This window comes from Pseudomonas sp. IT-196MI5, assembly GCF_949767415.1.
Classification (GTDB): Bacteria; Pseudomonadota; Gammaproteobacteria; order Pseudomonadales; family Pseudomonadaceae; genus Aquipseudomonas.
On the sequence record NZ_CATKPZ010000066.1, the window covers coordinates 170,880 to 227,822 of the forward strand.

Genomic DNA, 56,943 nt, shown 5'->3' on the forward strand with positions numbered 1-56,943 from the left:
GTTTCTTATTGCCAGCAATGCACAGCATGAATAAACGGAATGATATCTCTCTTAATGGTCGTTTGTTGAGTAACCTCCGGGCAGCTAAAACTACAGGTCTGATCAGCCGTGAATTTCCGGCTGCACGTGTTCTGTCTTTTGCTTGAGGAGTGACCCATGGTTGCCGCATTGCTTGATCGTCTAGGTGTGAACCCGGCCCTGTACCAGAACGGCAAAGTGCCGGTGCATTCGCCGATCGATGGCAGCAGGATCGCTGCCGTGAACTGGGAGGGCGCTGCTGAAGTCGAGCAGCACATCAGTCGCGCAGATCATGCGTTCGAACTCTGGCGCAAGGTTCCGGCGCCGCGCCGTGGCGAACTGGTGCGGCAACTGGGTGACATCCTGCGTGAATACAAGGCCGACCTCGGCGAGCTGGTGTCCTGGGAGGCCGGCAAGATCACCCAGGAAGGCCTGGGTGAAGTTCAGGAAATGATCGACATCTGCGACTTCGCCGTCGGCCTGTCCCGTCAGCTGTACGGTTTGACCATCGCCTCTGAGCGCCCAGGCCACCACATGCGCGAAACCTGGCATCCGCTGGGCGTCGTCGGCGTGATCAGCGCATTCAACTTCCCGGTCGCGGTCTGGGCCTGGAACGCCACGCTGGCACTGGTCTGCGGCAACCCGGTGATCTGGAAACCGTCGGAAAAGACGCCACTGACCGCATTGGCCTGCCAGGCGCTGTTCGATCGCGTACTGAAGAATTTCAGCGACGCGCCAGCGCACCTGAGCCAGGTGATCATCGGTGGCCGCGATGCCGGCGAAGCGCTGGTGGATGACCCGCGCGTGGCCCTGATCAGCGCCACCGGCAGCACCCGCATGGGCCGCGAAGTGGCGCCGAAAATCGCCGCACGTTTCGCCCGCAGCATTCTCGAACTGGGCGGCAACAACGCAATGATCCTCGGCCCGAGCGCCGACCTGGACATGGCCGTTCGCGCGATTCTGTTCAGCGCCGCCGGCACCGCCGGCCAGCGCTGCACCACCCTGCGTCGATTGATCGCGCATGAGTCGGTGAAAGAAGAGATCGTCACCCGCCTGAAAGCCGCGTACTCGAAAGTGCGTATCGGCCATCCGCTGGAAGGCAACCTGGTCGGCCCGTTGATCGACAAACAAAGCTTCGAAAACATGCAGGACGCGCTGGAGCAGGCCTTGAGCGAAGGCGGCCGGGTGTTTGGCGGTGAGCGTCAGCTGCAAGACAAGTTCCCGAATGCCTACTACGTGTCGCCGGCCATTGTCGAAATGCCGGAGCAGAGCGATGTGGTCTGCCACGAAACCTTCGCCCCGATCCTGTACGTGGTCGGTTACAGCGATTTCCAGGAAGCCCTGCGCCTGAACAACGCCGTACCGCAAGGCCTGTCCTCGTGCATCTTCACCACTGACGTGCGTGAAGCCGAGCAGTTCATGTCGGCGGTGGGCAGTGACTGCGGCATCGCCAACGTCAATATCGGCCCGAGCGGCGCTGAAATCGGTGGTGCATTTGGTGGCGAGAAAGAAACCGGCGGTGGTCGTGAGTCCGGATCCGATGCATGGCGCGGCTACATGCGCCGCCAGACCAACACCGTGAACTATTCGCTGGAGTTGCCGTTGGCGCAGGGTATTACGTTCGACTGAATCTCTAATCGAACAACGATCCCCATGTAGGAGCGAGCTCGCTCGCGAAAAACGTCAGAACAACGCGTTCATGCGGCAAGCACGCGTTATCGTTGGCGTCCATCGCGAGCAAGCTCGCTCCTACAGTTTGTTAGGTTTCTGCCTGGAGTCTGGCAATGCCGTTACGCGAAGAGTGTCTGTGGGAAAAACTGACGCCGCAAAGGCCGGACAATTCGGCCCTCAAGGGCGAGGTTTCGGTGGATGTCTGCGTCATCGGCGCCGGTTTTACCGGTTTGTCGGCGGCGGTGCATCTGCTGGAGCAAGGCAAGACCGTTTGTGTGCTGGAGGCCCATCGCGCCGGCCACGGTGGTTCGGGGCGCAACGTCGGGCTGGTCAACGCCGGGATGTGGATTCCACCGGACGAGATCGAAGCCGGGTTTGGTACGCAAGTCGGCAGTCAGCTCAACCGCATGCTGGGTGCAGCACCGTCCCTGGTGTTCAGCCTTGTGGACAAGTACAACATCGATTGCCAGTTGCGCCGCGAAGGCACGCTGCACATGGCGCACAATACCCGTGGCGAAGCCGACTTGCGCAGTCGTGAAGAACAATGGAAGCGCCGCGGGGCACCGGTGGAGTTGTTGACCGGTCAGGCCTGCGAACAAGCCACTGGTACGAAAAAGATTGCCGCTGCGTTGCTTGATCGCCGTGCCGGCACGCTCAACCCGATGGCCTATACCACGGGGCTGGCCAAAGCGGCCATCGGCCTGGGCGGTCAATTGTTCGATCATTCCCCGGTCACCCGACTCGAGCGTCAGGGCCAGCGTTGGTCAGTGCAAACCGCCCAGGGGTCGGTCATGGCCGAGAAAGTTGTGATTGCCTCCAATGCCTACACCGAAGGCGACTGGACGGAACTGCGGCGCAATTTCTTCCCCGGGTATTACTACCAGGTGGCTTCGGCCCCGCTGACCGAAGAGGCTGCCCGGCAAATTCTTCCCGGCGGCCAGGGTTCCTGGGACACCCGCCAGGTCTTGAGCAGCATTCGTCGGGATAAAGACGGACGCCTGCTGCTGGGCAGTCTCGGTAATGGCAATCGGAAACCGGCCTGGTTTCTCAAGGCTTGGGCCGACCGGGTACAGCAACACTACTTCCCGTACCTCAAGCCGGTGGAGTGGGAGTGCACCTGGACCGGTTGCATTGCCTTCACTCCCGATCATTTGATGCGCCTGTTCGAACCGGCGCCCGGTTTGGTGGCAGTCACCGGCTACAACGGGCGGGGCGTAACCACGGGAACGGTGGTCGGCAAGGCCTTCGCCGATTACCTGTGTAACGGAAATCCTCAAGCGCTACCGATTCCTTTCGCGCCCATGCAGCCATTGGCCGGAGCAGGGTTGCGCAGCTGTCTGTATGAGGCGGGATTCTCGCTGTATCACGCAGGCCAGTGCCTGCGGATCGTGATCTGAAGGTTGATTTTTGCAGTGGGAAGCGGCGCTTTTTCGATCTGCGGCTAGCCTGTAGTGGTGCGGGTTGTAGCAGTCCCGCACCAGCAGTGTGCACTTCGGTGACGCACGTTGTTACAGGCTGGTTGCACTTCGTTTAAAGCTGCGGTTGCAATGATGGCGCAGGCGGGTTGCGCCTCAAAAAAATAATGGTTTTACCTTCCGCGGTCTAGACGGTTGCACGCCCAATGAAAATGGGCCAGAAACAGTCGAAATAACAAGAAAGCAGCGACTTTTTTCAGAATAAAAAACCGATGGCACGGCCCTTGCTCTGAGCATTCAGTGAAGTCGCATTGCCAATTAAAAAAACCATGGAGCACCACCTCATGTCCCAGACGTTTTACAAGAAAGGCTTTCTGGCCCTCGCAGTGGCAACTGCGCTGGGTGTTTCTGCGTTTGCTCAGGCTGACATCAAGATCGGCGTAGCGGGACCAATGACAGGCGCCAACGCGGCATTTGGCGAACAGTACATGAAGGGTGCACAGGCGGCGGCCGATGCGGTCAACGCGTCGGGCGGTGTCAACGGGGAAAAAATCGTACTGGTCAAGGGCGATGACGCCTGCGAACCGAAACAGGCTGTGACGGTCGCCAAAGACCTGACCAACCAGAAAGTCGCCGGCGTGGTCGGTCACTTCTGCTCCTCGTCGACCATCCCGGCCTCCGAGATCTACGACGAAGCGGGCATCATCGCCATCACCCCGGGCTCCACCAACCCGGCCGTGACCGAGCGCGGCCTGAGCGCCATGTTCCGTATGTGTGGGCGTGACGACCAGCAAGGCATCGTGGCCGGCGACTACATCGTCGACGTGCTCAAGGGCAAGAAGGTTGTCGTGCTGCACGACAAGGACACCTACGGCCAGGGCCTGGCGGATGCCACCAAGGCTCAACTGGTCAAGCGCGGCGTAACGCCTGTGCTGTATGAAGGCCTGACCCGTGGCGAGAAAGACTTCAGCACCATCGTGACCAAGATCCGCGGTGCCGGCGCTGACGTCGTCTACTTCGGTGGTCTGCACCCGGAAGCCGGTCCTCTGGTGCGTCAACTACGTGAACAAGGCCTCAAGGACGTCAAGTTCATGTCCGATGACGGCATCGTGACCGATGAACTGGTGACCACCGCTGGCGGTCCGCAATTCGTTGATGGCGTGCTGATGACCTTCGGTGCCGACCCACGCTTGCTGCCAGACAGCAAGACCGTCGTGGATGAGTTCCGCAAGAAAGGTACCGAACCTGAAGGCTACACCCTGTACGCCTACGCATCGGTCCAGACCCTCGCTGCCGCCTTCAACGGCGCCAAATCCAACAAGGGCGAAGACGCTGCTACCTGGCTGAAGAAAAACCCTGTCAAGACCGTCATGGGCGAGAAGACCTGGGACAGCAAGGGCGACCTGAAAGTCTCCGACTACGTGGTTTACCAGTGGGACAAGGATGGCAAATACCACCAGTTGGAAAAACAGAAGTAAGGGCTGACTCGATCGGGTGAACGCCACGGGTCCCCTGTGGGAGCGAGCTTGCTCGCGATGACGGACTGGCAGACGACAACTTTGTTGAATGTTCAACCGCTTTCGCTGGCAAGCCAGCTCCTACAGGGGAGCGTGGTGGCCTATCTGATCGTGGCTGACATTGCTCCGACGTAAATCTGTATTTTCCTTAGAAGAACCGCACAGCCACAGTGCAGGTTCTCATTGCGTGAGATTGCGTTATGGATGGTATTTTCCTGCAGCAACTGGTCAACGGCCTGACCCTCGGGTCGGTCTATGGCCTGATCGCCATCGGCTACACAATGGTCTATGGCATCATCGGCATGATCAACTTCGCCCACGGCGAGGTTTACATGATTTCCGCTTACCTCGCGGCAATCAGTCTGGCTCTGCTGGCATACTTCGGTATCGAATCTTTTCCGCTGCTGATGCTCGGCACACTGATCTTCACCATCGTCGTCACGGCGGTGTATGGCTGGGTCATCGAGCGTGTGGCCTACAAACCCCTGCGCAACTCCACCCGACTGGCACCACTGATCAGTGCGATCGGCATCTCGCTGATCCTGCAAAACTATGCACAGATCGCCCAGGGTGCGAAGCAACAAGGCGTTCCAACTCTGCTCTCGGGGGCCTGGCGCGTTGATATCGGTACCGGTTTCGTTCAGTTGACCTACACCAAGGTCTTCATTCTGGTTGCTGCGTTCGTCGGGATGGGCCTGCTGACCTACGTCATCAAGTACACCAAGCTCGGCCGCATGTGCCGTGCGACCCAGCAAGACCGCAAGATGGCTTCGATCCTGGGGATCAACACCGATCGGGTGATTTCCTACGTGTTCATCATCGGTGCAGCGATGGCGGCCCTGGCCGGCGTGCTGATCACCATGAACTACGGGACATTCGACTTCTATGCCGGCTTCATCATCGGGATCAAGGCGTTCACCGCCGCAGTGCTCGGCGGGATTGGCTCACTGCCTGGCGCAATGCTTGGCGGGATCATTCTCGGGATTTCCGAGTCGCTGTTTTCCGGTCTGGTGAACTCGGACTACAAAGACGTTTTCAGCTTCTCGTTGCTGGTCCTCGTTCTGGTCTTTCGGCCTCAAGGCCTGCTCGGTCGTCCTCTTGTGTCGAAGGTGTAAGCGATGTCTTCAACCACTAAAAAAACCATTGATATCAAAAAAAGTCTGGTTGACGCGATTCTTGCCGGCCTCATTGCCCTGATTGTGTTCGGGCCGATTGTCGGCGTCGTTCTCGATGGCTATGGCTTCAACCTGGAAACCACCCGGGTGGCGTGGATCGTGGCGATCGTCATGGCCGGCCGCTTTGCCCTGAGCATGTTCCTGCAGACAGCCAGGGGTCTGAAAATCCTCGAAGGCTTTGAAACGACAGGTTCCGGGGTGCATGTCCTGGCGCCAGACTACAAGTCGCGGTTGCGCTGGATCATCCCGCTGCTGATCGTCATCGCCGTGGTGTTCCCGTTTTTCTCCAACTCCTACCTGTTGGGCGTGGTCATCCTCGGGCTGATCTACGTATTGCTGGGGCTGGGTTTGAACATCGTGGTCGGCCTGGCTGGCCTGCTCGACCTGGGTTACGTGGCGTTCTACGCCATCGGCGCCTACGGCCTGGCGCTCGGTTATCAGTACCTGGGGCTGGGTTTCTGGACGGTGTTGCCACTGGCGGCGATCACAGCCGGTCTGGCCGGTTGCATCCTCGGTTTCCCGGTGCTTCGCCTGCACGGTGACTACCTGGCGATCGTGACCCTGGGTTTCGGTGAAATCATTCGGTTGATCCTCAACAACTGGCTGTCCCTGACCGGCGGGCCGAATGGCATGGCAGCGCCGTTGCCAACCTTCTTCGGCATCGAGTTCGGAAAAAGGGCGAAAGAAGGCGGGGTGCCGTTCCATGAGTTCTTCGGCATCGCCTACAACCCTGACGTGAAGTACTACTTCATCTACGCCGTGTTGTTCCTGGTGGTCCTGGCCGTGCTGCACATCAAGCATCGCCTGACCCGCATGCCGGTCGGCCGCGCCTGGGAAGCCCTGCGTGAAGACGAAATCGCCTGCCGCTCCATGGGCCTGAATCACGTACTGGTCAAGCTCTCGGCGTTCACTATCGGTGCCTCGACGGCAGGTCTGGCCGGAGTGTTCTTCGCCACTTACCAAGGCTTCGTCAACCCGACCTCGTTCACCTTCTTCGAATCGGCGCTGATCCTCGCCATCGTGGTACTGGGTGGCATGGGTTCGACCATAGGCGTGGTGATTGCAGCCTTCGTGCTGACCGTCGCCCCGGAACTGCTGCGTGGCTTTGCCGAGTACCGTGTGCTGCTGTTCGGCATCCTGATGGTGTTGATGATGATCTGGCGACCGCGCGGCCTGATTCGGATCAGCCGTACCGGTGTGACCCCGCGTAAAGGAGTAGCGCCATGAGCGAAGTCGTACTCAGTGTAGAAAAGCTGATGATGCACTTTGGCGGCATCAAGGCGTTGAGCGATGTCAGCCTGAAGGTCAAGCGCAACTCGATCTTCGCCCTGATCGGCCCCAACGGCGCCGGCAAGACCACGGTGTTCAACTGCCTGACCGGGTTCTATAAAGCCTCCGGCGGCAAGATCGAACTCAACATTCGTGGACAACAGACCAACGTCATCAAGTTGCTGGGTGAGTCGTTCAAGCCAACGGATTTCGTTTCGCCGAAATCCTTCGCCAGTCGGCTGTTCTACAAGGCTTTCGGCGGCACCCACCTGGTGAATCGCGCCGGGCTGGCGCGGACCTTCCAGAACATTCGCCTGTTCAAGGAAATGTCGGTGCTGGAAAACCTGCTGGTGGCCCAGCACATGTGGGTCAACCGCAGCATGCTGGCCGGCATACTCAATACCAAGGGCTACCGCAAGGCCGAAAGCGATGCGCTGGACCACGCGTTCTACTGGCTGGAGGTGGTGGACCTGGTGGATTGCGCCAACCGCCTGGCCGGTGAACTGTCCTACGGCCAGCAACGCCGCCTGGAAATCGCCCGTGCCATGTGCACCCGTCCGCAGATCATCTGCCTTGACGAGCCGGCCGCCGGCCTCAACCCCCAGGAAACCGAAGCGCTGAGCGCGATGATCCGGCTGCTGCGCGACGAGCACGATCTGACCGTGGTGCTGATCGAACACGACATGGGCATGGTAATGAGTATTTCCGATCACATCGTGGTCCTGGACCACGGCATCGTCATCGCCGAGGGCGGACCCGATGCGATTCGTAACGACCCGAAAGTGATTGCGGCCTATCTGGGCGCCGATGAAGAGGAAGTGGTGCTATGAGCAAACCCATCCTCGAACTCAAGGAACTGGATGTGTTTTACGGGCCGATCCAGGCCCTGAAGAAGGTCTCGCTGCACATCAAGGAGGGGGAAACCGTCAGCCTGATCGGCTCCAACGGTGCCGGCAAGTCGACCCTGCTGATGTCGATCTTCGGCCAGCCGCGGGCGGCGGACGGGCAGATCCTCTATCAGGGTGTGGACATCACCCACAAGTCGTCCCACTACATCGCTTCCAATGGCATTGCGCAATCGCCGGAAGGGCGGCGGGTGTTTCCCGACATGACTGTCGAGGAGAACCTGCTGATGGGCACTATCCCTATCGGTGACAAGTACGCCAAGGAAGACATGCAACGCATGTTCGAGCTGTTCCCGCGGCTCGAAGAGCGGCGCACCCAGCGGGCGATGACCATGTCTGGCGGCGAGCAGCAAATGCTCGCCATCGCCCGGGCACTGATGAGTCGGCCCAAGTTGCTGCTGCTGGATGAGCCGAGCCTGGGCCTGGCGCCGATTGTGGTGAAACAGATCTTCGCAACACTGCGGGAACTGGCCAAGACCGGCATGACCATCTTTCTGGTGGAGCAGAACGCCAACCACGCCCTGCGGTTGTCAGACCGGGCGTACGTGATGGTCAACGGCGAAATCCGCATGACGGGTACCGGCAAGGAGTTGCTGGTCAACGAGGACGTGCGTAACGCCTATCTCGGCGGGCACTGAGTCTGCTTTGTTGTGCACAAGCCCCGGCGCGCAATCGTCGGGGCTTTTTTACATCTCCAATCCAGCTAATCCCCGTGTAGGAGCGAGCTTGCTCGCGAAGGTCTCCAGGGCAACGCGTTCATCCAGAATGTTCGCGTTATCGTTGACGTCCATCGCGAGCAAGCTCGCTCCTACTGGAAATTGTGGAAAACAATATTCTCAAGCTCGCAAAGCGCGACATAAAGCCGCTGCAAATAGTTGTTTTGTCACAGTTTTGACTTGTCCCCGTTTGCTGTGGAGCCGACTGTGAATAACGTGGGAGTAGCTGGCTGGAGGCCTTTAAAGTCGTGGCTTGTAGAGGTCTGGTTGTTTTTTGATCAGGTGCTTTTGCGCAACTTCAAGGCCGCTTTGTCAACCTTTTTGTTCGGGACGAAAGTGCGTGGAATCGGCATGGGCACGCCTGTGGATAAGTCTGTGACTAAACTCTGGAAAGACCCGGCTGAAGGCCGTGGTTACTGGCTTGGCGCCATCGCGGGTTTGACCCGTCAGTCGCGAAAATGGCCAAGGGCTACACAGCTGGCGGTTGAGGGTCAAGCAAAAAAGTTTTAAACCCCGCGCAAAGCCTTGTGGATAGCGGCTTGCAGCTTTTCCACTTGCCCCCAAAGACTGTGGACCGGCCTGTGGATAACGTGCGCGCACATGGCTGCAGGCCACGCTGGTAAAGGGCTTGCAAGGATTGATCGATTTTCATACAGAAAGTGCGGTGAACGGAGCTGCCGCAGGCTGCGATCTTTTCCACAGGCGCACGGCAAGATCAAAGGATCGCAGCCTGCGGCAGCTCCTACGGGGCAAAGGTTGCCGGTATGAGCGTGGCCGGGCATGCTGCCTGCTGATTTTCTATTCCAATGGCTGGCGATCAGCCGAAGCAAGGAGAACACGATGACCAACACCCTGTTTATTACCGGCGCGACTTCCGGTTTTGGTGAAGCCTGTGCCCGTCGTTTTGCCGAGGCCGGCTGGAAACTGGTGCTGACTGGCCGTCGTGAAGAGCGTCTCAATGCGCTGTGCGCCGAGCTGTCGAAGCAGACCGAAGTCCATGGCCTGGTGCTCGATGTGCGTGATCGCAAGGCCATGGAAGAGGCGATTGCCAATCTGCCGCCATCCTTCGCCAAACTGCGCGGGTTGATCAACAACGCCGGGCTTGCCCTGGGCGTTGACCCGGCGCCCAAGTGCGACCTGGACGATTGGGACACCATGGTCGATACCAACGTCAAAGGCCTGATGTACAGCACCCGTCTACTGTTGCCACGGCTGATCGCCCACGGTCGTGGTGCCGGCATCGTCAACCTGGGGTCCATCGCCGGCAACTATCCGTACCCGGGCAGCCACGTGTATGGCGCGACCAAGGCGTTCGTCAAACAGTTCTCCCTGAACTTGCGCTGCGACCTGCAAGGCACGGGCGTACGGGTCAGCAACATCGAGCCTGGCCTGTGCGAGAGTGAGTTCTCGCTGGTGCGTTTTGCCGGGGACCAGGAGCGCTACAACGCCACTTATGCCGGCGCCGAGCCGATTCAGCCACAAGACATCGCCGAGACCATTTTCTGGGTCCTCAATGCGCCTGCGCACATCAACATCAACAGCCTGGAGCTGATGCCGGTGAGCCAGACCTGGTCCGGGTTTGCTATCGAGCGCAAGTCTTAAGACCGCAAAATGGCCTTTCGCGAGCAGGCTCGCTCCCACATGGATCGCATTGAACCTGTGGGAGCGAGCCTGCTCGCGAAGGGGCCGGAATTGGCAGTGGAAGGCATCAGCTAGACTCCTTCCTCAAGCAGCCCGCCACACCCGGCGGTCTAGAGGTTTTAGAGGAGATCAAGTGAGTAATCGAGGCGAGCAGTCGCTGCTCAAGCAATCGACCTTCCTGATGCTTGCCGTGACATTCGCCGGGATCATCACCGGTTTTGTTTCGGGCGCCCAATCCATCCTGTTCGATGGCTTCTTTTCGTTGATCGCGGCCTTCATCAAGGTCCTGATGCTGATCACCGCCCGGCTGATCGCCAAAGAAAGCAACCAGCGCTTCCAGTTCGGCTCCTGGCACCTGGAGCCCATGGTGCTGGTGATCGAAGGCTGTTTCATATTCCTGGTGGCCGTTTACGCGTTTCTCAACGGTGTGTTCGGCATCATCAGTGGTGGCCGCGAGGTCGAGCTCGGTCTGGTGATCCTCTACGCGGCGGTGTTCACCGTCGTTGAACTGATTTACTTCTTCTACGTCCGCCAGCGCAATCGCACACTCAAATCATCGCTGATCCAGTTCGACAACATCAGTTGGCTGGTGGACGCGATGCTGTCGGCGGGACTGCTGGTGAGTTTCCTGATCGCGCTGCTGCTCAAGACTCAGGGTTACGACAAGTGGGCGGTGTATGTCGACCCGATGATTCTGATTCTGCTGGCCCTGGGCATGCTTCCTCCAGCGTTCAAAATCCTCGGGCCGGCATTGCGCGATGTGTTGGGGATCGTCCCGGATCAACTGGACGACAAGGTGCGTCAGGTGATGGAGGTGGCGAAGGTCGAGCATGGCTTCGACGACTACATTTCCTACGTGCAGAAACACGGCAGGGCCTGCTTCATCGAGATTCACATCGTATTGCCGAAGGATTACTGGCTAGACGGAATAGGGCAGTTGGACAGTTTGCGCGAGGAGATTTCCGCGAAGCTCGGTAAGCCGGATGCAGCGCGATGGCTGACCATCAGTTTTACCGGGGATCGCAAGTGGACTGAGTGATGAGGCGACCTCTTCGAGGTCAATCGCGAGCAGGCTCGCTCCCACAGTGGATTTGTGTCGGCACAGAATTTTGTGACCAACACAAAACCTGTGGGAGCGAGCCTGCTCGCGAAAGCGTTAGATCAGTCAGCCGAGATATTGCGCCAACCCGCGATAACAGGTCGCCAGGTGATAGGGCGTGGTCGACGGCATGTCGCGGCGGCTGACTTCACCGTGCTCGTCACGGCACTCAAACCAGCCGCCAACATGCAGCGAGTGTTGCTGTAACGCCTGTAATTGACGCAGTACATCCGCTTCGCTGTCCGGGCGCAGCGTCAATGCGCGCAGGTATTCAGCCTGGGCCCAGATACGCTGCGTGGCGTCCCGGACGCCGCCATCCGTCCCGAAGTCGAGCATCGCCCGCACAGCGCCAGTCGGCTGATCGACGCCCACTTGCTCGGTAAAGGCGAAGGCCCGCGCCAGATCGGCATGCAGCGCCGAATGGCGTAACAGCGGTGAGGATTCCAGCAGGAAATACCACTCGAACTGATGCCCCGGCTCAAACCAGTTATCCACAGAGCCCAGCGGCTTTTCCATCAGCACGCTGTGTTGCGGATCGATGAAGCGCGCGTGCATGGCTGTGCATAACTCGACGAGCGCGTGTTGCACCTCCAGGTCTTCACGGACTTCCAGTGTGGCGAGGAATGCTTCGGCCAGGTGCATCAGCGGGTTTTGCAAAGGGCCGCTGTCCAGCGATGTCCAGTCACGGTCGAGCGTGGCTTCGTACAGACCGTCGTCCGTGGCGAAACGCTGCGCAATCACTGCCAGCGAGGCGTTGAGTACCGACTCCACCAGTGGCTCGCGAATCTTGTCCCAGTAATGGGCGCAGGCGAACAGGATGAAGGCGTGGGTGTAGAGGTCCTTGCGCTGATCCAGCGCCACCCCTTGTGCATCGACGCTGTAGAACCAGCCACCGTGCTCGGCATCGTGGAAGTGCCGCTGCAACGAGCGGAACAACGCGGCGGCACGCTCTTCGGCGCCCGGCAGCTGACCGATCAGGCTGGCAAACAGATACAACTGCCGCGCACAGGCCATGGCCCGGTAGCGTTGCGGTGGCAGCGGTTGGTGTTCGGCATCCAGCGCCTCGTAGGGCAACGCCATGTCGGCGTTCCAGCCCGGACCTTGCCAGAGCGGTACGATGACGTTCAGGAAGTGCTGTTGCACCGAGGCGAACAGGGCGGTCAATTCAGGCTGAGAGGCGGAGCGGGAAACAGGCGGCATTGGCTGGCGTCGTCACGGCAGGGGCGATTGCGCGACATGTTAGCAGGCCTGAGAGGGGTGGTGTCTGTCGGGCCGTCATCGCGAGCAGGCTCGCTCCCACAATGGAACTATATGCACAGGACTAATGTGGGAGCGAGCCTGCTCGCGATGGGGCCATCACAGGCAGTAAAAAATCAACCTGCCAGCAACCACCCCCCGGTCGCCGCCGATGCCACACCCGCCAGTCGAACCAGCGGTGCTGCGGCCTGAGGCAGCACCCGCACCAGCGCATAACCCGCCGCGTGCAACGCTGCTGTGGCCGCTACAAAACCAGCGGCATAGGTCCATGGACTCGACATGTCCGGCAGTTCCAGCCCATGCGCGACACCATGAAATAGCGCAAACAACGCCGTCGCCATAACCGCCATCACCAATGGTGGACGCACTGCCAAGGCAACCGCCAGCCCCAAGGCCAACACGGAAGCGGCAATCCCGCTTTCCAGCGCCGGCAGGTTCAACCCTTCAAACCCGAGCACTCCTCCCATCAACATCGTGCCGACAAAGGTGCACGGCAGCGCCCAGCGTGCAGCACCTTGTTGCTGCGCTGCCCAAAGACCGACCGCCAGCATCGCCAGCAAGTGATCGAGACCGCCAAGTGGATGGCTTATACCGGCGATCAAACCGTTGTCGCCGTGCCCCGGATGGGCGAAGGCCAGGGCCGGAGTCAGCAACAGGGTCAGAGCGCCGAGAATGCTTTTGAGTGTCATGGATAAGCTTCCTTGTTGAAGTCGTGATCAGGCTGCGGTCAGCAAACCCTGGCGTTCGATGAAGGCGATGATCTGTTCCAGACCCTGGCCGGTTTTCTGATTGCTGAAGACGAACGGCTTGCCGTTGCGCATGCGCTGGGTGTCGCTGTTCATCATCTCCAGCGAGGCACCGACCAGCGGCGCGAGGTCGATCTTGTTGATCACCAGCAGGTCGGATTTGCAGATCCCCGGTCCACCCTTGCGCGGCAGCTTGTCGCCGGCCGAGACGTCGATCACATAGATCGTCAGGTCGGACAGTTCCGGGCTGAAGGTCGCGGAGAGGTTGTCGCCCCCGGACTCCACCAGAATCAGGTCCAGCCCCGGGAAGCGGCGATTGAGTTGATCCACGGCTTCGAGGTTGATCGAGGCGTCTTCGCGGATGGCCGTGTGCGGGCAGCCACCGGTTTCCACGCCAATGATGCGTTCCGGTGCCAGGGCTTCGTTGCGCACCAGAAAGTCGGCGTCTTCGCGGGTGTAGATGTCGTTGGTCACGACGGCCAGGTTGTAGCGCTCGCGCAGGGCCAGGCACAGGGCCAGGGTCAGGGCGGTTTTGCCGGAGCCGACCGGGCCGCCGATGCCGACACGCAGGGGTTGTGTGTTCATGTGATTCTCCAAAATAACCGGCCCTAGGAACGGAACAGACGGCTGTACTGGCGCTCGTGGGCCATACACGCCAGGGACAGGCCGAAAGCGGCGCTGCCGTAATGATCAGGATCGATTCGGGTGGCGCTCTGTTGAGCTTGTTGAAGCAGCGGCAACAGTTCGCTGGTCAGGCGCTGGGCGGCTTGTTGACCCAGGGGCAGGGTCTTCATCAGCACCGCCAACTGGTTTTCCAGCCAGCTCCACAGCCATGCGGCCAGGGCGTCCTGCGGGCTGATCTGCCAGGCGCGTGCAGCCAAGGCCCAACCCAGGGCCAGATGTGGCTCGCTGCGTTGTTTGAGGAAGGCTCGGGCCGGCGCGTCGAGTTCCGGCAAGCCATTGAGCAATTGCTGCAACGAGTAGCCCATTTGCCGGCTCTCCTGATGCAACTCGCGGGTTTCGCGACTGGCGCGGTGTTCCTCGCAACGTTGCAGCAATTCACCCCAGTTGTCCTCGCTGGCGGCCAGGCAATGTGCGAGCAGCAACGGTGCTTCGAAGCGTGCCAGGTTTAACGACAACTGATCGCTGATCCAGCGCCGGGCGCTGTCGGGATCGTTTACGCGGCCGTTATCCACCGCCATTTCCAGCCCTTGGGAGTAGCTGTAGCCGCCAATCGGCAATTGCGGACTGGCCAGGCGCAACAGCGCCCAGGCCGGGTTCATGGGCGGACGCCGAACTGGTGCAGTTTCGGCGCGTAGTTGAAGTCTTCATCGCCGTGGCGCGAATGATGATGACCACCGCCGTAGGCACCATGTTCCGGCTGGAACGGCGCCTCGATGTTCTCGGCATGGGCGCCGAGTTGTTCGAGCATGGCCTTGAGCACGTAATCGTCGAGCAGGCGCAACCAGCCGTCGCCGACTTGCAGGGCGACATGGCGATTGCCCAGGTGATAGGCCGCGCGGGTCAGTTCAAGGGTATTGGCGCAGGTGACGTGGAGCAATTGTTCGGGGCGAGCGCAGACACGCACGATTCGCCCGTCTTCGGCTTGCAGGCATTCGCCGTCATGCAACGGCGGCTGGCCACGCTGCAAAAACAACCCGACGTCTTCGCCTTCGGCACTGAAACAGCGCAAACGGCTTTTACTGCGGGCTTCGAACGTCAAGTGCAGTTCGGCGGCCCAGACGGGTTGAGGGTCGATTCTGCGATGAATCACCAGCATCGGAAGGCTTCCAGCAATGGACAATGCTCAGGCTAGAGCAAGGGGCTTGCCAATCGACATGATGCGTAGGAAATGGCTGAAGGAGACGTGGGGCAGGTATCGATGGAGCGAGTTTTTTGGTTGAGGTTGGTGCGTTGATTTTGATCTGCGCACCAGGATGATGCGGCGCGTTTCAGTGTGGGAGCGAGCTCGCTCGCGATGGCGGTGGAACTGTCACATAGATGGTGGATGTCATGCCCTCATCGCGAGCAAGCTCGCTCCCACAGGGATTTCATCCACAGAAAGTTACTCGGTGCTACCGAGCCCTTGCCAATGCTTGAGGCCGATAAAGATAAACCGCAGTTGCTGGGTGATTTTCGCCTGGGGCGTCAGGTGCTCGGGCAAGGCTTCGGCGGGCGGATCGATGATGTCCGGCAGGGTGGCGAACACGCTTTTGACGATCAGGTCCGCCATGACACTCAGGTCGGTGATGTCCAGATGCTGCAGCTTCGGCATCAGTGACAAGTCCGCCGCCAGGTCCGAACTGATGTCTTCACGCAAACGGCCGATGGCCTGGCGCACCGGCAGCGAACCGCCGTATTGCTCACGGGCGAGAAACAGGAACTGCGAACGGTTGGCGCTGACAACGTCGAGAAAGATCCGCACCGAGGCATCGATGATGCCGCCCATCACGAATTCGTTGTGCCGTACCAGGCGAATGGTTTCGCGGAATGTCTGGCCGACTTCGCTGACCAGCACCAGGCCCAGTTCATCCATATCGGCAAAATGGCGGTAGAAACCGGTCGGTACGATGCCAGCGGTTTTCGCGACTTCGCGCAGGCTCAGGCTGCCGAATCCTCGGCCTCCATCCATCAGATGCCGGGCAGCATCCATCAGCGCGTTACGGGTTTGTCGTTTCTGTTCGGCGCGGGGCAGCATCGCAAGGGTGTTTTCTGGACAGGGACGCGGCGCACTCTAGCAAATCAGCTTTGCCGGCGTCGAATGACTGTAGGGGGGATCAAGCAGGGAAATGCGGCATTTATCAAGCGGATCGCTGAAAAGTCAAAAGCCCAATCCGGGGATTGGGCTTTTTTTCAGGGCGGCCATGGGACTTAGCTCGCGGCGCTGTTGCGTTCGATCACACGGTCACCACCGCCTTCGGCGAGGGTTTGGCCTTGTGGGGTGCGTTCGGACCCATCGGCAGCCAGGGTCTGGCCTTGTGGAGTACGGTCCGAGCCATCCTGAGTGATCAGGCCTTTTTCTTTCAGGCGATCATTACCGCCTTCGGCAAGGGTCTGGCCTTGTGGCGTGCGGTTGGAGCCATCGGCGGCGACGGTCTGGCTGAACACCGAGTGGTTTTGTTTCACTTGTGGTGTGGCCTGGTCTGCGGCTGGCAGGGCAAAGGCGGTGCCGGCCAGCATCGAGAGGGTAAGGCTAAGCAGTAGTTGGCGTTTCATGATTGTTTTGCTCCTCGGGAGGGCGAATAAGCGGGTACGAGAGCAATGCTACTCTCGATAAGTCGATATGAAAGTTCATAAACGCAATGGTAATAATCAACGGAATTGATTGTTTGCTGCGCAGGCTCTAGGCCGGGCGTCTCAGGCGAGTTGTTTTGCACCGATGTGGGTATTTTCGACCCACCTTTGGCCTGCAAAAGTGCAGGGCCGGTAACGCCGAATGACTGATTGGTCAGTATTGGACTGGTCGAAATCGGTCTATCGATTAAACCTGCCGGATTTTTATCAGTCGTAGACTTCATGGCGGGCCGCTTGCGGCTCACCGTTTCACATGTGCGTCGCAGTCGGGACGCTTAGTCGTATCAGGAGCCCTGTGCAATGACGCGCACTCAAAAGACGTTTGTCTGGACCCTTTCCACTTTCCTTACCTTGTTGATAGTGTTGGTGTTGGTCATCGTGTTCTTCGACTGGAACCGGATCAAACCGCCGCTCAACGCCAAAGTTTCAGAAGAGCTGCACCGCGCTTTTGCCATCAATGGCAATCTTTCGGTGGAGTGGCGGCCCGAATCCGATGAAAGCGGCTGGCGCGCCTGGGTGCCGTGGCCCCATGTAGTGGCCGAGGACCTCAGCCTGGGCAACCCGGACTGGTCGAAGCAACCGCAGATGGTCACCCTCAAACGGGTGGAACTGCGTATTTCACCCCTGGCGTTGCTGGCGCAGCGGGTGGTGATCCCGCGCATCGATCTCACCGAGCCGAATGCCGAGCTGCAACGCCTGGCTGACGGGCGCGCCAACTGGACCTTCCAGTTCGATCCCAAGGACCCGAACGCCGAGCCTTCCAGTTGGGTGGTGGATATCGGCGCGATCGGTTTCGACAAAGGCCACGTCGCCCTCGACGACCAGAGCCTGAAGACTCGACTCGACGTGCTGATCGATCCATTGGGCAAACCGGTTCCGTTCAGCGATATCGTTGGTGACAAAGCGGCGAAAGCCGCGCTGGAAAAGGGGTCGTCGCCCCAGGATTATGCGTTCGCCCTCAAGGTCGACGGCCAATACCGTGGCCAGAAACTCGCGGGCCAGGGCAAGATTGGCGGGCTGTTGGCGCTGCAGGACGCGGCACGGCCGTTTCCGCTTCAGGCACAGGTGAAGATCGCCGACTCCAGCGTCGAATTGGCCGGTACCCTGACCGACCCGCTGAATCTCGGCGGCCTGGACCTGCGCCTGAAACTGGCCGGCACCAGCCTGGGTAACCTCTACCCCCTGACCGGCGTGATCCTGCCGGACACGCCACCCTATGCTACCGACGGCCACCTGATCGCCAGGTTACACGAGGCTGGTGGCGCAGCGTTCCGCTATGAGGAATTCAACGGCAAGATCGGCGAAAGCGACATCCATGGCAATCTGACTTATGTGGCCAGCCAGCCACGGCCAAAACTCGGCGGCTCGCTGTTGTCCAATCAATTGCTGTTCGCTGACCTGGCGCCGCTGATCGGTGCCGACTCCAACGCCGAACAGAAGGCCCGAGGCGGTGACAGCAAACAACCGGCGGACAAAGTGCTGCCGGTCGAAGAGTTCAAGACCGATCGCTGGCGTGATATGGACGCCGATGTCGAGTTCACCGGCAAACGCATCGTGCACAGCGAAAAACTGCCGTTCAACGACCTCTATACCCATCTGCTGCTCACCGATGGCGTGCTCAGCCTCGAGCCGCTGCGCTTCGGCGTGGCCGGCGGCAAGCTGGATGCGCAGATCCGCCTGAACGGCCACGCCGATCCACTGGAAGGCCAGGCCAGGCTTACGGCGCGGGGCTTCAAGCTCAAGCAGTTGTTCCCCGGCTTTGAACCGATGAAAACCAGTTTTGGCGAACTCAACGGCGATGCTGATATCAGCGGACGCGGTAATTCGGTGGCCAAGCTGCTGGGCAGTGCCAATGGCAGCCTGAAAATGCTCATCAACGATGGCGCCATCAGTCGCGAATTGATGGAGCTGGCGGGCCTGAACGTCGGCAACTATGTTGTCGGCAAGATCTTTGGCGACAAGGAAGTGAAGATCAACTGCGCGGCCGCTGACTTCGGCATCCAGTCTGGCCTGGCGAGTACCCGCTTGTTTGTATTCGACACCGAGAACGCCATCGTCTACATCGACGGCACCGCGAACATGGCGACTGAACAGCTGGACTTGACCGTTACCCCGGAATCCAAGGGGTGGCGCCTGATTTCATTGCGCTCGCCACTGTATGTGCGCGGCAAGTTCATCAAGCCCGATGCCGGGGTCAAGGCCGTGCCGTTGATGCTGCGCGGAGCCGGGATGGTGGCGCTGGGCGTGATCGCCGCACCGGCGGCAGGTTTGCTGGCGCTGGTGGCGCCGAGTGGGGGGGAGGCGAATCAATGCGCGCCATTGCTGGAGCAGATGAAGGCGGGCAAGGCACCCAAGACAGTCAAAAACTGAAGGGCGCCAGTGAGCAGTGTTCAAGCGCCCCGACTCCGGGATGCTTGAACGTGTTGCCAGGCTGGATCTTTCAATCAAGTCCGATGGGCGCAGAGAGATGCAGTAACTCTGTTTCCATCTTGTTCCCCAGTTTCTTGAGGATGTCATCTCTTACGCGATTGTATTGGCGCTCATCCAGTGAACTACACAACTGCCAGCAATTGGTCTGCTGGTCATTGCTGGCGCTCAGTACAGGCTGGTCGAGAATATCGATGGCGAGCTCGTTGCTTGTTTCGAACGCCAATTGCTGGGTTACCACGGTTTTATCGTTGCGAATGATCGTCAGTAATGTCGCCGTTGAAGTCGCCGCTTCTGTGTCGGATTTTTTGATCTCGATTGCATTTGTTTCAAGCTTCTTGAGGAGCGTCCTGATCGCTGGTGAGTCAGGTTCGAGCATTAACAGTTGAGCAAATGCGTGGGTAAGCGATTGCCGTTCATCTTGTGGCAGGGAGCTCCCGGTGCTTTGCTCTATTGCATTCAAAAGACTACTGTTTTCAAACGCGAGGTGCTGAGTCGATCGACTATTTACAGTCCAGCCAATTTTTTGGACGAAATCTGTATAAACGGGCCACGAAACTGCGCGATTACTGCTTTTTTGTGCGGCTAGCAGTTCGCCGTACAGGCTGGACGCCAAAATGTCTTTTTTAAAACTGTCAGTGTGCGAGCCGCAAAAAATCGTTATGTTGCCATTGACCAACCACGTGTCGAAAGTTGTTATATTCATTTTGTTGTCCTGCGCGAAAGTGTGTACAGGAGGTCGTTTAAATCGGCAGGTTAATTGCCGATTTAAACGTGGCGGTGGTGGTTAGAAATCAGGCAGGTCTTCAATGAACTTTTTGCCACTCTCACTGAACTTTTTGTAAAGGTCGCCACGCAGGCCGGAAAAGATTTTAGTGTCAAGATAAGTGCGCACAGCACCGGTTTTGATCGTGGTGGATTGCTGGGTCGACTTCCAGAACAGTATGCCCGTACTGCTCTCCCTGGCATCCAACGAGATGCAGTTGAGGACCATGTTCGGTTGTCCGCCGTTATCAAGCCAGACGGGGGCTATATCGAACTTTGCCTGGGCGCCGAGTTTTTGGTTTCGTTCAAAAAGTTGAATGGTGCCCGGTTTTTTTTGTACCTCCTCGATGACCTTTTTCGCCAGGTTCGCGAGAATGGTTGCGGCAGCGCCGCCAATCAAGCCGGCGACCACTTCGAGGGCAACCTGATCCATTGTCAGCCCAACTTTCTTGATCGTGACTTCCTGGATGTTCCTGTTTTGAGTGACCCAGCCCAGTTTGCTCAGGCCGTCCACGTAGTAGCGGTACCACTCGAAAAGCTGCGAATCTTCGGGGAAGTTTTTGGTGGCGGCGTTCTGCATGACCAGTTTGCACAAATTGACGTCGTCGATGATTTCCTGTGAAACACCCGGCAGGAAAGCATCAATGGTGCCAGGCATGACACTGGCGGTGGGTTTGTTGATGTCGTGTTCCGGTTTGATCGAGTACCCGGAAGTGACAGGCGTCGAACGCGATGTCAGGATCGGCAGGGAAGGCAGAGAATCAATAAACTCGAGTCGTTGTTCCAGTAGCATAAACGTAATCCTTTACTTGTTGGTTTGAACAGCTCGTTGGCTGTGGTTGTTAGAATAAGTCCGTTATTCTTAAAGTCTAGATGGGGTTTGTAACTGCAGGTTCAGTCGTGTTTGAAGTTTGTGGTTTTTAATGACTTGAATGTGGTCTTTGGAAGTTTGGTTTTTATTTGAATTGCAGGTGTTTTAACTGTTCTTGATCGCGGATCAGCGCAATACATGCCCGGACAACAATGCCTCCTCGCGCAGCCACGCAAAAAACGCCCGAACCGGAGGATGGCGTTCGCGACCCGGCACGCACAGTGCACTGTAGCCGGCGCCATCGACCTGTATTTCCCCCCGGTACGGCAACAACAGACCACTGGCCACGCTTTGCGACACCAGAATATTGCTCGCCAGCACCAGACCTTGGCCGGCAATCGCCGCTTGCAGGGCGTAGTGCTCTTCGTCGTATTCGCGCACGGCGGGCCGGCCGCTCAGCCAGGTTTCGCCGGATCGCGAGCACCAGGCCTCCCAGCTGTGGGCGTAGAGTTTGGAGTTGTGCCAGCGCACGCTGATCAGCGTGGGGGTGCGACTCGACGCCCGGGCAACTTGTTCGGGCGAACCGTAGACGCCGAAGGTTTCATCGAACAGGCACTGGCCATACAGGTTGGGGTAGATGTCGAGGCTGTAGCGCAGCACCAGATCGACACTGGCGTCCTGATGCAGGTCGATGACTTCGCAGTGGGTATCGAGGCGTACGTTGATGTTCGGGTGCCGGGCGTAGAAGCGCCCCAGCCGTGGCACCAGCCACAGGGCGGCGAAGGCTGCGGTGGTGGAGACCGTCAGGCTGGCACCGCTGCGTTGAGGGCGCAGGGTGTCGACGCTTTGAGCGACCTCCAGAAAAGCCCCGTGCAGGCTCTGGAACAGGCGTTCGCCGCATTCGGTCAGGCGCACCTGGCGGGGCAGGCGCTCGAACAGCGGCACACCAAGCCAGGTCTCCAGAGAGCGGATCTGATGGGACACCGCCGTCGGGGTGACTGACAGTTCTTCGGCGGCAGCCTTGAAGCTCAACAGGCGTGAGGCGGATTCGAAGGCGCGCAGGGCGGTCAATGGAAGCGAGGCAAACATTGAGGACTCCATAGATGAAATGGATTCATCCTGACTGATTTTTGCTCATTTGAAGGGACGTAGCTGTGAGCTTCAAGCTGCAAGTCACAAGCTGTTTGAGTTTAGTCCCTGAGGAAATTCAGATGAGTAAAATTCTTGCTGTTCATGCCAGTCCCCGTGGTGAGCGCTCGCATTCCCGCCGTTTGGCCGAAGTGTTTCTGTCGGCCTGGCAGGCCCGTCATCCCCACTCGCAGTTGACCCGACGCGAAGTCGGGCGGGCGTTGATACCGCCGGTGAACGAGGCGTTCGTGGCCGCCGCGTTTTACCCAGAGCCCGACGTTCGGCCACTGTCGATGCAGGCCGATCTGGCGCTCAGCGACGAGTTGGTCGGCGAACTGCTCGACCATGATGTGTTGCTGATTTCCACGCCAATGCACAACTTCAGCGTACCGAGCGGCCTCAAGGCCTGGATCGATCAGGTCGTGCGCATCGGGGTGACCTTCGATCACACCCTGGACAATGGCGTGGCCCAGTACCAACCGTTGGTGCAGGGCAAAAAAGCCCTGATCATTACCAGCCGTGGCGGCTTCGGTTTTGGCCCGGGAGGCGAGCTGGAAACCATGAACCATGCCGACAAGCTGCTGCGCACGGTGCTCGGATTCATCGGCATCACGGACGTCACCGTGGTGGCTGCCGAGGGCGAAGAGTCCGCCGAGCGCACCTTTGAAATCTCTGTCGCCGAGGCTGAGCAGCGCTTGCTGGCGCTGGCCGGGGAGTTCTAGATGGCCTGGCTGTTTCTGCTGGTCGCCGCCGGGTTCGAAGTCACTTTCGCCATGGGCATGAAGTACGCCGAGGGCTTTACCCGGCCCTGGCCTTCGCTGATCACGGTGGTGGCCGCTGTGGGCGGGATCTACTTCCTGACCCTGGCCATGCGCGAGTTGCCGGTGAGCATCGCGTACCCGATCTGGACCTCCATCGGTTCGCTGGGCACGGTGTTTCTCGGTTTCGCGCTGCTGGGCGAAAGCCTGACCGTGATCAAGCTGGTCTCGGTCGGGCTGATCGTGGCGGGTGTGGCGGGGTTGAAGTAGGGCGGATGACATAGACTTGTCATCTTCGCTGGCGATGCTTGGCGGATGTCTTGCATCCCGCCTTGCGCCACCACCCTACCACCAGGATGTCCGCTCATGTCGCAAGGTTCTGCCCCGCGCTACCCGTTGGTGTTGGTCCCGGGAATGCTCGGGTTCATCCGCCTGGTGCTTTATCCCTACTGGTACGGGATCGTCGAGGCGTTGCGCCGTGGTGGTGCCGTGGTGTTCGCGGTGCAAGTCTCGCCGCTCAACTCGAACGAAGTGCGCGGCGAGCAACTGCTGGTACGTATCAACGAAATTCTGCGGGAGACCGGGGCCGACAAGGTCAACCTGATCGGCCATAGCCAGGGCTCGCTGACTGCCCGCTATGCCGCCGCCAAGCGTCCTGACCTGGTGGCATCGGTGACCTCGGTGGCGGGGCCGAACCACGGCTCGGAGCTCGCCGATTATCTGCACAGGCATTATCCCCATGACAGCGTCCGTGGTCGTTTGCTGTGCTTTTTGCTGCGGATGGTCGGCGCGTTGATGGCTTTTCTGGATACCGGTTACCGCGGGCCGAAGCTGCCGGTGGATATCCCCGCATCCCATCACTCCCTCACTACCGCTGGCGTGGCGCTGTTCAACCAGTGTTATCCACAGGGCTTGCCTGAAACCTGGGGCGGTCACGGTGCCGAAGAGGTCAACGGCGTGCGCTATTACTCCTGGTCTGGCACCTTGCAGACAGGTGTTACCGATCGCGGTTGCAATCTGCTGGATGGCACCAACCGCAGTTGCCGGTTGTTCGCCAAAACCTTCGTCCGCGAAGCCGGGCATTGCGACGGCATGGTCGGACGCTACAGCTCGCACCTGGGGACGGTGATTGGCGATGAGTATCCGCTCGATCACTTCGATATCGTCAACCAGTCGCTGGGGCTGGTGGGCAAGGGGGCCGAGCCGATCCGGTTGTTTGTCGAGCATGCGGCGCGGCTGAGCGCGGTAGGGCTTTAGACCGAGTTATCGTTCATCGCGAGCAAGCTCGCTCCCACATTTGGAGTGCATTCCCCTGTGGGAGCGAGCCTGCTCGCGATGGCGTCAGATCAGGCAACACTGACCTTACGGCCCAACACCGTCGTCCAGCGTTCGGAAACTATCACCCCACCCAAGGTCAACACCCCACCGACCAGGTGATACATCGCCAGCTGTTCATGCAGCACCACCGCCGCAATCAAGGCGGTAATCAACGGCAGCAAATTGAAAAACTGTGTGGTCCGGCTCGGCCCTAAACGTACCACGGCCTGCATCCACGCCAGTGGCGCGACCATCGAGGCCAACAGACAGGCGTACAGCACCAGCGGAATGTTCTGCAGGGTCGGGCCGACTTTCGGTGAGGCGAGGAACAGCGGAAACAGCACCAACACGGCCACCAGCACCTGCAAATACAGGAGCACCAGCGGCGGCAGCTTCAGCTGCCATTTTTTCAGCAGGGTGCTGTAGACCGCGTAGGCCAGGGTGGCGATCAGCATCATCGCATCGCCCAGGTTGACCCCGTGTTCCAGCAATGCGCCAAGGCTGCCGGACGACACCACCACCAGGACACCGACGAATGACAATACCGCACCGGCCAGGGCGCCCATGGTCAGGCGCTGGCCGAGGCTGATGATCGCCATGGCGAGCGACATCAGCGGCATCAGCGACAGGATGATGCCCATGTTGGTGGCCGAGGTCAGACTCGCGGCGAAGTACGCGAGGCTTTGATAAACGGCCATGCCCAGTACACCGAGGACAAAGATCTTGCCCAGTTTCGGGCGAATCAGCGGCCAATGGGCGAGTACCGGTTTGAGCATGAAGGGCGTGAACAGCAACCCGGCCAGCAGCCAGCGGTAGAAACCGATCTCGGCGGGGAAGATCGCCCCGGCCGACATCTTGGTGATCACGGTGTTGCCGGCCCAGATAAGAATGGCCAGCAGGGGGTAAGCGTATTGCATCGGGAAAAACCAGAACGTTAATGAGGGGCAATTATCCGCTTGTCTGGATGCAAGCCTATACTTCAATCCAGACAACCGGCCCTTGATGACGGACAGCATGAGCAGTAAACACATCGACCTGCTGGATTTCAGCGAACTGCCGTCGGCGGTGTACTTTCGCTACGCCGATTTCGACGCCCACGAATACGCCGCGCCCCACCGGCATCCCTGGGGGACGCTGGAATACGCAGCCCACGGCGTGCTGCACATGGACGTCGATGGCAGCCGCTTCATGTCGCCGCCGCAATACGCGGTATGGGTGCCGCCGCAGATCGAACACAGTTTCTACAGTCGCCAACCGGTCAACTACCGTGCGGTGTGCCTGGCCCCCAAGGTATGCGCCGATCTGCCGCCGCGGGCCTGCACCCTGGCCATCAGCGACATCCTCAAGGCGATCCTCAAGGACTTCGCCGCCCGTGACGTGAAAATCCCCGAGCAGGCTGCGGACCAGCGTCTGGCCCAAGTCCTGGTGGACCAACTGCAACAGGCACCGGTGCACGAGTGCTACTTGCCCTACGCCAGCAGCCCGGGACTGCTGGGGATTCTGGAGTCATTGCAGGCCGAGCCGGGGGATAACCGGGCGCTGTCGGAATGGGCTGCACGCATTCATGTCAGCGAGCGCACCCTGGCACGGCAGTTCGTGCGGGAACTGGGCATGAGTTTTGGTGAGTGGCGCCAGCGCCTGCGTTTTCTGGCGGCGATCGAGGCGCTGGATAGCCCGCGCAGTGTTCAAGAGATCGCCTTCGACATGGGCTACAGCACAGGCTCGGCGTTTATCGCGATGTTCCAGCGTCAGGCCGGGTGCACGCCGGAGCAGTATCGCCGCAGCCATCTGGAGAACAGGAAGGTGTAACAGGGGTTGTCTACACTCCAGTACAAGGCCGCGCTCCTCGGCGCGGCGACAAGGAGAAAACTTCATGACGATATTGCGTGTCCCGTTGTTGATGATCGGTTTGCTGCTCTGCTCCCAGGGCTTCGCCGCCACAGCCCAACAGGAAAAGATGACTACCTGCAACGCCGACGCCACCGCGAAAAGCCTCAAGGGCGACGAGCGCAAAGCCTTCATGAGCACTTGCCTGAAGGCCGCACCGGCGGCAAACGATGCCGGCAAGGCCCTGACGCCACAGCAGGAAAAAATGAAAACCTGCAACGCCGACGCTGCCACCAAAGCCTTGAAGGGCGATGAGCGCAAGGCGTTCATGAGCGATTGCCTGAAGAAAAAATAAACATTGAGCCGATTGATGTGGCAGCTGCGGGGGCCTCATCGCGAGCAGGCTCGCTCCCACAGTGGGACTGAGTGCACAGGACAAATGTGGGAGCGAGCTTGCTCGCGATGAGGTTGGTCGGAGCACTGCAAAAGAACCTGAACCCCGACCAAGGTCGCCCCATACAATCCCTAGTGCTCGCACCGGATCGCTGGCAGACTGCCAATCCTTTTTATGCCGTTCGTTTTTGAGGCTGTATGCCAACGTTTTCTCAGCGTCAAGTTTTGCTGGTCATCAGCTGGGTCATCATTTTTGGCGGGTTGCTGCTGGTCATCCCGTTGCGATTGCTGCCCAGCCTGCTCGCCGGGTTGCTGGTGTTCGAGCTGGTCAACATGCTCACCCCGCAACTGCAACGGCTGATCGAAGGCCGGCGCGCGCGCTGGCTGGCGGTGGCGTTGCTGGGGACTCTGATTGTCAGCGTGCTGACGCTGATCTTTGCCGGCGCCATCAGCTTTTTGCTGCACGAAGCGGAAAACCCTGGCGCTTCCCTCGACAAGTTCATGGGCGTAGTCGACCGCGCACGCGGGCAACTGCCGCCGTTCATCGACGCTTACCTGCCAGCCAGTGCCGCGGAGTTTCGCGTGGCGATTGGCGAGTGGGTGAGCAAGCACCTCAGTGATTTGCAACTGGTGGGCAAGGATGCAGCGCACATGTTCGTGACGCTGCTGATCGGCATGGTGCTCGGCGCGATCATCGCCTTGCAGCGCGTTCCGGACCTGACCAAGCGCAAACCATTGGCCGCCGCACTGTTCGAACGTCTGCACCTGCTGGTCCAGGCGTTTCGCAACATCGTGTTCGCCCAGATCAAGATTTCCCTGCTCAACACCATCTTCACCGGGATTTTCCTGGCGGTGATCCTGCCGCTGTTCGGCATCAAGCTGCCGCTGACCAAAACCCTGATCGTGCTGACGTTCCTGCTCGGCCTACTGCCGGTGATCGGCAACCTGATGTCGAACACCCTGATCACCATCGTCGGCCTGTCGCTGTCGATCTGGGTTGCCGTGGCGGCGCTGGGTTATCTGATTTTTATCCACAAGCTCGAATACTTCCTCAATGCGCGCATCGTCGGCGGGCAGATCAGTGCCAAGTCGTGGGAGTTGCTGCTGGCGATGCTGGTGTTCGAGGCCGCGTTCGGCCTGCCGGGGGTGGTGGCGGGGCCGATTTACTACGCGTATCTGAAGAGTGAGTTGAAGCAGGTGGGGATGGTTTGATCTTTTAGATCTTTATTGCCTGGCCCGGCCCCATCGCGAGCAAGCTCGCTCCCACAATGGACCTGTGTTCGCAGGTCAATGTGGGAGCGAGCTTGCTCGCGATGGAGGCGCCTCGGTTCTGGATCAGTCCATAGAGCCGTAACGCTTGGCAGCCTCGATCGCCAGACCACTGCCGATACTGCCAAAGATGTTGCCTTCCACATGCCGCGCCTTCGGCAACATCGCCGAAACACTGTTGCGCAATGCCGGAATCCCGCTCGAACCACCGGTGAAGAACACTGTATCGACTTGATCGACCCGCACATCGGCATCGGCCAACAATTGGGTAACGCTGTTGCGCACCCGCTCCAGCTGGCTGTCGATGGCCGACTCGAACAGCGTACGGCTCAAGTCCACGCTCAGACCCGCTTCAATGCGATCCAGTGGCACGTGACGGTTGTCGGCGTGGGTCAGCTGGATCTTGGTTTCTTCCACTTCCATGGCCAGCCAGTGCCCAGCGCGCTGTTCGATCAGCTTGAACAGGCGGTCGATGCCGCCGGTGTCCTCGATGTCGTAGCGCATGCTGCCCAGGGCCAGTTGCGACTTCTGCGAGTACACCGAGTTGATGGTGTGCCAGGTCGCCAGGTTCATGTGGTGGCTGGTGGGCATGTAGGCGCCGCTCTTCATGCGGCTGCCATAGCCGAACAGCGGCATCAGGCCTTGCAGGCTGAGCTGTTTGTCGAAGTCGGTTCCGCCGATGTGCACACCGCCGGTGGCGAGGATGTCCTCGTGACGGTTGTCCACCCCCCGACGCTCCGGCGACAGGCGCACAAGGGAGAAGTCGGAGGTACCACCGCCGATGTCGACGATCAGTACCAGCTCTTCTTTCTCGATGGTCGACTCGTAGTCGAACGCGGCGGCAATCGGCTCGTACTGGAACGAGACTTCCTTGAAGCCGATCTTGCGCGCCACGTCTACCAAGGTGTCTTCGGCTTCCTTGTCGGCCATCGGGTCATCGTCGACAAAAAACACCGGGCGGCCCAGCACCACTTCTTCGAATTCCCGACCGGCGGCGGCTTCGGCGCGGCTCTTGAGCTGGCCGATGAACAGCCCGAGCAAATCCTTGAACGGCATCGCCGTGCCCAGGACGCTGGTGTCGTGCTTGATCAGCTTGGAACCCAGCAGGCTTTTGAGCGAGCGCATCAGGCGGCCTTCGTAGCCTTCCAGGTACTCGTGCAACGCCAGTCGACCGTACACCGGGCGGCGTTCCTCGATATTGAAGAAGACCACTGACGGCAGGGTGATCTTGTCGTCCTCCAGCGCGATCAGCGTTTCCACGCCGGGGCGCAGCCAGCCGACAGTGGAGTTGGACGTGCCAAAGTCGATACCCAAGGCACGGGCTGGAGATGCGTTGTTCATGTCTTTCAGGTTCCGGTTAAAAAACGGCCGCGCAGTGTATGTCAGAGCGCGCCAGATTCGAAGGCCGGTTATCTGCTAATTCTTCGCAGACGATGCCTTGAAAGATGGGGCATCCCCCCCAAACTACCCTGCATCAACCGGACAACCGCGGGAGTGCTCCCAAGAAGCCCCGCCTGCTGCCGATAAACTTCTGCTGCGCCGCCCGGTCACAAATTTGAGATCGGTCAGACCAATGGCTGCAAACAAGCGCATGCTGTGGCCTGTGGCGCGATTCTGATAACGGATGGTGATTCCTTCGATGGACTTCAAAGACTATTACAAGATTCTCGGTGTGGAGCCGACCGCAGACGACAAGGCGATCAAGGCGGCCTATCGCAAGCTGGCGCGCAAATACCACCCCGACGTCAGCAAGGAAAAGGACGCCGAGGCGAAGTTCAAGGACGCGTCTGAAGCCTATGAAGCGCTGAAAAGCGCCGACAAACGCGCCGAATACGATGATTTGCGCCGCTATGGCCAGCACGGCCAGCCATTCCAGGGGCCTCCGGGCTGGCAGAGCCGTGGCGGTTTCGGTGGTGGCGGCCAGGACACGGGCGATTTTTCGGACTTTTTCAGTTCGATATTCGGCAATCGTGGACCAGGCTTTGGTGGTGGTGGACAGTCGCGTCGCAGCACCGGACGCCGAGGGCAAGACGTGGAAATGGAGCTTGGGGTTTTTCTCGAAGAAACACTGTCGACCGAGTCGAAGAAGGTCACCTTCCAGGTACCGCAGTACAACGCGGCCGGGCAGCATGTGAGCAACACCAGCAAAAGCCTGAACGTGAAGATCCCCGCCGGCGTGACCGACGGCGAGCGCATTCGCCTCAAGGGGCAGGGCGCTCCGGGCGTGGGTGGCGGCGCCAATGGCGACCTGTACCTGACGATCCGTTTTGCCCCGCACCCGAAATTCGATGTCGAAGGCGAGAACCTGATCATCACCTTGCCGCTGGCACCGTGGGAACTGGCACTGGGTGCCGAAGTCGCCGTGCCGACCCTGACCGGAAAAATCAACCTCAAGGTACCGGCGGGCAGCCAGAACGGCCAGCGCATGCGCGCCAGGGGCCATGGCCTGATGAACAAGGCCGGTGAGCGCGGTTATCTGTTCGTACAACTGAAGGCTGTCATGCCGAAGAAGTCCGACGATGACATCAAGGCCCTGTGGCAGGAACTGGCGAAAAAAGCCGCGTTCGATCCCAGAGAACACTTCTGAACCCAGACATGGAGTAGCCCGTCATGAGCAGCCCCCTGATCGTTCAACTGGACCTGGCAGAATTCTGTGAGGCGGCCGACTTGTCGGACGTCCATGTGATCGAAATCGTCGAACACGGCATCCTCGAACCTCAGGGCGCCCAGCCCAAGGACTGGCGTTTCAACGATTATGAGCTGACCCTGGCCAAACGCGCCGTCAAGCTACGGCGCGATCTGGAGCTGGAATGGGAAGGCGTCGCCCTGGCGCTGGACCTGCTTGAAGAAGTCCAGCAGCTGCGGGCGGAGAATCGAATGCTCAAGCAGCGGCTGGGGCGGCTGCTGGTCGAGTAAGCGTTCTGGTGTTTTTGTATTGGCTGTCAGGTTGCTTTCGCGAGCAGGCTCGCCCCTGCAATGGATCGTGTTGTTCACAAATCCTGTGTTCAGAGCAATCACCTGTGGGAGATTCTATGTTTGGGGGGAACACCACCGCCGATAAAAGCAGGCACATTCGTGGTTGTGTGGTGAGGTAAATAGATATTTTCGGCGCCTGGATTTCCGAATGCACAGGGCTGTTTTTGTACATTGAACCAACGATTATTTGCGCTTTTGTTCACGGGACAAGCGCATAACCATAGAGACCCAATCAATGGTTTGAAGGTGTTCAAGACATGCCTCAATTGCAAGGAAGCAATCCAACAGGGCCGTCAAGTCCGGCAACAAAGGAAGACAACGGAGTTCATCACCAACGGATAAAACCGTTGATCCCCAAGGCGATTACCGAAGCACCACGGGCCAGGCTCCTGGCGACGGTGGATGTACAGCCGACGTTCCCTGCCTGGTATCTGAAAGCCCGACCGATGGACCGCGACTATCTCAAGCAACTCATCGACGAGCGCTGGCGCCTGCAAGGGCGGCTGGACGAATTGCTCGGCGATTTACAGCACGACATCAAGGCCTTTGCCGAGCCGTTGCTCAAAACCCAGTTGCTCTCGAACTTCAATGAGCATGGCAATCCGAATGACCTGCAATTGCGCCTGTATGTGCCGAACAGAATCGGCGGTGTAATCGATACCCAGGCCAGTACCATCCGTCGCTCCACGCTGCTCGAAGCGGCGCTGCACAACTTCGAAGAGGATGAAACCCGTGATGATGCGTTTCGCAGCGGCTCCGCGGTGTTACGCAAGGACTTTCGTGGCGACCTGCACGAGAACAAGGTCATCACCCCGCAAAAATTTGCGACGCTGTGCCGCGGCCTCGATATAGGCGGGCAATACCAGACCCACATCAAGTCATTGCTCACCCCCGCAGATGCCAATGCCGCTCGCCTGCTTGAGGAACGTTCGATCGCCAGTGACAAAGCGGCCCTCAAACTGGCGTCGACGACGGCGTATCTCAAGGGCGATATCGGCCTGCACGGTTACGCAACGATCGGCGCACTGATCGACGGCAAGTCTGATATCCAGTGGCATGGCCGTGCGCTGCAAAGTCATCGTTTGTCGCTAATGGGCTGCCAGATGACCGGCGTTGTGCTGTTCAGTGCTGTGGCCGAATCAACGGCAGTCAAAAGGGCCATTGATGAGCTGACGCCCGATGCACTCAAGCAATGGCTTGATTTCTCCCGACGGGCAACGTCCTCGCTACCCAATGGCTTCGATGCCTTGCGCCTGCTCAAGGCTTTTTTCGCCAACGGCCCGAAAGGCGTGGTGGAAGAGATGCTGCGCAAGGACGAAATTTACCGCCAGAATCGGCTGAGCGGGCATTTGATCGCTTGGGTACCGGATGACCCGGACCATCCGCTGAAGGAATATGCCTCGCTCACCGACTTCATGAAAACGCTGATCGGCCAACTGCGTGAAAGTGACTACCAGGGTTTTTTCAGTCGTTTTGTCGCACAGAAAGACAAGGCGATTTTTTTCAGCCGGGTCAATGAGCGGCTCAAGTCCATCACCTGGCAACAGCGCGAACCGCTGGACATGGGGCCGTGGTGGCGAGAAACGCCAATCGAAAACCCTGATGCGCAACCTGTCACTCATCTGATCAGCGACAACCTGTGGGTCCGTCTGTTTCGTGAGCGTCGCGACAAAGCCATCGCCGATGCCCGATTGATTGCGGTGCCGACCGATGATGAAGACGCCAATGCTCGCTGGAAACGCCTGAGCGGCTATCTGGACATCGCCTGGAACCTGTTCAACTTTAGCGCAATGCTGGTGCCGGTGCTGGGGCCGGCCATGCTGGGCCTGATGGCCGCGCAATTGCTGGCGGAGCTGGTCGAGGGCATTGAAGACTGGAGCAAGGGTGACGTCGAAGAGGGCGCGGCGCACATCAACAGTTTCTTGATCAACGGTGCGCAATTGGCCCTGATGTTCATGGGGCACGTGCTGCCCAAAGGCCCCACGCCGATCAGGCCATCACCCCTGATCGACAGCCTTGAACCGGTGGAACTGCCCAACGGAAAAACGCGCCTGATCAAACCCGATCATGCACCTTATGAGCACCGCCTGGCGCTGCCCGAAACCGCAACGCCCGATGACTTTGGCGTCATCGAGCATGACGGGCGCAAAGTGCTGCCGCTCGAGGGCAAGCAATTCGTGCTCAAGGAGGATCCGCTCACTGGACAGCCTCGACTGCAGCATCCCAAGCGGCCAGATGCCTATCAGCCGAACATCGAACACAACGGTGCTGGCGCCTGGCACACGGAGTTCGAACAACCGATCGAGTGGGGCAAGCGCAAGCTGTTGCGGCGCCTCGGTCCATCAGTGGATGGGCTCAGTGACGAAGTGCTGGATCAGGTGCGGCATGTCAGCGGTGTCGACGAAGGCGTACTGCGTCGTATGCACGTCGAAAATGAGCCACCGGCGCCCTTGCTCGTGGACACGCTGAAGCGCTTCAAGGCTTACGCGGACGCCGACAAGCTAGGTGCGCAAATCCTCAATGGTCAAGTGCCGCAGGAACTGTCGGAGAAAGTGACGGGGTTTGTGACGGCGTTACATGGCTGGCCGGAATCCAGGGCCCTGGTGCTGGAAGCCGATGCCGCTTCGGGCCGACCGTCACTGAGCTTCGGTGCAGCTGAGGCTACGCCTGAAAATACCCTCAACATTTCCCGGGCTGATGTTTGCGAAGGCCGCCTGCCGACACGAGTGGTTGACGCCCTCAGCGAGTCGCAATTGCAGGACTGGTTCGGCAGTGAAGTTGCGAAAGAACGCTCGGCGCGTGTTGCCGAGCTGAAAACACGCATCGCCCGCCAGGCGCAAGACAGCCAAAAAGCACTGTTCGATACGTTGTACGAGGCCCGGGAAACCACCAGCGATGAACGGATATACCTGCTGAAGCGGGATTTTCCGGAACTGTCGAATGCCGCCGCGCAAGCCCTGCTGGACGATGCCACCGAAGCCGAGTCGTTGAAATTGACCCGAGACAGACGGATCCCGTTGCGCTTGCGCGAAATGGCGCGCAAGTCTGTGTTCGGCCTGCGTTTGAGTCGCGCCTATGAAGGGCTTTATCTGGACGAGTTGAGTAATGCCGACACCGACCGACTGGCGCTGCATACCCTGGCAAACTGGCCGAAATGGCCGACGGATATGCGCATCGAAGTCCGCGCTTTTTCCTTCACCGGTGCACTGCAAGACAGCGTTGGTCCGGTCGATGCCTCGGTGCGCAAGGTGTTGGTATTGCGCGAGGACGGGCGCTATGAAGCTTACGACAATGAGGGAGGCCATCTGCAGGGAGCGGACGATCTGTACGGGGCATTGCTGCATGCCTTGCCCGATGCCGACCGCAAAACGCTGGGGTATGAGATCAATCAGGGAGCCCAACTGCATCAGGCGGTTAAACAAGCGCCGCTGTCCCACGACACGTTCTCGAAAACCCTGCTGGATCATCCGATACGCAAGCCCGCTTACGACCCGCAGATCATGCGTTTGCGTGGCGGAATGGTCGCTTACAGGGTGCACTCACAATATCCGGATCTGTTGCGAATTCGCACAGGATCACTCTATCCAGGCCTGGATGACAGTCAGGTAGAGGCGCTGCTGAACGCTTTTGGTGAGCGGGCTGCCGAGCGAGTGGCTGAGCTGGAAACCGAGTTCGATCGCTTCAATGATTCAATGCGTCGTTGGGTCAACCAACCTACCTCATCCTGGCGTCTTACAGCCGATGGCGTCTCGGAGTGGAAATCCAGAAACGATATCTACGCGAAGCTCCGCCGCTGCTGGCAGCGCACCGGACCGGCGGGCGTTGAGGCACCCGGCATCGTGGCGCCGCAGGCACTGAATCTGGATGGTTTTCCTTTGGACAGGCATTTGGCGGCGATGCCTGAACTGTCGGCCAGTTTTGATCACGTAACCGAACTCAGCCTGAACAATGTACGACTGCGTAATGAGCATGTCCGGTTCCTGCGGTCATTCCGGCAATTGCGGCAGTTGAACATGACGCAAAACAGATTGACCCTGTTTCCTCAGGAGATCGGCAACATGCGCCAGCTGACTCATCTGGTGCTCAGCGATAACAACATCTCCCTGGACAGCGAGGGGATCGCCCACCTCAGGGGACTGACCCGCTTGCACCTGTTGCGTCTGGACAACAACCCGTTGCGCTTGCCGCCTGATGTCAGTCGTATGCCCAGGTTGCAGGCGATAACCCTTAACCATTGCCAGCTCAATACCTGGCCCACGGGTTACCTTGGCCGGAATCGCCCGCGTAGCATTTATCTGAACCTTGAGTTCAACGTGCTCACGCAAATTCCCGAAGTGGCGCCCGGCTCTTTCCGTGCGGAATTGCTGGCGCGCACATTCTTTACTCGCGAGGAGGGCTGGATTTCGCCCGAGAACCTTGAGCGGGTGCGCACGTACATCGAATCGCTCGGTCTGGACCCTGATCGAGCCTATCCCCCACGCGGTGTTCTCGACAGTTCCGAATGGGGAGAAGGGCTGAGCAATGCAGAGTGGAATGCGAAACAGGAGGTCTGGGACAACGTCGAAGACGAGTATGGTTCGCTGCCGTTTTTCAATGAAATCCGGCGGCTGACCGAGTCCTATGATTTCAAGGCCGAAGACAAAAGTTATCGTATCGAACTCACCGCCAAAGTGTGGCGCATGCTGGAGGCCATGGCCGAAAGAACCGAGTTACGGGAAAAACTGTTTGCCGAGGCGACGAGTACCACCAACTGTGTCGATGGCGGCACTCAGTTGTTCAATGCCATGGGCGTCGAGGTATTAGTGCACGAGGCTCGTTCATTGGCCAATCCGGGGCTGGTGGAAGCCGAGCTGCTGCAACTGGCGAGGGGCAAGGCGCGTCTGGACGAACTGGGCAGGATTGCCCGCGAGCGTGTCGCTGAGCGCTTGCGTGCCGGAGAAACCTTTTATCGCCCCGGAACCGAAGGTGGAACCATCGATGAAGTCGAGGTGCATTTGGCTTACATGACGGATCTGGCGGAACGCCTGGATCTGCCCTGGCAAGCGCGAGGCATGCAGTTTCGGGCTGTTTCCAAGGTGAGCAAGGAGATGATCGAGGCAGCCTGTCAACGTGTGCTGGCTCTGGAAGAAGGGGACTTGCTGACTGAGCGGATCCTTGAGCAACCGACCTGGCAATCCTTCATGGAAACGACCTATCGACAGGAATTCGATGCCCTCAAGCTGAGGCTGGAAAATGCTGAGGATGAAGACATATTTCAGGCCATCAAGGCGCTCGAAAAAACGTTGACCCGGCAGGCTCTGGGCCGAGCCAAACTGGAGAAGGTGAACACCAAAATCGGTAGCTGACCCGCAAGCCCCGAACGCCAGGCGTTCGGGGCTTCTTTCATTGCTCAGAACAGGAAATAGCGCTGGGCCATCGGCAAGGTTTCTGCAGGCTCACACCACAGCAATACACCGTCTGCCTTGACCTGATAGGTTTGAGGATCGACGTCGATATCCGGTAGGTAATCGTTGTGAATCAGATCGATTTTCCGCACGTCGCGACAACCTTTGACCACGGCGATTTTCTTCTTCAGACCCAAGGCTTCCGGCAAGCCGGCCTGCTGCGCCGCCTGGCTGATGAAGGTCAGGCTGGTGGCGTGCAGCGTGCCGCCAAAGCTGGCGAACATCGGGCGGTAATGCACCGGCTGCGGCGTCGGGATAGAGGCATTGGCGTCGCCCATCAGGCTGGCCGCAATGGCACCGCCCTTGAGAATCAGCGTCGGTTTCACGCCGAAAAACGCCGGGCGCCAGAGCACCAGATCCGCCCATTTGCCCACTTCGACCGAACCCACTTCATGGCTGATGCCGTGGGTGATCGCCGGGTTGATGGTGTATTTGGCGATGTAGCGTTTGGCGCGGAAGTTGTCGTTGCCTTCACCGTCGCCGGGTAGCGGGCCGCGTTGTTTTTTCATCTTGTCGGCGGTCTGCCAGGTGCGCGTAATGACTTCGCCGACGCGCCCCATGGCCTGGCTATCGGAGCTGATCATCGAGAACGCGCCGAGGTCGTGGAGGATGTCTTCGGCGGCAATCGTCTCGCGACGAATGCGACTTTCGGCGAAGGCCACGTCTTCGGCAATGCTCGGGTCCAGGTGGTGGCAGACCATCAGCATGTCAAGGTGTTCGTCGATGGTGTTGCGGGTGAACGGCCGGGTTGGGTTGGTCGAGCTCGGCAGCACGTTGGCGAAGCCGCAGGCCTTGATGATGTCCGGCGCGTGGCCGCCACCGGCGCCTTCGGTGTGGTAGGTGTGGATGGTGCGGCCCTTGAAGGCGGCGAGGGTGGTTTCGACGAAGCCCGACTCGTTGAGAGTGTCGGTGTGGATCGCCACCTGCACATCGTACTGATCGGCCACATTCAGGCAGTTGTCGATGCTCGCCGGGGTGGTGCCCCAGTCCTCGTGCAGCTTGAGGCCGATGGCGCCGGCCTTGACCTGTTCGATCAAAGGCTCCGGCAGGCTGGCATTACCCTTGCCGGTCAGGCCGATATTCATCGGAAACGCGTCGGCAGCCTGAAGCATGCGCGCCAGGTGCCACGGCCCGGAGGTGCACGTGGTCGCATTGGTGCCGGTGGCCGGCCCGGTGCCGCCGCCGATCATGGTGGTGACGCCGCTCATCAACGCCTCTTCGATCTGCTGTGGGCAGATGAAGTGGATGTGGGTATCGATGCCGCCGGCGGTGAGGATCATGCCTTCGCCGGCGATCACTTCAGTGCTGGCGCCGATGGCGATGGTGACATTGGGCTGAATGTCCGGGTTGCCGGCCTTGCCGATCGCGGCGATGCGCCCGTCCTTGAGGCCGACGTCGGCCTTGACGATGCCCCAGTGGTCGATGATCAGCGCGTTGGTGATCAGAGTGTCGACCACTTCCGCGGCCAGTAACTGGCTTTGACCCTGGCCGTCACGGATGACTTTACCGCCGCCGAATTTCACTTCTTCGCCGTAGGTGGTGAAGTCCTGTTCCACTTCGATCCACAACCCGGTATCGGCCAGACGCACCTTGTCACCGACGGTGGGACCGAACATGTCGGCGTAGGCTTGACGGGAAATCTTCATCGGAATTCCTTGCACAAATTAATTGTGGCGAGGGGGCTTGCCCCCGTTCGAGTGCGAAGCGCTCGCAATCTGGTTGATGAGGTTTGTCTGACGAACCGAGGTGGCCGGTTTTACGACCGCTGCGCGGCCGAACGGGGGCAAGCCCCCTCGCCACAGGGGCCGGTGCTAATCACAGATCACCCATGATCCGCCCGGCAAAACCGAACACCCGACGATGCCCGGCCAGGTCCACCAACTCGACCTCGCGACTCTGCCCCGGTTCGAAACGCACCGCCGTGCCGGCCGGGATGTTCAGGCGCATGCCGCGACTGGCAGCGCGGTCGAACGACAGCGCGTCGTTGGTTTCGAAAAAGTGGTAATGCGAGCCGACCTGGATTGGCCGGTCGCCGCTGTTGGCGACCTTGAGGCTGAGGGTGCGCCGGCCAGCGTTGAGCTCGATCTCGCCGGGCTGGATCTGGTATTCACCGGGAATCATCAATGGGCTCCTTGGAGAATCTTGTAGTAGAGGGCCGTCGGCTTGTAGCGACCGCTCGGGTCACAGGCGTAATCGGGAATTTCACCGGCGCGGGTATAGCCCAGCGATTGGTAGAAGTCTTCGGCGGGCGAGCCGGCTTCGGTGTCGAGGTAAAGCATGCCGCGCTTGTGCTGCAGGGCGGCCGCCTCCAGCGCGCTCATCAGTTGCTGGCCCAGGCCGCGACGCCGCGCATGCTCGCGCACCAGCAGCTTCTGCACTTCGGCACGGTTCAGGCCGTTGGCTTTCTGGCACAGACTCAGTTGCACACTGGCCTGTACCTGCTCGTCCTTGACCACCACCCACAGCAACACATTGCCCTTGTTCAGGTTCTCCTGAACCTCATCGAAATACGCCCGCGCCTGGGTGGCATCGAGGTCAGCCATGAAGCCGACACTGGCGCCATAGCCAACGGCATCGAGCAGCAGGTCGATCAGGCCCTGACGATAATGCGCAAAGCTTTCTACGTTGACGCGTCGCAGTTGGGCGGCGTTCATCGGGGGATTACTCCTGGTTGATGCTTGGCGGCTGCGCGCCGGAATTCAGGGTCAGTTGCATGAAGGTCAGGTCCAGCCAGCGACCGAACTTGGTGCCGACCTGCGGCATTTGCCCGGTGGTGATAAAACCGATGCGCTCATGCAAGCGAATGGAGGCAGCGTTACCGCTTTCGATAGCCGCGACCATCACGTGCTTGCCGCAGCCTTTGGCGCGTTCGATCAGCGCTTGCATCAGTTGCGGGCCGAGGCCGTTGCCGCGCTGGTCGCTGCGCACATAGACCGAGTGCTCGACGGTGTGGCGGAAACCGTCGAAGGGCCGCCAGTCGCCGAACGAGGCGTATCCGAGCACCGTGTCGTCGGCATCGACGATCACCAGAATCGGATAAGCCTGGGATTGCCGGGCGCTGAACCAGGCCTGGCGGTTGTCGAGGTCGACCGCGTGCTCGTTCCAGATCGCCGTGGTGTTGAGCACCGCGTCGTTGTAGATGTCGCGGATGGCCGGCAGATCGGCATGCACGGCATCGCGGATGTGGTAAGTCATGGCGCGGCCTCAGGCGATGGGTTGGTGGACGGTGACCAGTTTGGTGCCGTCGGGGAAGGTGGCCTCGACCTGGACTTCCGGGATCATTTCCGGGATGCCTTCCATCACTTGTTCGCGGGTCAGCAGGGTGGTTCCCAAGTGCATCAGCTCGGCCACCGTCTGCCCGTCGCGTGCGCCTTCAAGCAGCGCGGCGCAGATGTAGGCCATGGCTTCCGGGTAATTGAGTTTCACGCCGCGAGCCAAACGCCGCTCGGCCACCAGGCCGGCGGTGAAGATCAGCAGCTTGTCTTTTTCGCGTGGGGTCAGGTCCATCGTAGACATCCATCTGGGCAGATTAAAAAAGTGTTGGATCTGCTTGCACAGAACCCTGTGGGAGCGAGCCTGCTCGCGAAAGCGGGTTCACATTCGATAGATGTGTTGCCTGACACACCGTCTTCGCGAGCAGGCTCGCTCCCACAGAAAAGCAATTCAGGTGTTCCATATTCGGGGTGGCACGGCCTCGCGACCGAGCAACGCAGGCCTGAGCAATCGCCACAAATCAATCAGCCATCCCCGGGCCAACAGCGCCTCACTGGCCAGGCATCGGGCAACCAGCAGCCCCGGCAATTGGGTCAAATCCCCGCGCACGTCGTTGGGCAGCGAGCGGCAGGTTTCCAGCAGTTCGCCATCGATCTCACCCGTCACCAACAACGTAGCAAACACCGGTTGCCCGTCCAGCCCGATGGGTGAATCGAGCAAGCCGTCCGCCCCGACAACGCGCTGGCGTTCATGCCAGAGCAACTGGCCGTCGCGGCGGATATCCAGATGTGCCTGGAAGTGCCCAAGGTCGAAGCGCTCGCCACTGGCCGGACGGCCCAGCGCCACGACGTCCCAATAGAACAGTCGTGCATCGCCTTCAAGGTCGATGCAGGTGCTGAGTTCAGCCTGGGCCGCGCTGAAAATGATCGTCTCCTGGGGCAGCCATTCCAGTGTCGCACCGGCTGCCACCTTCAACTTCAGCTGCTGATAGGCGGGGCCGGCGGCGCGATACCACTTGGCCGCGCCGGGGCTGGTGATCTGTGCCCAGGCATCGCGCTCGACGCGGGCTGAAATATCCAGCCGATCACCGCCGGCAATCCCGCCCGGCGGGTGGACGATGATGTGTTGGCAGACTTCAGGCCCTTCGGCATACAGATGCTTTTGTACCCGCAACGGACCCAAGTGGCGGCGCTGGACCGGACGTGTGCTATCGCCGAAGCGGGCGTAACCCAGCTCCAGCTCGGCGTGCCAGCTTGGAGTGAACGGCGTTGTTTGGGCAGGTAAATTCATGATTTCTAATTTTCGTCAGAACGCTACAGATTAGATCGTAACCAGGCCGCGCACACCTTCGGCTTCCATATTCTCTCCGCGACCCTGTTGCACGATCTCGCCTCGGGACATCACCAGGTACTGGTCAGCCAGTTCGGCTGCGAAATCGTAAAACTGCTCCACCAGCAGAATCGCCATGTCGCCCCGGGCGGCGAGTTTTTTGATCACAGCACCGATCTCCTTGATTACCGAGGGCTGGATGCCTTCGGTAGGCTCGTCGAGGATCAGCAGACGAGGGCGGCTGGCCAGCGCCCGGCCAATGGCCAGTTGCTGTTGCTGGCCACCGGACAGGTCGCCGCCGCGCCGTTGCTTCATTTGCAGCAGCACCGGGAACAGTTCGTAGATGAAGGCAGGGACTTCCCTGGCTTCGCTGCCGGGAAAACGCGACAGCCCCATCAGCAGGTTTTCTTCCACGGTCAGGCGGCCGAAGATTTCCCGGCCCTGCGGTACGTAAGCGATGCCGGCATGCACACGCTGATGCGGCTTGAACGCAGTGATCGGTTTACCTTCCCACTTCACTGCGCCTTCCTTGGCCGGCAGCAAACCCATCAGGCACTTGAGCAGGGTGGTCTTGCCTACGCCGTTACGCCCGAGCAGGCAGGTGACTTCACCGACTTTCACGTCAAATGTCAGGCCGCGCAGGATGTGGCTTCCGCCGTAGTACTGGTGCAGCTTGTCGACTTGCAGCATGTTCGAATTCCTTCTGTTTTACACAGAACCCTGTGGGAGCGGGCTTGCTCGCGAATGCGGACTGACATTCAACATTTGCATCGACTGGCACACCGCTTTCGCGAGCAAGCCCGCTCCCACATGGGTCGGTGTTCACATGTCTATCGACCGAGATAAACCTCGATCACCCGCTCGTTGTCCTGCACCTGCTCCAGTGACCCCTCGGCCAGCACACTGCCCTGATGCAGCACAGTAACGTGGTCGGCAATCGAACCGACGAAGCCCATATCGTGCTCGACTACCATCAGCGAGTGCTTGCCGGCCAGGCTCTTGAACAGCTCTGCGGTGAATTCGGTTTCGGCGTCGGTCATGCCCGCCACCGGTTCGTCGAGCAGCAGCAATTGCGGGTCCTGCATCAACAACATGCCGATCTCCAGGAACTGCTTCTGGCCGTGGGACAACAGGCCTGCCGGGCGATTGACCGAGGAGGTCAGGCGAATGGTCTCCAGCACTTCGGCGATGCGGTCTTTCTGCTCGCCGTTCAAGCGCGCCCGCAGGCTGGCCCAAACGGATTTGTCGGTTTTCTGCGCCAGTTCCAGGTTCTCGAACACGCTCAAGGCCTCGAACACCGTCGGTTTCTGGAACTTGCGGCCAATACCGGCCTGGGCGATCTGCACTTCGCTCATTTGCGTCAGGTCCAGGGTTTCGCCGTACCAGGCCTTGCCGTGACTGGGACGGGTCTTGCCGGTGATCACGTCCATCAGCGTGGTCTTGCCCGCGCCGTTGGGGCCGATGATGCAACGCAGTTCGCCGACGCCGATGTACAGGTTCAGATTGTTCAACGCGCGGAAGCCGTCGAAGCTGACGCTGATGTCTTCCAGGGTCAGGATGGTGCCGTGGCGTGTGTTGAGGCCAGGACCAACACGCTGGCCGAGGCCGATGGCATCGCGGCTGCTGCCGGCGTCCTTGTTGGGCTCTACAGGAAAAAAAGCCGGTTCGAGCATGAATTCAGCGGTTGCAGTGACTCTCATTGCTCACCTCTTTTCTTCAACAGTCCGATCACGCCTTTGGGCAAATACAGGGTCACGACGATGAACAGCGCGCCAAGGAAGAACAGCCAGTACTCGGGGAACGCCACGGTGAACCAGCTCTTCATGCCGTTGACCACGCCGGCGCCGAGCAGCGGACCGATCAAGGTGCCGCGCCCGCCGAGAGCCACCCAGACTGCCGCTTCGATGGAGTTGGTCGGCGACATTTCGCTCGGGTTGATGATCCCCACTTGCGGCACGTACAACGCACCGGCCAGACCGCACAACACCGCGCTCAATACCCACACGAACAGCTTGAACCCGCGCGGGTCATAGCCGCAGAACATCAACCGGTTTTCCGCATCGCGCAGCGCAGTCAGGACCCGGCCGAACTTGCTCTGCGCCAGGCGCCAGCCGATGTACAGGCTCGCCAGCAGCAACAGCACCGTGGCGAAAAACAGCACCGCGCGGGTGCCCGGTTCGGTGATGCCAAAGCCAAGAATGGTGCGGAAGTTGGTGAAGCCGTTGTTGCCGCCGAAGCCGGTTTCATTGCGGAAGAACAACAACATGCCGGCGAAGGTCAGGGCCTGGGTCATGATCGAGAAATACACACCCTTGATCCGCGAACGAAAGGCGAAGAAGCCGAACACCAACGCCAGCAATCCCGGCGCCAATACCACCAGGCACAGGGTCCAGAGGAAGCTGCTGGTGCCGGTCCAGAACCATGGCATTTCGGTCCACGACAGGAAAGTCATAAACGCCGGCAAACCATCGCCCGAGGCCTGGCGCATCAGGTACATGCCCATGGCATAGCCGCCGAGGGCGAAGAACAGGCCGTGGCCGAGGGACAGCAGGCCGGCATAACCCCAGACCAGATCGAGCGCCAGTGCGACGATGGCATAGCAAAGAATCTTGCCCGCCAGCGTTAGCGTGTAGGCGGAGACATGCAAAGTACTGTCCGCCGGTAACAGCGACAGCAGCGGCAATGCCAGCAACAGAGCGAGGATCACCACACCGACGGCAATCGTGACTTTCGGGCCGGCCTTTTGTGTGGCCTTGAGCATCAGGGGCTGGTTCATCAGTCGATCACCCGTCCTTTGAGTGCGAAGAGGCCTTGCGGACGTTTCTGGATGAACAGAATGATCAACGCGAGGATGAGGATCTTGCCGAGCACGGCACCGATCTGCGGTTCGAGAATCTTGTTGGCGATCCCCAGGCCAAACGCCGCCAGTACGCTACCGGCCAACTGACCGACGCCGCCGAGCACCACCACCAGGAACGAGTCGATGATGTAACTCTGGCCGAGGTCCGGGCCGACATTGCCGATCTGGCTCAGGGCCACGCCACCGAGGCCGGCGATGCCCGAGCCGAGGCCGAAGGCGAGCATGTCCACGCGCCCGGTCGGGACACCGCAGCAGGCGGCCATGTTGCGGTTCTGGGTGACGGCGCGAACATTCAGACCGAGGCGAGTCTTGTTCAGCAACAGCCAGGTCAGCACCACCACAAACAGCGCAAAGGCAATGATGACGATGCGGTTGTACGGCAGCACCAGGTTCGGCAGCACTTGAATGCCGCCCGACAGCCAGGCCGGGTTGGCCACTTCGACGTTCTGCGCGCCGAACACCAGGCGAACCAGTTGGATCAGCATCAGGCTGATGCCCCAGGTGGCGAGCAGGGTTTCCAGTGGCCGTCCATAGAGGTGGCGAATCACCGTGCGCTCAAGCGCCATGCCGATGGCGGCAGTGACGAAAAATGCCACGGGCAACGCGATCAGCGGATAGAACTCGATGGCCTGCGGGGCGAAGCGCTGGAACATCAACTGCACCACGTAGGTCGAGTAGGCGCCGAGCATCAGCATCTCGCCATGGGCCATGTTGATCACGCCGAGCAGGCCGAAAGTGATCGCCAGTCCCAGGGCAGCGAGCAGCAGAATCGATCCCAGGGACATGCCGCTGAAGGCCTGCCCCAAGAGCTCGCCGACCAGCAGTTTGCGTTTGACTTGAGCGAGGCTGGTTTCAGCGGCGGTACGCACATTCGCGTCGGTTTCAACGCCCGGCTCCAGCAGGTTTTCGAGACGGGTGCGGGCCAGTGGATCGCCGGTTTCGCCGAGCAGACGTACAGCGGCGAGGCGCACGGCCGGGTCTGCGTCCACCAATTGCAAGTTGGCCAAGGCGAGGCTCAATGCCGCGTGAACACCTTCGTCCCGTTCGCCAGCGAGCTGCTGGTCGAGGAATTTCAACTGCGCCGGTTTGGCGCTTTTCTGTAAATGCTGCGCAGCCACCAGACGAATTTTGGCGTCGGCGGCGAGCAACTGATGGCTGGCCAGCGCGGTGTCGATCAGCCCCCGCAGGCGGTTGTTCAGGCGCAGGGTTTTCGGTTGGCCGTCGAGGGTCAATTCGCCTTGTTGCAGGGCATTGATCAACTCGCTACGAGCCGGGTCGGGCTGCGCGGCCCAGGTTTCCAGCAACCTGGCCTGCTGCACGGGATTGGCGGTGACGAAGTCTTCGGCGTCGCCGGCGTGGGCGGCCATCGGCAACAGCATTGCGATGGCGAAAATGAAGCGGTAAAGGGCGGTGGGCATAGGAAGTCGCCTTGACGCGGACATTGTGGGAGCGAGCTTGCTCGCGATAGCGGTGGTCCAGTCACAGAAATGTTGAATGTGCCGCCCTCATCGCGAGCAAGCTCGCTCCCACAGGGATTTGTATCAGGCCCGAATGCTTGGACCCGACATCCAGTGGCTCAGTTGCTCTTCACCGCATATTCCGGCTTCTTGTCGTTACCCGGGATGAACGGGCTCCACGGCTGGGCGCGGATTGGCCCTTCGGTCTGCCACACCACGTTGAACTGACCGTCGGCCTGGATCTCGCCGATCATCACCGGTTTGTGCAGGTGGTGGTTGGTCTTGTCCATGGTCAGGGTGTAACCGGACGGCGCGGCAAAGGTCTGGCCGGCCAGAGCTTCGCGGACTTTGTCGACGTCGGTGGATTTGGCTTTTTCCGCCGCTTGCGCCCACATGTGGATGCCGACATAAGTGGCCTCCATCGGGTCGTTGGTCACCGCCTTGTCGGCGCCCGGCAGGTTGTGTTTCTTCGCGTAGGCTTTCCAGTCATCGACGAACTTCTTGTTCACCGGGTTCTCGACCGATTCGAAGTAGTTCCACGCCGCCAGGTTGCCCACCAGTGGCTTGGTGTCGATGCCGCGCAGTTCTTCTTCGCCGACCGAAAACGCCACGACCGGAACGTCGGTGGCTTTCAGGCCCTGGTTGGCCAGTTCTTTATAGAACGGCACGTTGGAGTCGCCGTTGACGGTGGAGATAACCGCCGTCTTGCCACCGGCCGAGAACTTCTTGATGTTGGCAACGATGGTCTGGTAGTCGCTGTGACCGAACGGGGTGTAGACCTCTTCGATGTCCTTGTCGGCCACACCCTTGGAGTGCAGGAACGAACGCAGGATCTTGTTGGTGGTGCGCGGGTAGACGTAGTCGGTGCCGAGCAGGAAGTAGCGCTTGGCGCTGCCGCCTTCCTCGCTCATCAGGTATTCAACGGCAGGGATCGCCTGCTGGTTCGGCGCGGCGCCGGTGTAGAACACGTTCGGAGACAATTCTTCGCCTTCGTATTGCACCGGGTAGAACAGCAAGCCGTTGAGTTCTTCGAACACCGGCAGTACCGATTTGCGCGACACGGAAGTCCAGCAACCGAACACCACGGCGACCTTGTCCTGGGTCAGCAACTGACGACCCTTCTCGGCGAACAGTGGCCAGTTCGAGGCCGGGTCGACTACGACCGGTTCCAGCATCTTGCCGTTCACGCCACCCTTGGCATTGATCTCGTCAATGGTCATCAGCGCCATGTCTTTCAACGACGTTTCGGAGATCGCCATGGTTCCGGACAACGAATGCAGAATACCGACCTTGATGGTCTCGGCGGCCTGGACAGTCCAGGTCATGCCCATCGCGGCAATGGATGCCGTGAGTGTGAAAGCCTTGATCAAGCTGCGACGCTTCATTGTGCGATCTCCATGAACGTTAAGGTTTTTTATGGTTGGCAGATGCGGACGACTGAAGGTGTGTTTTGCAAGGGCTGTGCCCGGTCGGGGAAGGGCAGGGAAATGTCGTATTAGAGCGGTTGTGCGGTGTGGGCAACGCACCATGAAGGATCGCGACTGGCGCATTGGTGCGAAGATTCGCGCCACATTGGGGCGCAGATATTGTCTCGCACTGTAGGAGTGAGCTTGCTCGCGAAGACAGTGTGTCAGTCACGGTGATATTGGATGTGCCGGGGTCATCGCGGGCTCGCGAAAGCGAATTGTCCGTCACGATGATGTTGGGACATAGCTGCGGCCGAAAAGGTGATCTACCTGGAAACCCCTTGCGGTAACTATGTACCGCAGCAAGTTTTACCAGGCTGTCAGAGTAAGGAGCTCTGAAGACAACACTTTTTACAGGAGCTATTCATGGATGATCAAACCTGCGGAAGGGAATCGCCGTCACACCAGCCGATTCCGGTTCCCTCACTTAGCCGAGCGTTTATTTCGGCAGACGACGCTGCGCGTTTTGCTCATGAGCAGGTCGGTATTCGGCGTGACCGCGAATATGTCGCTTGTATTTTCAGGCGTAATGATCAGCGGTTCGTAGTGACTGAACCAATAGAGCGGGGACGGGGTTGGCATGATCCCCGTGAACTGTATCCGGTGAGCGAAAAGGGCTCGCCGGCGTATCCCGAGAATCACGTTTTGCACGGCTTCTTCTGTTCTCACGTGGCACTGTCGATGCTCGACCCTGTGCGTGTGCATATCTTGAATTGGACTCGTGATGATGCTGCGAAAAGTTTGATGATGTTCAGTCTCGACGAGTTGCGCCACGTACTTGCAGATGATGTACCGGTCTACCTGTCGGGGGCGGAGGACAGTTTGATCATGTTCAAACCCGACACCACCCGCTCCGCTGCGTTACTTGAACAACTGGGTACCCCGAAAGCGCCCGGCGAACTGGCCTTGAACTATGAGAAGGGTGTCGTCAAACCCGGAAAATTAGCCAGGGAAACGGCCGCTTGCGGGGACTTGCAGGTCCTTGTCAGCAATGGACGCTGGAAGCTCGGGAAAATGACCCAGGACATCATTGTTGGTCCGTGGGAACGAAGCGTGCCGGAACGAGTAGCTTTTGGCGCGATTTTCCAGTCGGCGGATGAGGCCGCGCTTGACCGCCATTCAGTCTACGCGGGCGATTCGGATGAGGAGCAGACCTGGTTTGGATTTATCCTCAAACAAAAGGGTAAACAAGAATATATCGCCACTGAACTGGTCCCCGTCAGTGTCAGTGATACAAGAGACAAGCTTTTTTCTCTGAGAAGTTTGTTCGCTAGAACCAGCGTACATCAGTACATTTATCCGGAATCGTTCCAGGTCCATTCATATTTTTACGTGCGTCAATCAGTCAAAGCGTTACCCAGTCCGGCAAATAAGTGGCTGGCGAAAAACTTCATCGTGCCTACTGATTTGTTTGTAGTGCTCTACAACTCAAAAAAATATCCCGACATCGAAACGAAATCGAGCATTCCCCTTTATATATCGAGTCAGGATGGAGCGCTTCTGAAATATGTCGCCCACAAGGACACCAGTCTTTTCGACAACGACACCCCAAACATGGGGCTGGAGGATTTTCAAAGCAAACTGTCCAGTGGTGCGATGACGTCAACCGGTTTTGTCAGGGAGGTTGCCAACAGCGGTGAGTTGCAGGTATTGCGCACCAGTCTGTGCTGGGACAGGCACGGTGCAGTAGGCAGATTATGGATGCCGGGCATGAACCTGCAACGTCGCATGCTTGGTCCGGTCTTCATCAATGCCAATGACGCCGCCATTTATGCCCGTGCGCAACTGCCTTCAGGCAGTGCAAGGGCATTTGGTGGCTTGATTCTGCAGCGCCCTGACAGTTTTTTTGTGGCAACCGCCCCGACCGTGATTTCCCGCGAGGATTTTGATGACGAATGGGTTTTTCCGAAAGAAAGCCGCACTTACGGTCAGTTTCCGGCAGGCTGCCGCGTCGTTGCCCGCTATCGTTCGCGGGTACTTCGAGAGTTGCCCATCTTATTGTCGGAAGCCGACAAACAGATCTACCGCAACATGCTTTCGGTGAATGTTGCCGCAGGTAAAACACGGCAGATCGACAATTATCTGTTTGCTCCTGACGGATCGATAATCCGCTATCGGATGGGGTTCTGGACACAATTTATAAATGATTTGGCCATTACACTGTCCGAAGGACCCGCGGCTCCCGGTCGGGAGATTACCAAAGTTAAAGAAAAGCTCAAATCGGGCTGGCTGACACCCACCCATTGGGTGAAAACACTGGCAAGGCACGGTTCTCTGCAAGTGGTCGTAGGTAGCGCACTCTGGGGACCGGCCCGAGCAGTAACAGAGTTCGAGCCATTTGCGGTGGCCCCCGCAACCACGGGATACGCCAGGGCCGTCGCTGAGCCGGCTTACAGCCCGGTGTTCGTTGAAGAAACGGGGGCTGCACGCTTCGCCCATGAGCGGGCGGGGAACCGTTCCGCGCTGAGTTTCGGATTCATCCTTCGCTACGCCCGTGGGGGTGCCTTTATCGCGAGTTTACCCATCGCGGTAGAGGATTCAAAATTGGCCCCTGACCGCGTTTTTCCTGCAAGCTTTCTTTCCTCACTCGTCATTCAATACATCACCAGAGGGCTCTATCTGTGCGCTGCGCGGGTGACGCAAAGCTTGCCAGATCATGACTATCGACACTTTTTTTCGCCTCTGGATGTGAATCTGGCGCGGGAAAGTGTCCGGACCCCTCAAGGGTATAGGCCGATTTATTTTTCCTGCGCCGATGGTGCCTTGCTGCGACTGCAGCTCAATTCCTTCGATCCGCAGCAGCACACGGACCGATTCGGCCAGATCGATCTACGCGACAACCCGTTTGCGACGTTTGAGCAGGCGTTGAGTGACTGGGGTGATATCAATGAAGGCACTTTCAGGTTGGACAGTTATATTCGACGAATGGCCCGGTTTGGAACACTGGAGGTTCTGTTGGCCAGCAGCTACTGGTCTCGCCTGGGTGTAGTGGGCCAGGACTGGACCCCGCGTATGTCTGCAACGCCCGCCAATGAGCGATGGGCCAACAATCCCGAGCTGGCCATGGGGCCGGTGTTCCACCATCCCGACGATGCCGCCCGCTACGCGCATTCACGAGCGGGAAGTACTGATGAACAGGCGTCAGTGCATGTCAGTGCGATCCTGGCTCAGTCCAGCACTCATTCATACATTGCGCTGGAGCCTTTGGCCGATCCGGGGTACCCCGATGACATCGCTGACCACATCTTCCGCACGGCAAGCGATGTCTCAACGACGTCGAGACATCGCCCGCCGCGAATTCCTGACGGTTACCAGTTTATGGCGGGGCATCAACTCTTTCCGGCGCCTGATACACACGTGGCCGATAACTGCGCAGAGGCCTACACGAGCTTCCCGTCACCGAGCTTGATTTATGCACATACACATGCCTTGAAAGCCAAAGGGTTCGATATGACGGCTTACTATTATTCGACTCGCTATGGCGCGCTGCTCAAGTACACGCCGAATTATTCGTCAGCAGAAAAGGCATTGCTGCAGACGAATCAGGTGCAACTCGTCGACGGTAAGCGGATCACCGTGTTGTCATCCGAAGAGTTTATTTCCCGACTGGCCGAGATCGGCAATCTGGAGGTGTTGCTTGCCGCGTTTTATTGGCGTCAGGCCGGGCGTCTGGCACGCGATTGGAAGGTGACACGCCAACAAGGCCCCGATGTTTTCGATAAGCCTGCACGGGATGAGTTGTAAGCCTGGCGCGAGCCTGATCTTGCGGCGCCTTGTGCAGCAGAATCCACCAGACCACGTCCACCGGCACCCTGAATGCAAGCGGGAGACGCGCGGGGAATTTACAGCCCATTGAGCTCCGCGCATCTCACCTGTTTCAAGATGAAGAGGAAGCCGATTCAGTCTGCCGGGTAAAGCGCGACAGCAGCATACGATCCAGCACCCACACCGCCACCAGCGACACGCCCACCAACGGAAAGGCCACCGCCAAGGCGAACATGATCGCCATCGCGGTTTTCCATTTCGGCAGGTCGTGACGCAACGGCGGTACACCGAACTTGCCCTGTGGCCGACGCTTCCACCAGATCACCACGCCACTGACCGCGCTGAGCAAAATCATCAGGCAGATCAGCAACACGACGATCTGGTTGAACGTGCCGAACATCTTGCCTTCGTGCAGCATCACGCCGATTTCCGTGGCGCGGGCAACGGTGCCGTAGTGCTCGAAACGTACATCGGCCAGGACCTTGCCGGTGTATTGATCGATGTGCAGCGTGGCGTCGTTGCGCGGGTCGTCGGCGAACACGGCGATGGTGAACACGCCGGTCGCGGTGGTCGGCAGGGTGATGCTGTAACCCGGTTCGACCTTACGTTCGCTGGCGATGTTTTGTACGTCTTGCAGGAGGATCGTCGGCGCGGCCGGGCCGGCCGATGCACCGTCGTGGGCCATGTGTTCGGCATGGTCGCCGGACATCGGCATCGGCGTATTTTCCATGGCCCACGGCACGGTCTGGCGGGTGGCGGTGTTGAGGCTGCGCGCCTCGACATCGGATTTCGGTACGTCATCCCACATGGCCGCCGGGAACACGTTCCACACTTCGGCGTATTGCTTGCCCCAGAAGCCGGTCCAGGTCATGCCGCTGAGCAACATCACCAGCAGCAGGGACGCGCCCCAGAACCCGGTGACGGCGTGCAGGTCACGCCACAATATGCGCCCGCGACTGTTCAGGCGCGGCCACAAGATGCCTGCCGCCTGACCACGCGGCCACCACAGGAAAATCCCGGACACCACCAGCACTACGCCCCAACCGGCGGCCAGTTCGATCAGCCGATCGCCAACAGTGCCGATCATCAGCTCACCGTGAATCGCTCGGGCAATGGCTTGCAGATTCTTCTTGGCGTCTTGCTCACCGAGGATGTCGCCGTGGTAGGGGTCGACGAACACGTTCAACTCCTTGCCATCGTTGAGCACGACAAACTGCGCGCTACGCTCGGCGTTGACCGGCGGCAGGTATTGGGTGACCTGGCCTTGTGGGTAAGCGGTTTTCACCCGCGTCAGCAGGTCGTCGGCCGGGACGGTGTGATGACCGGCCGGGACGTTGAGCAGGCTGCTGTACATCAGCGAATCGAGCTGCGGTTTGAACAGATAGAGGGTGCCGGTCAAGGCCAGCATCACCATGAATGGCGCAACAAACAATCCGGCATAGAAATGCCAGCGCCAGGCCAGGTTGTAGAAATTCACTGTGGGCTGTTTCATCACGTGTGCTCCGCATTGGCGAATCAAATTGTTTTTTAAAGATCGCAGCCTCGTTTCACTCGACAGCTCCTACAGCATTTATGTGCTCGAATGTAGGAGCTGCCGAAGGCTCGGGCCGCGTTCGGACGATCTTTTGACTTTTCTTTTTAGAAACTCATGTCCACCTTGGTCCAGAGCGTTCGCCCCGGTTCCTTGATGGCTTGCGGGTCATTGGCCGGGTAGCCGAAACCGGCGTTGCCGGCCAGGTTCAAGTGCTCGGCGTAAGCCTTGCCGAACAGGTTGTCGACGCCGCTGCTGACCTTCCAGTTGCTGTTGAACCGATAGGCACCGTTGAGGGAGAACACGCTGAACCCTGGCGTTTTGTCGAAATCCTTGCCAACCACGTTGCCCTTGTTCTGGTCGATGCGGTTTTGCGCGGCAACCACTCTCCACAGTGCGCCGGCGCTCCAGTTCACTTCGCTGTAGGTCAGGCCGAAACGGGCATCCAGCGGCGGCATCTGCGGCAACGGATTGCCATCGCTGCTGTTCTTGCCCCAGGCGTAGGCCAGGGTCGCGTCGGCATTCCAGTTGTCGGTGAAGTTGTAAGCGGCGCCCAGTTCACCGCCCATGATTCGCGCGTCGATGTTTTCGGCTTGCGAGGTCGTACCCATCATTGTCGGGGTGTAGTTGAACAGGATGTAATCGCGCACCTGCCCGACGTAAGCCGAGGCCCAGGCTTCGAGGACTTCGGTCTTGTATTGCAGGCCGAAATCGAGCTGGGTGGTTTTTTCCGGTTTGATCGAGTCGAAGGCATTCACCGAACCGGCGGGGCCGGACTTGGGTGAAAACAGCTCCCAGTAATCCGGGAATCGCTGGGTGTGACCGAGGCCGGCATACAAGGTGGTCGGGCTGTCGGCAAGGTCATGCTCGTAGCGGATGAAGCCGCTCGGCAGGGTATCGGCGCGGGTGTCGTCGGCGGTTGGATTCGGGCGGGTCATCATGCCCGAGCCGGTGGTCTGCCGAAAATCCTTGGCCGAGACGCGGTCCAGGCGTGCGCCGCTGATCAGGCGGTCACGGTCGGCGGTGTACCAGGTCATTTCGCCGAACACGCCGTAGTTATGAAAGTCGGCATCCTTGGTGTAGGGCAGGTCCTTGTAGGTGTCGACACCCATGGCGCTGCGCTGACGATGTTCGTTGGTCTGCGCGTCGATGCCGCTGATCAGTTGCACATCGGCCCAGCGCCAGGTGGCCTTGACCCGGGCGCCGAGGGTGCGGCGGTCGACATTGGAGGCCATGGGGCCGGCCATCATCCCGGTGCCGGACGGCGTGCGCAGGGTGTAGTTGTCCATCACGTGGTCGGCGTAGTTGTAGTAGACCTGCGCCTCGACCTTATCCAGTACGTCGCCGATGTTGGATTGTTCGAAGCGCAGGCCGAGGCTTTCGCGCAGGAACTGTGATCCGTCCATGCTGCGTCCGGCGTAGCGGGCTTCACCATCGCCACGGCCGGCGGTCAGCTCCAGCAAGGTGTCGGCATTCGGCGTCCAGCCGACGGCCACATCGCCGTTCCATTTTTCATAGCGCGACGGCACGGTGTCGTTGTTGCCGTCCTGGTAGTCATCGGAGTGCGCGGTGTTGCCGATGACCCGCACGTAACCCGACTGGCCACCGGCGGCAGCGTCCACCAGTTTGTCGAAGCGACCGTAGGAGCCGGCCAGCACGCTGGCATTGACCCGTGTACCGAGTTCACCGAAGTGCTCCGGTTCGCGGTCGAACAGGATAGTGCCGGCCGAAGAGCCCGGGCCCCACAGCACGGTTTGCGGGCCTTTGATCACAGTGAGCTTGTCGTAGGTTTCCGGCGAGATGTAGGAAGTGGGAGCGTCCATCCGCCCCGGGCAGGCACCGAGCATCATGCTGCCGTTGGTGAGAATGTTCAGCCGCGAGCCGAACATGCCGCGCAACACCGGGTCACCATTGGTGCCGCCATTGCGCACCATGGCGAAGCCCGGGATGGTTTTCAGGTAATCGGCACCGTCGCTGGCCGGCACCGGTTGGCGCGGTTCCTTGGGGTTGGTGACGATGGTCAATGGCGAACTGGGGGCAACGGCGGTAATCACTGTCGGGCTCAGTTCTTCACTGAGACCGGCATGCTCATCGGCGAGCGCAGAGGGCGCGAGCAAGGCACCGCACAGGATCGCGGTGGCGTGCCTGAAACGAACGCCGGATTCGTTCAGGGCATAAGAGGCTTGGGCAGGGCTCAAGCACGGGACAGCAGAAAACCTGGACATGACAATTTCCATCGAACAGTCGTAAACGACACGGCCGGCAGCCTGCGCAATCCCTGTGGGATTGAGCGTTGGCTGTCTTGCGGACCGTGTGAAATCAGAAGTGAGTGTTTACGCGACGACGGGCGGGGCGCGGGTGCGGGCGCCGGGGAAGAAGGTTTGCCGGGCATGGCCCAGGCGTGGGGAAGGTGTGGTGAAGGTGTTGACGGGCGAGATGACGAAGTTGGCGAAGGACACGCCACCGGTCAGCGCCGGGCAGTTGAACAGCAGGCTGCAATAGCCGCACTTTTCCCACAGCACATGGTGCCCCGGGGCAGGTGGGCAATGCTCGGCGGTGGCTTGCGTGGCATGGTCGGCATGCTCCATCGCCGACATGTCCATCGGCATGTCCATGCTCATACCCGCAGGCATGCTCATCGACATGGCGCGCGAATCCATCGGCATCGACTGAGAAATCAGCGGACCGATAAAGATCATCAGCATGGCGAACAGGCTGATCCAGCTGCCGCGTGTCAGGCTCAATGCTTGACTGCGTGGCCTGGATGACCTGGCGCTAAGCGGGCGCATGGGCGTTTTCAGCTCAGGCGATTACGGCTTGTGTACGTGCGCTTGCATGGTATCCGGCGCCTGCTTCTGCACCGCGACTTCGACCGTCACGTCACCGGACTTCTCGAAGTGCAGCGTCATGGGGAAGCGCTTGCCGTCAACCAGCAGGCTGCGGTCCTTGAGGCCCAGCAACATCACATGATAGGCCATGGGGGCGAAAGTGACCTCGCCTCCGGCGGGCACTTCCACGCTCGGTACGTGCTGCATTTTCATCATGTCGCCTTGCATCACGTGCTCATGCAATTGCGCTTCGCCCGCAATGGGGGTGTCGACGCTGAGCAGGCGGTCGGCGGTCTTGCCTTCATTGCTGATCACGAAATACGCCGCAACGGTGGGCGCGTTGGGCGGCAACTCCTGGGACCACGGATGCGCGATTTTCAGTTCACCGACTTTGTATTCGTGGGCATTGGCAAAGCAGGCAGGCAGCAGCAACGCGGCCAGAACGATGAGTTTGTTCAGCATGGCAGTTCTCCGGAACGATTTAAAACGCAGTCAATTGCGAGAAAAAATCACACCAGAGGGGAAGCACGGGGGTTGAGACTCGGCCATTGCTGGCGCGGTGACGGGCTGTCGAGAGAGGTCGCAGGCAGGCTTCGGTTGGACTCGAAACGGGCGAAATACAGCTGTGGCGAATGCCCCGGCAGCGCCACCAATGGCGCAGAACCCGAGCAGCACCAGCAATGCTGCATGTTGGAGTGATCGTCGTTTTGCGGGGCTTTCTGTTCAAGGTCCCCGATGGCAATCGCCACCATCCTGGTGCCGCTGGAACTGCAGAAACTGCCCCACAACAACGGTTCGGCAGGTGACTTTGCCGTTTGCGCCATCGCTCCGGACATCGGCATGGCGAGCATGTTGAACAGCACTGCGAAGCAGGCTATCCAGGCAATTGCGAGCCGTTGTCGGGACATGGGACAAATCCGTTTGGGTGGGCGATCAGGCGCGGGCTATTTAGCCTGATCAGGGCCGATAAGTAAAAAGGCGGCGTGCGGTTTGGTGTCGCAGCGTAATCAGACAGCGATGGCATGCAAGCGCAGACCCAAGGCTTTCATAACTTTCATGATAGTCGCGAATTCCGGATTGCCACTACTGCTCAGCGCTTTGTAAAGACTCTCGCGCCCCAGACCGGCATCACGGGCGATTTGTGTCATGCCCTTTGCTCGGGCGATATCGTTGAGCGCTGCACGTATCAGCACGCCGTCTCCGGCATCTTCTTCAAAGCAGGCATCCAGATAAGCCGCCATTTCCTCCGGAGTTTTGAGAAACTCGACGGCATCAAAACGGGTAAATTGTTCGGCCATGATTTACTCCTCATTACCGATATTGTGTGCCATTTGAATAGCACGTTTGATATCTCGTTTTTGAGTCGACTTGTCACCCCCGATCAACAGCAAGTAAATCACCTCATTTCTGCGAGTGAAGTACATCCTGTAGCCCGGGCCGTAGTGAACGCGCATCTCATAAACCGCAGCACCTACAGATTCACAATCACCAAAATTTCCATACTCGGCTGCCCGGAGTCTGGCAATTATTCGAGCTTTGCCGATGGTGTCCCTCAGCGAGTTGAGCCAGTCAGCAAATACTTGGGATCGCTCAAATTCGATCATGTTGAATCGTATTCCTTGGGATACAGAGTGGCAAGCGGCACATTCTTGTGGGCGAGACCATTCATCCCTGTGGATGTTGGGTGCGCTTGATTGGTTCAGGGGGAGGCGAACTATAGGATTGAGGCCGTAGAGTCGATAGCCAGCTTCGTCTGAGAATACTGCCAGCGGAATCGCAAGGTTTAGCAGGTCTAAGGAATAGTCCTACACTGATAGGGCATCCAGCATATCTGCCACCGAGCCAAATTCCCGTTCCACACTTGGCAATTCGGGGCGCTTCAAGACAATCACCGGCACACCACGCTCACGCGCCACTTCCAGCTTCGGCTCGGTCGCCGTGCTGCCGCTGTTCTTGCTGATCAGCACGTCGATGTTTCGCCGCTCAAACAACTCACGATCGTCGTCGATCAGGAATGGCCCACGTGCGCCGATCACTTCGCAGCGCTCGTTGCCCGGATACACGTCCAGTGCGCGCAGGGTCCAGAATTGCTCCGCCGGAATTTCATGCAGGTGTTGCAGGGGCTCGCGACCGAGGGTGAACAGTGGTCGACGGAAGGGTTTCAGGGCTTCGATCAATTCGGCCCAATCGCTGACTTCCCGCCAGTCATCACCCGCCTGGGCTTGCCAGGCCGGACGCCGTAGCGCCCAGCAGGGAATGCCGCTCAAGCGCGCGGCGGTCGCGGCGTTCTGGCTGATTTGGGCGGCGTAGGGGTGAGTGGCATCGAGCAGCAGATCGATGCCTTCATCGCCAATGAATTGCGCCAGGCCCTCGGCACCGCCGTAGCCGCCGACGCGCACCTGGCATTGCAGGTCCGTCGGCACCCGACCGACACCGGCCAGACTATAGATGTGCTGCGGTCCCAGCGTGCGGGCAATGGCCATGGCTTCGGTCACGCCGCCGAGCAACAGGATGCGTTTCATTGAAAGGCTCCCGCATGGCCAACGATCCCGCCCTGGCGATCGATGGCAAAGACTTCCACCTGAACCTGCGCCGGCACCACGCTACGGGCGAAGTCCAGGGCGTGCCGGCAGACTGCATCCCCCAGGGCGACCCC

The 56,943-nt window shown here is 59.5% G+C and carries 53 protein-coding genes (1 of these 53 cut by a window edge); 21 read left to right on the top strand and 32 right to left on the bottom strand.

The genetic code is table 11. From position 1 onward, the window contains the following. Positions 1–156: 156 nt before the first annotated feature. From ACM6IK_RS25090 to ACM6IK_RS25135, 10 genes are all read left to right on the top strand, one after another. On the top strand, positions 157–1,647 hold the full coding sequence (locus tag ACM6IK_RS25090) for an aldehyde dehydrogenase family protein (protein WP_414876448.1): 1,491 nt from the start codon (positions 157–159) through the stop codon (positions 1,645–1,647). Positions 1,648–1,802: 155 nt separating this feature from the next. Continuing rightward, positions 1,803–3,086, top strand: coding sequence for an NAD(P)/FAD-dependent oxidoreductase (locus ACM6IK_RS25095; protein ID WP_414876449.1), 1,284 nt, complete (start codon positions 1,803–1,805; stop codon positions 3,084–3,086). 362 nt (positions 3,087–3,448) lie between these two features. Then, positions 3,449–4,582 (top strand): ABC transporter substrate-binding protein, encoded by a 1,134-nt coding sequence (locus tag ACM6IK_RS25100; RefSeq protein WP_414876450.1) that lies wholly within the window; start codon positions 3,449–3,451, stop codon positions 4,580–4,582. A gap of 239 nt (positions 4,583–4,821) precedes the next feature. Continuing rightward, positions 4,822–5,736 (top strand): ABC transporter permease subunit, encoded by a 915-nt coding sequence (locus ACM6IK_RS25105; RefSeq protein ID WP_212620503.1) that lies wholly within the window; start codon positions 4,822–4,824, stop codon positions 5,734–5,736. 3 nt (positions 5,737–5,739) lie between these two features. Continuing rightward, positions 5,740–7,023, top strand: a complete 1,284-nt coding sequence (gene livM, locus ACM6IK_RS25110) for a high-affinity branched-chain amino acid ABC transporter permease LivM (protein WP_414876451.1) — start codon at positions 5,740–5,742, stop codon at positions 7,021–7,023. Continuing rightward, complete coding sequence (locus ACM6IK_RS25115) at positions 7,020–7,895, top strand: ABC transporter ATP-binding protein (protein ID WP_414876452.1); 876 nt, start codon at positions 7,020–7,022, stop codon at positions 7,893–7,895. Before livM ends, ACM6IK_RS25115 begins: the two co-directional genes overlap by 4 nt. Next, positions 7,892–8,608 (top strand): ABC transporter ATP-binding protein, encoded by a 717-nt coding sequence (locus ACM6IK_RS25120; RefSeq protein ID WP_007991194.1) that lies wholly within the window; start codon positions 7,892–7,894, stop codon positions 8,606–8,608. Before ACM6IK_RS25115 ends, ACM6IK_RS25120 begins: the two co-directional genes overlap by 4 nt. A 285-nt stretch (positions 8,609–8,893) precedes the next feature. Next, entirely contained in the window at positions 8,894–9,196 is a 303-nt protein-coding gene (locus ACM6IK_RS25125; protein ID WP_414876453.1) for a hypothetical protein, read from the top strand. Between the two features lie 330 nt (positions 9,197–9,526). After that, positions 9,527–10,288 (top strand): SDR family oxidoreductase, encoded by a 762-nt coding sequence (locus ACM6IK_RS25130; protein ID WP_414876454.1) that lies wholly within the window; start codon positions 9,527–9,529, stop codon positions 10,286–10,288. A gap of 172 nt (positions 10,289–10,460) precedes the next feature. After that, positions 10,461–11,366, top strand: a complete 906-nt coding sequence (locus ACM6IK_RS25135; RefSeq protein WP_414876455.1) for a cation diffusion facilitator family transporter — start codon at positions 10,461–10,463, stop codon at positions 11,364–11,366. A gap of 126 nt (positions 11,367–11,492) precedes the next feature. On the opposite strand, the gene ACM6IK_RS25140 is transcribed toward ACM6IK_RS25135, so the two are convergent. The 7 genes from ACM6IK_RS25140 to ACM6IK_RS25170 all read right to left on the bottom strand — a co-directional run bounded on the left by ACM6IK_RS25140 (position 11,493) and on the right by ACM6IK_RS25170 (position 16,645). Next, entirely contained in the window at positions 11,493–12,626 is a 1,134-nt protein-coding gene (locus tag ACM6IK_RS25140) for an AGE family epimerase/isomerase (protein WP_414876456.1), read from the bottom strand. Between the two features lie 173 nt (positions 12,627–12,799). Beyond that, a complete protein-coding gene (locus tag ACM6IK_RS25145) occupies positions 12,800–13,372 on the bottom strand; it encodes a HupE/UreJ family protein (protein ID WP_414876457.1) in 573 nt (190 codons plus the stop codon). 27 nt (positions 13,373–13,399) lie between these two features. Then, complete coding sequence (gene ureG, locus ACM6IK_RS25150; RefSeq protein ID WP_007979691.1) at positions 13,400–14,014, bottom strand: urease accessory protein UreG; 615 nt, start codon at positions 14,012–14,014, stop codon at positions 13,400–13,402. Positions 14,015–14,037: 23 nt separating this feature from the next. Then, a complete protein-coding gene (locus ACM6IK_RS25155) occupies positions 14,038–14,712 on the bottom strand; it encodes an urease accessory protein UreF (protein WP_414876458.1) in 675 nt (224 codons plus the stop codon). Continuing rightward, the gene (gene ureE / locus ACM6IK_RS25160) at positions 14,709–15,209 is read right to left on the bottom strand and encodes an urease accessory protein UreE (RefSeq protein ID WP_414876459.1); all 501 of its coding nucleotides are present in this window, start codon (positions 15,207–15,209) and stop codon (positions 14,709–14,711) included. Before ureE ends, ACM6IK_RS25155 begins: the two co-directional genes overlap by 4 nt. Positions 15,210–15,494: 285 nt before the next feature. Continuing rightward, the gene (locus tag ACM6IK_RS25165; RefSeq protein WP_414876460.1) at positions 15,495–16,127 is read right to left on the bottom strand and encodes a TetR family transcriptional regulator; all 633 of its coding nucleotides are present in this window, start codon (positions 16,125–16,127) and stop codon (positions 15,495–15,497) included. 173 nt (positions 16,128–16,300) lie between these two features. After that, positions 16,301–16,645 carry a hypothetical protein gene (locus ACM6IK_RS25170; RefSeq protein WP_414876461.1) on the bottom strand — a complete coding sequence of 115 codons (345 nt, stop codon included), beginning with the start codon at positions 16,643–16,645 and terminating at the stop codon, positions 16,301–16,303. 378 nt (positions 16,646–17,023) lie between these two features. Between ACM6IK_RS25170 and ACM6IK_RS25175 the strand changes: the two genes are divergently transcribed. Further along, entirely contained in the window at positions 17,024–19,093 is a 2,070-nt protein-coding gene (locus tag ACM6IK_RS25175) for an AsmA family protein (RefSeq protein ID WP_414876462.1), read from the top strand. A 70-nt stretch (positions 19,094–19,163) separates the two neighbouring features. Here the strand turns inward: ACM6IK_RS25175 and ACM6IK_RS25180 are convergent, their stop codons facing one another. The 3 genes from ACM6IK_RS25180 to ACM6IK_RS25190 form a co-directional block, all read right to left on the bottom strand. Beyond that, the gene (locus ACM6IK_RS25180) at positions 19,164–19,856 is read right to left on the bottom strand and encodes a hypothetical protein (RefSeq protein ID WP_414876463.1); all 693 of its coding nucleotides are present in this window, start codon (positions 19,854–19,856) and stop codon (positions 19,164–19,166) included. Positions 19,857–19,937: 81 nt separating this feature from the next. Next, a complete protein-coding gene (locus tag ACM6IK_RS25185) occupies positions 19,938–20,708 on the bottom strand; it encodes a hypothetical protein (protein ID WP_414876464.1) in 771 nt (256 codons plus the stop codon). 204 nt (positions 20,709–20,912) lie between these two features. Continuing rightward, positions 20,913–21,827, bottom strand: coding sequence for a LysR substrate-binding domain-containing protein (locus ACM6IK_RS25190; protein ID WP_414876465.1), 915 nt, complete (start codon positions 21,825–21,827; stop codon positions 20,913–20,915). Positions 21,828–21,937: 110 nt separating this feature from the next. Here ACM6IK_RS25190 and ACM6IK_RS25195 point away from each other — a divergent pair, with 110 nt between their 5' ends. From ACM6IK_RS25195 to ACM6IK_RS25205, 3 genes are all read left to right on the top strand, one after another. Then, the gene (locus tag ACM6IK_RS25195) at positions 21,938–22,576 is read left to right on the top strand and encodes an FMN-dependent NADH-azoreductase (protein ID WP_414876466.1); all 639 of its coding nucleotides are present in this window, start codon (positions 21,938–21,940) and stop codon (positions 22,574–22,576) included. Continuing rightward, positions 22,577–22,882 carry a DMT family transporter gene (locus ACM6IK_RS25200; RefSeq protein ID WP_414876467.1) on the top strand — a complete coding sequence of 102 codons (306 nt, stop codon included), beginning with the start codon at positions 22,577–22,579 and terminating at the stop codon, positions 22,880–22,882. A gap of 96 nt (positions 22,883–22,978) precedes the next feature. Beyond that, positions 22,979–23,869: an esterase/lipase family protein gene (locus ACM6IK_RS25205; protein WP_414876468.1), complete on the top strand. Its 891-nt coding sequence runs from the start codon at positions 22,979–22,981 to the stop codon at positions 23,867–23,869. Positions 23,870–23,958: 89 nt separating this feature from the next. Here ACM6IK_RS25205 and ACM6IK_RS25210 read toward each other — a convergent pair whose 3' ends face one another. Continuing rightward, positions 23,959–24,846, bottom strand: coding sequence for a DMT family transporter (locus ACM6IK_RS25210; protein WP_414876469.1), 888 nt, complete (start codon positions 24,844–24,846; stop codon positions 23,959–23,961). A gap of 97 nt (positions 24,847–24,943) precedes the next feature. Between ACM6IK_RS25210 and ACM6IK_RS25215 the strand changes: the two genes are divergently transcribed. The 3 genes from ACM6IK_RS25215 to ACM6IK_RS25225 all read left to right on the top strand — a co-directional run bounded on the left by ACM6IK_RS25215 (position 24,944) and on the right by ACM6IK_RS25225 (position 27,361). Continuing rightward, entirely contained in the window at positions 24,944–25,738 is a 795-nt protein-coding gene (locus ACM6IK_RS25215) for an AraC family transcriptional regulator (protein WP_414876470.1), read from the top strand. Between the two features lie 64 nt (positions 25,739–25,802). Continuing rightward, positions 25,803–26,111, top strand: coding sequence for a PsiF family protein (locus ACM6IK_RS25220; RefSeq protein WP_414876471.1), 309 nt, complete (start codon positions 25,803–25,805; stop codon positions 26,109–26,111). 236 nt (positions 26,112–26,347) lie between these two features. Continuing rightward, positions 26,348–27,361: an AI-2E family transporter gene (locus ACM6IK_RS25225; protein WP_414876472.1), complete on the top strand. Its 1,014-nt coding sequence runs from the start codon at positions 26,348–26,350 to the stop codon at positions 27,359–27,361. A 123-nt stretch (positions 27,362–27,484) separates the two neighbouring features. On the opposite strand, the gene ACM6IK_RS25230 is transcribed toward ACM6IK_RS25225, so the two are convergent. Then, positions 27,485–28,759: an Hsp70 family protein gene (locus ACM6IK_RS25230; protein WP_414876473.1), complete on the bottom strand. Its 1,275-nt coding sequence runs from the start codon at positions 28,757–28,759 to the stop codon at positions 27,485–27,487. 298 nt (positions 28,760–29,057) lie between these two features. Here ACM6IK_RS25230 and ACM6IK_RS25235 point away from each other — a divergent pair, with 298 nt between their 5' ends. The 3 genes from ACM6IK_RS25235 to ACM6IK_RS25245 all read left to right on the top strand — a co-directional run bounded on the left by ACM6IK_RS25235 (position 29,058) and on the right by ACM6IK_RS25245 (position 35,739). Continuing rightward, positions 29,058–30,005 (top strand): DnaJ C-terminal domain-containing protein, encoded by a 948-nt coding sequence (locus ACM6IK_RS25235; protein WP_414876474.1) that lies wholly within the window; start codon positions 29,058–29,060, stop codon positions 30,003–30,005. 23 nt (positions 30,006–30,028) lie between these two features. Continuing rightward, positions 30,029–30,334: a chaperone modulator CbpM gene (locus tag ACM6IK_RS25240; protein ID WP_414876475.1), complete on the top strand. Its 306-nt coding sequence runs from the start codon at positions 30,029–30,031 to the stop codon at positions 30,332–30,334. Between the two features lie 317 nt (positions 30,335–30,651). Then, positions 30,652–35,739 carry an NEL-type E3 ubiquitin ligase domain-containing protein gene (locus ACM6IK_RS25245; RefSeq protein ID WP_414876476.1) on the top strand — a complete coding sequence of 1,696 codons (5,088 nt, stop codon included), beginning with the start codon at positions 30,652–30,654 and terminating at the stop codon, positions 35,737–35,739. Positions 35,740–35,783: 44 nt separating this feature from the next. Here the strand turns inward: ACM6IK_RS25245 and ureC are convergent, their stop codons facing one another. The 11 genes from ureC to urtA all read right to left on the bottom strand — a co-directional run bounded on the left by ureC (position 35,784) and on the right by urtA (position 46,082). Further along, positions 35,784–37,484: an urease subunit alpha gene (ureC, locus tag ACM6IK_RS25250; RefSeq protein ID WP_414876477.1), complete on the bottom strand. Its 1,701-nt coding sequence runs from the start codon at positions 37,482–37,484 to the stop codon at positions 35,784–35,786. 169 nt (positions 37,485–37,653) lie between these two features. Continuing rightward, entirely contained in the window at positions 37,654–37,959 is a 306-nt protein-coding gene (locus ACM6IK_RS25255; protein WP_414876478.1) for an urease subunit beta, read from the bottom strand. Continuing rightward, positions 37,959–38,492 carry a GNAT family N-acetyltransferase gene (locus tag ACM6IK_RS25260; protein WP_414876479.1) on the bottom strand — a complete coding sequence of 178 codons (534 nt, stop codon included), beginning with the start codon at positions 38,490–38,492 and terminating at the stop codon, positions 37,959–37,961. Before ACM6IK_RS25260 ends, ACM6IK_RS25255 begins: the two co-directional genes overlap by 1 nt. A 7-nt stretch (positions 38,493–38,499) precedes the next feature. Next, on the bottom strand, positions 38,500–39,033 hold the full coding sequence (locus ACM6IK_RS25265; protein ID WP_414876480.1) for a GNAT family N-acetyltransferase: 534 nt from the start codon (positions 39,031–39,033) through the stop codon (positions 38,500–38,502). Positions 39,034–39,042: 9 nt separating this feature from the next. Then, complete coding sequence (gene ureA / locus ACM6IK_RS25270; RefSeq protein ID WP_108218467.1) at positions 39,043–39,345, bottom strand: urease subunit gamma; 303 nt, start codon at positions 39,343–39,345, stop codon at positions 39,043–39,045. Positions 39,346–39,501: 156 nt separating this feature from the next. Continuing rightward, positions 39,502–40,341, bottom strand: a complete 840-nt coding sequence (locus ACM6IK_RS25275; protein WP_414876481.1) for an urease accessory protein UreD — start codon at positions 40,339–40,341, stop codon at positions 39,502–39,504. Positions 40,342–40,371: 30 nt separating this feature from the next. Next, positions 40,372–41,070 carry an urea ABC transporter ATP-binding subunit UrtE gene (gene urtE, locus ACM6IK_RS25280; protein WP_414876482.1) on the bottom strand — a complete coding sequence of 233 codons (699 nt, stop codon included), beginning with the start codon at positions 41,068–41,070 and terminating at the stop codon, positions 40,372–40,374. A 140-nt stretch (positions 41,071–41,210) separates the two neighbouring features. Then, complete coding sequence (urtD, locus tag ACM6IK_RS25285) at positions 41,211–42,080, bottom strand: urea ABC transporter ATP-binding protein UrtD (protein WP_414876483.1); 870 nt, start codon at positions 42,078–42,080, stop codon at positions 41,211–41,213. Beyond that, a complete protein-coding gene (gene urtC / locus ACM6IK_RS25290) occupies positions 42,077–43,156 on the bottom strand; it encodes an urea ABC transporter permease subunit UrtC (RefSeq protein WP_414876484.1) in 1,080 nt (359 codons plus the stop codon). Before urtC ends, urtD begins: the two co-directional genes overlap by 4 nt. After that, entirely contained in the window at positions 43,156–44,658 is a 1,503-nt protein-coding gene (urtB, locus tag ACM6IK_RS25295) for an urea ABC transporter permease subunit UrtB (RefSeq protein ID WP_414876485.1), read from the bottom strand. Before urtB ends, urtC begins: the two co-directional genes overlap by 1 nt. 158 nt (positions 44,659–44,816) lie before the next feature. Beyond that, positions 44,817–46,082, bottom strand: a complete 1,266-nt coding sequence (urtA, locus tag ACM6IK_RS25300; RefSeq protein ID WP_414876486.1) for an urea ABC transporter substrate-binding protein — start codon at positions 46,080–46,082, stop codon at positions 44,817–44,819. A 447-nt stretch (positions 46,083–46,529) separates the two neighbouring features. On the opposite strand from urtA, the gene ACM6IK_RS25305 reads away from it, so the two are divergent. Next, positions 46,530–49,907, top strand: a complete 3,378-nt coding sequence (locus ACM6IK_RS25305; protein ID WP_414876487.1) for a hypothetical protein — start codon at positions 46,530–46,532, stop codon at positions 49,905–49,907. Positions 49,908–50,040: 133 nt separating this feature from the next. Here ACM6IK_RS25305 and ACM6IK_RS25310 read toward each other — a convergent pair whose 3' ends face one another. The 9 genes from ACM6IK_RS25310 to ACM6IK_RS25350 all read right to left on the bottom strand — a co-directional run. Continuing rightward, positions 50,041–51,420 (bottom strand): PepSY-associated TM helix domain-containing protein, encoded by a 1,380-nt coding sequence (locus ACM6IK_RS25310; RefSeq protein WP_414876488.1) that lies wholly within the window; start codon positions 51,418–51,420, stop codon positions 50,041–50,043. 146 nt (positions 51,421–51,566) lie between these two features. After that, complete coding sequence (locus ACM6IK_RS25315; protein WP_414876489.1) at positions 51,567–53,684, bottom strand: TonB-dependent copper receptor; 2,118 nt, start codon at positions 53,682–53,684, stop codon at positions 51,567–51,569. A gap of 108 nt (positions 53,685–53,792) precedes the next feature. Continuing rightward, positions 53,793–54,248 (bottom strand): DUF2946 domain-containing protein, encoded by a 456-nt coding sequence (locus ACM6IK_RS25320; protein WP_414876490.1) that lies wholly within the window; start codon positions 54,246–54,248, stop codon positions 53,793–53,795. 21 nt (positions 54,249–54,269) lie between these two features. Then, positions 54,270–54,749 (bottom strand): copper chaperone PCu(A)C, encoded by a 480-nt coding sequence (locus tag ACM6IK_RS25325; RefSeq protein WP_414876491.1) that lies wholly within the window; start codon positions 54,747–54,749, stop codon positions 54,270–54,272. Between the two features lie 47 nt (positions 54,750–54,796). Next, on the bottom strand, positions 54,797–55,195 hold the full coding sequence (locus ACM6IK_RS25330; RefSeq protein ID WP_414876492.1) for a DUF2946 domain-containing protein: 399 nt from the start codon (positions 55,193–55,195) through the stop codon (positions 54,797–54,799). 99 nt (positions 55,196–55,294) lie between these two features. Beyond that, positions 55,295–55,585, bottom strand: a complete 291-nt coding sequence (locus ACM6IK_RS25335) for an addiction module antidote protein (RefSeq protein ID WP_007994260.1) — start codon at positions 55,583–55,585, stop codon at positions 55,295–55,297. 3 nt (positions 55,586–55,588) lie between these two features. Next, the gene (locus ACM6IK_RS25340) at positions 55,589–55,891 is read right to left on the bottom strand and encodes a type II toxin-antitoxin system RelE/ParE family toxin (protein ID WP_414876493.1); all 303 of its coding nucleotides are present in this window, start codon (positions 55,889–55,891) and stop codon (positions 55,589–55,591) included. A 201-nt stretch (positions 55,892–56,092) separates the two neighbouring features. Next, positions 56,093–56,809 (bottom strand): cobalt-precorrin-6A reductase, encoded by a 717-nt coding sequence (locus ACM6IK_RS25345; RefSeq protein WP_414876494.1) that lies wholly within the window; start codon positions 56,807–56,809, stop codon positions 56,093–56,095. Then, positions 56,806–56,943 carry the 3' end of a cobalt-precorrin-5B (C(1))-methyltransferase gene (locus ACM6IK_RS25350; protein WP_414876495.1) on the bottom strand. It continues 960 nt past the right edge of the window, so the window shows 138 of its 1,098 coding nt (coding positions 961–1,098); the start codon falls outside the window, past its right edge; the stop codon is at positions 56,806–56,808. Before ACM6IK_RS25350 ends, ACM6IK_RS25345 begins: the two co-directional genes overlap by 4 nt.

Bases quoted from the DNA above. Each gene is read 5' to 3' on its own strand.
- ACM6IK_RS25115 (WP_414876452.1), top strand. From the start codon at position 7,020: ATGAGCGAAGTCGTACTCAGTGTAGAAAAGCTGATGATGCACTTTGGC.
- ACM6IK_RS25185 (WP_414876464.1), bottom strand. From the start codon at position 20,708: ATGCTACTGGAACAACGACTCGAGTTTATTGATTCTCTGCCTTCCCTG.
- ACM6IK_RS25325 (WP_414876491.1), bottom strand. From the start codon at position 54,749: ATGCTGAACAAACTCATCGTTCTGGCCGCGTTGCTGCTGCCTGCCTGC.
- livM (WP_414876451.1), top strand. From the start codon at position 5,740: ATGTCTTCAACCACTAAAAAAACCATTGATATCAAAAAAAGTCTGGTT.
- ACM6IK_RS25265 (WP_414876480.1), bottom strand. From the start codon at position 39,033: ATGACTTACCACATCCGCGATGCCGTGCATGCCGATCTGCCGGCCATC.
- ACM6IK_RS25340 (WP_414876493.1), bottom strand. From the start codon at position 55,891: ATGATCGAATTTGAGCGATCCCAAGTATTTGCTGACTGGCTCAACTCG.
- urtE (WP_414876482.1), bottom strand. From the start codon at position 41,070: ATGCTGCAAGTCGACAAGCTGCACCAGTACTACGGCGGAAGCCACATC.
- ACM6IK_RS25255 (WP_414876478.1), bottom strand. From the start codon at position 37,959: ATGATTCCCGGTGAATACCAGATCCAGCCCGGCGAGATCGAGCTCAAC.
- ACM6IK_RS25190 (WP_414876465.1), bottom strand. From the start codon at position 21,827: ATGGAGTCCTCAATGTTTGCCTCGCTTCCATTGACCGCCCTGCGCGCC.
- ACM6IK_RS25330 (WP_414876492.1), bottom strand. From the start codon at position 55,195: ATGTCCCGACAACGGCTCGCAATTGCCTGGATAGCCTGCTTCGCAGTG.
- ACM6IK_RS25120 (WP_007991194.1), top strand. From the start codon at position 7,892: ATGAGCAAACCCATCCTCGAACTCAAGGAACTGGATGTGTTTTACGGG.
- ureE (WP_414876459.1), bottom strand. From the start codon at position 15,209: ATGCTGGTGATTCATCGCAGAATCGACCCTCAACCCGTCTGGGCCGCC.
- ACM6IK_RS25130 (WP_414876454.1), top strand. From the start codon at position 9,527: ATGACCAACACCCTGTTTATTACCGGCGCGACTTCCGGTTTTGGTGAA.
- ACM6IK_RS25200 (WP_414876467.1), top strand. From the start codon at position 22,577: ATGGCCTGGCTGTTTCTGCTGGTCGCCGCCGGGTTCGAAGTCACTTTC.
- ACM6IK_RS25175 (WP_414876462.1), top strand. From the start codon at position 17,024: ATGACGCGCACTCAAAAGACGTTTGTCTGGACCCTTTCCACTTTCCTT.
- ACM6IK_RS25210 (WP_414876469.1), bottom strand. From the start codon at position 24,846: ATGCAATACGCTTACCCCCTGCTGGCCATTCTTATCTGGGCCGGCAAC.
- ACM6IK_RS25315 (WP_414876489.1), bottom strand. From the start codon at position 53,684: ATGTCCAGGTTTTCTGCTGTCCCGTGCTTGAGCCCTGCCCAAGCCTCT.
- ACM6IK_RS25305 (WP_414876487.1), top strand. From the start codon at position 46,530: ATGGATGATCAAACCTGCGGAAGGGAATCGCCGTCACACCAGCCGATT.
- ACM6IK_RS25345 (WP_414876494.1), bottom strand. From the start codon at position 56,809: ATGAAACGCATCCTGTTGCTCGGCGGCGTGACCGAAGCCATGGCCATT.
- ureC (WP_414876477.1), bottom strand. From the start codon at position 37,484: ATGAAGATTTCCCGTCAAGCCTACGCCGACATGTTCGGTCCCACCGTC.
- ACM6IK_RS25095 (WP_414876449.1), top strand. From the start codon at position 1,803: ATGCCGTTACGCGAAGAGTGTCTGTGGGAAAAACTGACGCCGCAAAGG.
- urtC (WP_414876484.1), bottom strand. From the start codon at position 43,156: ATGAACCAGCCCCTGATGCTCAAGGCCACACAAAAGGCCGGCCCGAAA.
- ACM6IK_RS25320 (WP_414876490.1), bottom strand. From the start codon at position 54,248: ATGCGCCCGCTTAGCGCCAGGTCATCCAGGCCACGCAGTCAAGCATTG.
- ureG (WP_007979691.1), bottom strand. From the start codon at position 14,014: ATGAACACACAACCCCTGCGTGTCGGCATCGGCGGCCCGGTCGGCTCC.
- ACM6IK_RS25215 (WP_414876470.1), top strand. From the start codon at position 24,944: ATGAGCAGTAAACACATCGACCTGCTGGATTTCAGCGAACTGCCGTCG.
- ACM6IK_RS25310 (WP_414876488.1), bottom strand. From the start codon at position 51,420: ATGAAACAGCCCACAGTGAATTTCTACAACCTGGCCTGGCGCTGGCAT.
- ACM6IK_RS25100 (WP_414876450.1), top strand. From the start codon at position 3,449: ATGTCCCAGACGTTTTACAAGAAAGGCTTTCTGGCCCTCGCAGTGGCA.
- ACM6IK_RS25230 (WP_414876473.1), bottom strand. From the start codon at position 28,759: ATGAACAACGCATCTCCAGCCCGTGCCTTGGGTATCGACTTTGGCACG.
- ACM6IK_RS25165 (WP_414876460.1), bottom strand. From the start codon at position 16,127: ATGCTGCCCCGCGCCGAACAGAAACGACAAACCCGTAACGCGCTGATG.
- ureA (WP_108218467.1), bottom strand. From the start codon at position 39,345: ATGGACCTGACCCCACGCGAAAAAGACAAGCTGCTGATCTTCACCGCC.
- ACM6IK_RS25245 (WP_414876476.1), top strand. From the start codon at position 30,652: ATGCCTCAATTGCAAGGAAGCAATCCAACAGGGCCGTCAAGTCCGGCA.
- ACM6IK_RS25140 (WP_414876456.1), bottom strand. From the start codon at position 12,626: ATGCCGCCTGTTTCCCGCTCCGCCTCTCAGCCTGAATTGACCGCCCTG.
- ACM6IK_RS25155 (WP_414876458.1), bottom strand. From the start codon at position 14,712: ATGAACCCGGCCTGGGCGCTGTTGCGCCTGGCCAGTCCGCAATTGCCG.
- ACM6IK_RS25240 (WP_414876475.1), top strand. From the start codon at position 30,029: ATGAGCAGCCCCCTGATCGTTCAACTGGACCTGGCAGAATTCTGTGAG.
- ACM6IK_RS25195 (WP_414876466.1), top strand. From the start codon at position 21,938: ATGAGTAAAATTCTTGCTGTTCATGCCAGTCCCCGTGGTGAGCGCTCG.
- ACM6IK_RS25225 (WP_414876472.1), top strand. From the start codon at position 26,348: ATGCCAACGTTTTCTCAGCGTCAAGTTTTGCTGGTCATCAGCTGGGTC.
- ACM6IK_RS25170 (WP_414876461.1), bottom strand. From the start codon at position 16,645: ATGAAACGCCAACTACTGCTTAGCCTTACCCTCTCGATGCTGGCCGGC.
- ACM6IK_RS25220 (WP_414876471.1), top strand. From the start codon at position 25,803: ATGACGATATTGCGTGTCCCGTTGTTGATGATCGGTTTGCTGCTCTGC.
- ACM6IK_RS25205 (WP_414876468.1), top strand. From the start codon at position 22,979: ATGTCGCAAGGTTCTGCCCCGCGCTACCCGTTGGTGTTGGTCCCGGGA.
- ACM6IK_RS25260 (WP_414876479.1), bottom strand. From the start codon at position 38,492: ATGAACGCCGCCCAACTGCGACGCGTCAACGTAGAAAGCTTTGCGCAT.
- urtA (WP_414876486.1), bottom strand. From the start codon at position 46,082: ATGAAGCGTCGCAGCTTGATCAAGGCTTTCACACTCACGGCATCCATT.
- ACM6IK_RS25275 (WP_414876481.1), bottom strand. From the start codon at position 40,341: ATGAATTTACCTGCCCAAACAACGCCGTTCACTCCAAGCTGGCACGCC.
- urtD (WP_414876483.1), bottom strand. From the start codon at position 42,080: ATGAGAGTCACTGCAACCGCTGAATTCATGCTCGAACCGGCTTTTTTT.
- ACM6IK_RS25145 (WP_414876457.1), bottom strand. From the start codon at position 13,372: ATGACACTCAAAAGCATTCTCGGCGCTCTGACCCTGTTGCTGACTCCG.
- urtB (WP_414876485.1), bottom strand. From the start codon at position 44,658: ATGCCCACCGCCCTTTACCGCTTCATTTTCGCCATCGCAATGCTGTTG.
- ACM6IK_RS25105 (WP_212620503.1), top strand. From the start codon at position 4,822: ATGGATGGTATTTTCCTGCAGCAACTGGTCAACGGCCTGACCCTCGGG.
- ACM6IK_RS25090 (WP_414876448.1), top strand. From the start codon at position 157: ATGGTTGCCGCATTGCTTGATCGTCTAGGTGTGAACCCGGCCCTGTAC.
- ACM6IK_RS25180 (WP_414876463.1), bottom strand. From the start codon at position 19,856: ATGAATATAACAACTTTCGACACGTGGTTGGTCAATGGCAACATAACG.
- ACM6IK_RS25335 (WP_007994260.1), bottom strand. From the start codon at position 55,585: ATGGCCGAACAATTTACCCGTTTTGATGCCGTCGAGTTTCTCAAAACT.
- ACM6IK_RS25235 (WP_414876474.1), top strand. From the start codon at position 29,058: ATGGACTTCAAAGACTATTACAAGATTCTCGGTGTGGAGCCGACCGCA.